A 57,671-nucleotide genomic window follows, 5' to 3' on the forward strand; every position below is an offset into this window, starting at 1 on the left:
TCGTCGGGTATTACAGCTCGCTAAGGCCGCATGGGTATAACGGTGGGTTACCCCCAAACGAATCGGAAAACCGATACTGGAAAAACTCTAACTCGGTGGCCAGTTTTTGTTGACCACTTCAAAGCAGAAGAACGCCGCTGGTTTTGTCCAACACGTATGGAGAAAACACAGGACACTCAAGACTTCAAAGAGTGGTTAAAAGCAGGGGGTATCAACTTTGTTTACGATCACCTGATGTCACTGGATGTCTCCCCATTACCAAACGTGGCACCTAAGACAGCTACTTTCTACGATATGGTAGAGGCAAGCCGTTCAGTGCTGGATGTTGAGTTGGAGAGCTTCCTGGATAAGCACAAGGTATTTCAAATCGCGGCAGTGTCAGACCTCTTTGGGCGTGATAGCCAAATCGCCAGCCATAAACTTACGGAACACAACTACAAACGTTCCAGACCATTCCAGAAGGTAGTCTCTAAACGATACAAGACCACAACGAATACGTGGTTTTGGCACCATAAAGATCTGCCTTTGGACAGAGTGAGAGAGATTATCGACACCGGAGACGACCCTGGAGACGATGCGGAGACGACCCTGGAGACGACCCTCCAAATCTTCTAAATCCAGTGATACCGAGGGATACACCCCTAGAGACGATGGAGACGACCCTCTATTAAACCCTTTTCTATTCTACTGTGATCATTTCTGGCCCCTGCCAGAGATGGGCATTGCACCGAAGCAAATTTTCCACGCGAAAGTGCCGCTATGCTTAACAACATTTCATCTTCAAAAGTTTTTATTCAAATCGGCGTTTCATACCGCAGCTTGACACACTAGTCATACCACCACCTAGTTTCACTTTCACTAATCACAACCCGTGACTAATGCACGGTATACAGCGGATGCATCAGATCACCGCAGACTTACAGGAGGCCATTTGGCAGCTAACAAACGATACAAACAGAACTTGGATACCTTCATTGCAGATCCCGCAAGAAATGAGCGAATCAGCACCATCAGGAGCGATTTAAACAAGGTAGACAACACGAACACACAGGAACAACAAAAAACGCCTGAGAAGGCAAGAGAGAAGCTAATACCGTGCCCACGTAGGATCGATGGAACGCCATTCATCGAGTATGCACCGGGCTACCTCATCCACCAAGATAACTTTGAGGATTACGTGAGCGGAGCGCTACAGCTCCCTACAGAAGAACGCCAGCAAGTGGATGCAGAGCAAATGAGTATTGATTGGGAGGCACTGGTAGCAGGACGAGACGGCTTGCCCTGGACGCTTGAGGGCTGGCATTTTAAGGCAGTGATTGGAACAACTCTCGATGACCCACGACTGGTGCACCACCCATAACGCAATGCGGCGTTATGCCGCTGCCAATTCCTTCTTGATACGGTAGACGGTTGCAACGCCACATCCCGCAGCATCAGCTACAGCCTGATTGGTCAGGCCACCAGCTTGCAACAGCTTCGCTACCTTCGCGTGTAGCTTCTTATCAATCTGCTTACCCACCATACGACCTTCAGCCTTTGCAGCGGCGATACCTTCAGCCTGACGCTGATTGATCAGCCCACGCTCAAACTCTGCAACAGAGGCCATCATAGTAAGCACCAGACGGCTTGCAGGTGTGTTATCGAATACCATCGCATTATCCAGGAAGGTGACACTGACGCCCTTTTCAATCATTACATCCACCAGCGACAGCACATCCTTTGTATTACGTCCGAGACGGTCAACAGACTTCACTACCACCTGATCACCACTACGCAGCTTGTCTAACATACGCTGAAGCTGAGGGCGTTCTACGTTCTTACCAGACAGCTTGTCTAACATCACTTCATCACAGCCAGCCTCAGATAGTGCCGCCATCTGACGCGCTTCATTCTGCTCCTTACTACTTACACGAGCATAACCAAACTTCATTCTATCTCCCCTTTCAATCTATCTTTTAACCTAGGTTATGATAGCTACTATCATATAAGTTTGTCAAGCGCTAAATGATAGATTATTCTGTTTACTTATTAACCAAACCACCTAGACCAATGCCACTATCTTATAGTCCACACAATGATAGATTGCATAATAATCGATGATCACTTGCTTTGATCGCAATGTGATAATGAAAATTATTCTCCTTCACGATATTTGAACGGCTTGAATCTTGTAAATTGGCGGGGGTATTTGTAGCGGCTTAACGCTTTGCGAGTGCGTTCGGAAGGGGGGCGTCAAAATATTTCGGGTAGGTGCCAGGAATAGAAAAATCCCGCCACAAGCTGAGTCAATCTTGACGAGATTTATTGCTATTGACGAATGGATAAATTCACCGTGTGTGAGTCTGTAGTAACTTTAGCCCTTTAAGTTTAGCTCCAATCTAACCCATCAATCACGTAATGAATCGCTGATAATGGGAAGGAGTGCAAATATCGTTTGGTAACTCCGATCCCTGTCATTTGATGCCCTAATGTAGCTTGTAGGTGAGCAACGTTTTTCACCCAGCCAGCCATTGAAGTTGTGGCTACAGCATGACGCATTGAATGAAGTAATCTTCTTTGTTGGTGGTCATCAAGATAGGGGATACCAAGTTGATCTCTGACATCAGAAAACGTCTTACCTATCTTCGTCATGTTGCTTCCTGAGACATCAGGGAAAAGAACATCATCAGATTGCGCTACAAAGTCCAAGAAGCCCCATTCAATCAGGTGCAAGTGTATTACAACTCTACGGGTAGCATTGTCTGTCTTGCCCTGCCCATTTTCAGCAATAAGAAGGTAGTGACGTTTGCTATCTTCGTCATACTTGATTTGCTGCTTACGTAATGTGGCTATTTCTGCCCTTCTGCACCCCGTGTAAGCTAGCAGCAGCATGATCCATTTTTCCCAGCCCTCCGGCTGAACAATTGCCCAATGAACAAACTTCCTCATCTCAGATGCAGAGTAAGCGCCATAACGTGCTTTAGAGGCTGAGGCGGAGAGACCGTCTGTAGGACTCTTTTCAAGTATTCCCTTGTCATCGGTTAGGAAGGTTTTGAACAGGCTTTTGTAGATCTTCAGATGCTTGTGCATCGCCTCATCACCTACAAGATCAGCCGCTGGAACTTCTTCAAGAGCGATCAATTGCTCCAGTGTCATTGAGCGGTATGGCTGCACTACTCGCTTGGGCAGATTTTCAACCACTTCCATTACTTGCTTGATGTCGTGTTTATTAACTGTAATCACATCCTTCTCCCTACCAAGCACCACAAACAAAACTTCCATAAAGCGCTCATTGGCCTGTGCTATTCCACGACTCCACTTTGTGCCTTTAGCTGCCTTATACATTTCCCAGGCTTCAACTAGTGACAAACCAGATTTAACCTCTTTAGGCTTTACAAATTTCTCAGATTTTGATTTACCACCAGCAAATGAAAGAACACTTTTCAAATCACCTGCTATTGAGGATTTGATTGCATCAATGCGTTTAGTGAAATCTGTCAGTGCAAGAGTTTGATCTTGGACAAATGGAACCAGGGGAATCAGCGAAGCCATTATTGCGCTGGCAACACGAAAGCTGTCAGTGTCGAGGCTACGTTTGAATGATTTACCGTCAGGAAAACGGAATTGAATGTAATACGTATTTAAACGCCGGAATGTATAACGAAGAGATTTATACCCCACAATGTCACCCTCAATTGACCTCAGTAAAAGTTCGAGAGCAATGAGAGATAAGTAACCCGTTGTTTTTAATAAAAACGGGTTACATTTACGTCTTTGACGGTGGCCCTACGCTGGCATTATCCAGATCAGGTGGTACGGGTATTTCTCAGCCTTCACAAAGAAGGGCACCCCGAGTCATAAGTACAAAATAAGTTACTCCCCGGCAGATTAGGGGAAGTGGCTTGCGGATACAAGCTCGCCGCGTGGGGTATTGCGTTTTGCATAACTGGTCTTAAAATGAACATCGCACAATACCCATAGTCAATGGAGGGACTTATGGCAAAAGGCGTTGTACTTTGCAAAGGAGATAAAACAACCTGCGGAGGAAAGATAATCGCGGGGACTGCCCTGGGTATTGCGTTCGGTAAGCCACAGGCCAGAGAAGGTGATCCTGGTGTAGTACCTGGTTCAGGAGGGGGCTACTTAGGCGGAGAATACTTATCACGTAAAGGAGAGGTCCTGGGTGAGTCAATATATGAGGTCATAGGTAAATAATGAAACTTATACCTGCTGTATGCACCTTTTTGTGTATCCTGTTTGGATTAATGTCGATTGGTTATTCTGTGTTAAAAAACAAACAGCATAATAAACTATGTGAAGCTTTTAAGAAAAAGTTTGGCTATTTACCCGCAGGTATAATCCTCGCTCAGGCGGGAGGGGTATTTTTATCAATGCAAAAAGATTTTTATTTTATATTCCCTCTCATTGTTAAAAAAGGAAGTTTCGCAGTCAGAAACATGAACCCTGATCATTATGATTTCATTAAATATCAGCCCAAAGAAATGACTTCATGGTTAAAAGTTAAATTCACACTATTCCTGCTAGCTGCCATATTCTTTTTCGCAACCATCGTAACCTCCTATTTATTTGAATGAACACAACAAGGATTCATGCGTAATTTTTTGATTAGATCTCATTGCAGTGATTTATTGTCAGCTTACAGAAGCTATCCCATAACAAGCTGAGGGTAAGGAAAAAATATGCAGGCAGCATTGAACAGCCCCTTCGCGTTACTTTTGACCTGGGATCTGATTTAGATGCACAATATTTTTCACCTGTCCTGAACTTGTCGAAGAGAGAGACTAAGCCTGCCGTTCCCTTCTCATGGATTATGCTGGTTAAAGACAGTCTCGACAGCGGCCTCTGATAAGCGCGTTAAGAATTTTCCACTGCAGCGCCTCGCCGCCACCAGGCGTCGCGGATGCACAGAGCAGATGCTATTTCCCGACCCTGTATCGGAAACGAAAGTTAAATGGCTGGAAACGAGCGGTACACTATGACACTCATTATTTATTCTGAAAAAATCGACAGGGGCAAAAAACGCTTTACCATAAGCCAGTATCGTACGCCCATCAATTATAAACGTTCACTGCTCCACCGATAATAAAAGAACTGCTCTACACCGCCTTTCAGCTATTCAATTGCTCATTAATGTAAAGCAATTGTATGCAATTAGCTTTCAACGCCAGCTTAGCAGGGATATTAACATGCGTGAAAAAACTTTCCGTATTGCGCTGCTGTTTAATGCCAATAAAGCGTATGACCGGCAGATTATCGAGGGCATTGGTGAATATCTTCACTCATCACATACGCTGTGGGATGTTTTTATTGAGGATGACTTCCGCAGTAACATTGTTAAAATCGGCAACTGGGATGTGGATGGTATTATCTCTGACTGTGATGATGTTGCCGTCGAGCAAGAGCTGACAAAGCTGAGCCTTCCGGTGGTTGGCATCGGCGGCTCCTATTTCTCAAAAAATGATTTCCCCCCGCTGCACTATGTCGCCACCGATAATGAGGGGCTGGTCAGGGTGGCACTGGATCACCTGATGAATAAAGGCATCCATCACTTTGCCCTCTACAGCTTTCCAGCCTGCCGCAACAAGCGCTGGGCAAAAGAGCGTGAACAGGCATTTACGCGCTGTTTACAGCAAAAAAACCGTCAGGGACTTATTTATCGCGGCCACGACATTAATATCGATAACTGGCAGCAAGCGCAGCATCACCTGATTAACTGGGTTGCCTCCCTGCCCGAGGGCACCGGCATTGTCGCCGTCACCGATTCCCGGGCGCGGCATCTGTTACAGGTATGCGAAAATCTGCATATTCCGGTGCCGGAAAAAATCGCCATTATCGGCATTGATAATGAAGAGCTGACTCAGTATTTATCGCGTATCTCGCTCTCCACCGTTGTGCACGGCTCTAAAAAAATGGGATACCGCGCCGCTGAGCTTTTGCATCGCTTACTGAAGCAGAGAGTAATACCGCTACAGCGCATTGTTGTTCCGCCTCATAAGCTGATCGAACGTCGCTCCAGCGACTATCGCTCGATTATGGATCCCTATGTTATCCAGGCTATGCACTATATCCGTAACAACGCCTGCAGAGGCATCAAGGTTGAGCAGGTCATCAGTTTTGTCGGGCTTTCCAGAACCAACCTTGAGATGCGCTTTAAGGAGCATGTCGGGTTAACGATCCACGCCATCATCCATAACGAAAAAATCAATAATGCCCGCAACTTACTGATCAACACCTCACTGTCGCTGAAAGATATTTCACGTATCGCGGGCTACCCCTCGCTGCAGTACTTCTATCTGGTGTTTAAAAAAACCTACAAGGTTACGCCGAAAGAGTACCGCACTAACTATCATATGCATCACGCTGATGAATAATCGCTTGTTTGTTTTGCGTTTAGACGCTGCTTTTAACCGCGCTAAAAAAGCAAAACCCCAGGGATACGAAGTAATATTAGCGATTGTCAGCCCAGGTGAAGCACAGGATTAAAAGGTATATTTAATACCCACACGCGAACGGTACTCTTTTTTGCCGTTATTAGCCCGCCCTAAATCAGAGACATCCACATAAGGCGTCCAGTGCTGGTCATATTTATAGTTGACGTACAGGGTATGCTGCCACATGGTTTTCTTGTTATTGCCAAAGTGGAAGTCATTCTGCTTTTTCAGGAAGACCGGGTTGTAGTTAGCAAAGACCCGGTCATTTATCTGCCAGTTAAGCCATAAATTATATTCGTGTGCGTTGTTTCTCTGCTGCTCATTGTTAAGCGCGACCGATTTAAAGTTATTATGGTAATAACGATACCCGACCATAACGCCAAAAGCGCGCAAAAACTGATAGTTGGCCTTCAGGTAGGGATCGATATGGCTGCCGCTTTTCCCCCAGTTAAATATCACATCGGGTATCACCGCAAATTTATCGGTGATCGGGATAAACCAGGAGGCCTCTACTTCTGAATAGTTATTTTTGAACTCATTCATACGCGAGCCATGGTTAACCGTGTTGTGATAGGCCAGCCAGATCCTGTCATTAATAACGGTTGAAATTTGCAGCTTGGTCTGAAATAACTCACTACCGGTAAGATAAGTTTCCCGGAAGTCGAGTTCAGGAGACGAAAACGTCAGTGCAGACGCAGAGGTTGTGGTAATTAAAGCTGAGACAAGAGTCATCAGTGAAGCTGTTTTTATACGCATCATCATTTCCTTTTATTGTGAGCATCTCCCTGGGTAGAGTGATAATAACGTGAACAGTCGCGCAGGTGATTCATGTTTTTTAACTTCACAATTATCAAATATATCAACTGTGATTGTGCGCATAATTAAAACTGCGCAAATAAATTAACAAGGTGTGCAATATAATAATAAACCGCTCAGCGAGCGGTTTATATGTAGCCTGGCCGACTTTATTTTCCTGCCTTCATTCAGTTAATTGCTGACTTAACGTCTTATTCTTTGTTCACCTCGGCATAACTCTGCATGCGCCAGTTTTCATCGAGAATGCGTACCTCTCCCACCAGAACGATTTGCTGCTGCAGCAAAATATTCTGTGAGGAATTACCAATCATTAACTGAAACGCGCCCGGCTCCACCCGTCGTTTGCCCTGATTGTCAGTGAAATTAAACATATCGACCGGCAGCGTAAAACGCACCTCTGCCGCTTCTCCGGCCCGTAGCCGCAGTTGTTGAAACGCTTTTAGCTCTTTCACCGGCCGTACCAGCGAGGCCTGGAGATCCTGTAAATAGACCTGAACCACTTCCGTCGCATCACGGTTGCCACGGTTGGTGACCCTGAGGGAGAAGGTCACCTCATCGTGCATGGCGAAGGTGGTTTTCGGCAGCATGAGCGCAGAAAAAGCAAAAGTGGAGTAAGTCAGCCCATAGCCAAAGGCGTAGCGTGGAGGAAAATGGAAGGCTACCGGCGTTCCGCTGCTCTTTACTTTATGGTTGTAGAAACAGGGCATGGCGCCGACATTTTGCGGAACCGAGAGCACCAGCTTCCCGCCGGGACTCTGGTTGCCCGTTAAAATATCAGCAATGGCGTAGCCTCCCTCCTGCCCCGGCTGCCACGCCAGCAGATATCCGGCCAGCCTCTTCTCCAGCCCCTGTAAGCTATAGGGACGACCGCTGGTCATCACCACAATGGTTGGCACCCCGGTCTCAACGATCGCCGTCAGTAGCTGTTGCTGTACCCCTGGCAGGTTCAGACTGTCGGTATCGGATCCCTCACCCACCGTGCCGCTTTGAAACAGCCCCGACAGGTCGCCGACAAAGCAGAGCGCATACTGCGCCGCACGCGCTGCCTCCACCGCGCTGGCAATCAGGGATTCATCCTGCGACACCGGCGATGAGGTTGACGCTTTGCCTACGTCGCCGGGGAAGACCGGCGTCCCGGCGGCGCGCTGCGTCAAAATATGGCACCCCTTTTGATAGAGGATCCGGCAGTCGGGCAGCGCCTCGCGCAGCGCCGCCAGCGGTGTCACCACCTGAGCGGTCTTCACCTGCGCATCGCTTAAAATCAGATGGACCGGGAAGCTATAGCCGGAGAGCAGCGCCAGCGGATCGTCCGCCGTTGGGCCGATTACCGCAATCGACCTGAGATGCTGCCGCTGCAGCGGAAGCGTGCCGTCATTCTCCAGTAGGGTGATGGATTCAACCGCTACCTGACGGGCGAGACGCCGCGCCTGCGGCGATTGAAAGTCAGGCTGCGGGCTGGCAATCAGCGGGCGATCGAACAGGCCGGTTCGGAACTTCTCAGTGAGGATCCTGCCGACAATGCTATCAACGGTCGCCTCGTCGATCAGGCCGCGCGCCAGTGCCTCCTTCAGCGACGCCGCGCAGTCATCTTTGGGCAACTCAATATCCAGCCCGGCGTTAAAGGCGCTGGCCGCTGATTCGGCCCGGTCAGCCGTCACCCCGTGGTGCTGATGCAGCAGGCTGATGCCGCCATAATCCGCCACTATCAGGCCGTCAAATCCCCAGCGCTGACGTAGTACCTCGTTGAGCAGGAAGGCATCATTATGACAGGGCTGATTATCAATATCGTGATAGGCGGGCATCACCGACCCGGCATCTGCCAGCTTTACCGCCATCTCAAAGGGCAGCAGAAAAATATCGTTCAGCTCTTTAAAGCCGAGATGGACCGGCGCGTGATTGCGCGCGCCCTCGCTAAAGGAGTGCGCCACATAGTGCTTAAGGGTGGCCAGCAGATCGCGTTTTTCCCCCTGCAGTCCCTGCACATAGGCGACCGCCATCATGCCGACCAGATAGGGATCTTCCCCGAAGGTCTCTTCGGTGCGCCCCCAGCGAATATCGCGCGATACATCCAGTACCGGCGCCAGTCCCTGGCGGCAGCCGATGCTGCGCGCCTCCCTGCCGATACAGGCGGCCATCGACTTGATCAAGTCGGGATTCCAGGTGGCGGCCATATTCAGCGAGGCGGGGAACAGCGTCGCGCCCAGGCACATCAGCCCTGTCAGGCACTCCTCGTGGAACATCGCCGGAATACCAAAGCGCCCAGCGGTGATAATGCGCCGCTGCAGCGCATTGAAACAGGCGATCCCCGCGGCGGCATCGATAATGCCGCTGCCGAAAGGCCGCGTAATTTGCCCTACCCCCAGCGCGATCTTCTCCTCAAAGGAGGCCTTCGCCATGCGGTGGCTAAAGGCATCGCTCGCATCCTGACGCTCACTCACCTCGCCATTTTCGGCAACAACCAGCCACCAGCTGTGCATCTGCGCCAGCTTCTCTTCCAGCGTCATCTGGCTGAGCAGGCTCTGCACACGTGCCGCCACCGGCAGTGATGGGTTCTGATAATTAGCATCCATTAATCACCTCTGTCTGACAGAAAATAAGCTCTCCGCTTATTCAGTTTTCGCTTGCTGACAACAAGGCGGATCGGCGGGTTTATCATCCTGCCAGACCTTCTCATAGCTGACCCCTGTCAGGCTCTCAATGATGGTTCGCGTTTCCGGGGTGACGCTGGATTTATCACCCTTGCTCTCTTTCAGCCGGGCAATCTCATTCAGCAAAACCTGATGCGTATGCCTGTCCAGCCTGAAGCGCGAGGCCACAATCAGGGCGAGCAGCAGGAGCCCGATTGAGCCGAAGCAGACAATCGCGGTAATGGCATCAACCGCCGATTCAGGCTGGATTTTGGCGCCGGTAACAAATCCGTTCATTTCAAGCAGGATGCCCACCACCAGCGCCGTTCCCCCCAGGGTGCTTTTTCTGACAAAGGTCATCATCCCGGCGAAAGTCCCTTCACGCCGCTGTCTGGTCATGATTTCATCAACGTCGGGAATAAAGGGATAGATATTCCATGACAGGTAGACATAGCCGCCTTTAAAGAGCTGATAGATAAAGGCGACAGCATATAAGGCCGGCACCATCCAGACGGGCTGGTAGAAATAGAAGGCGGTAAAGGCCAGCATACAGAGCATAACGATCAGATAGCAGAGCTGCAGCAGCCTGGCAGGTTTAAAGCGGATAAAGCCCCAGGCAAAGGTTGCGGTTCCCCAGCCAAAACAGAAAATTCCCACCGACATCAGATTAGCGGCCAGGGTGGCGCTCTGATGAAGCGCAAAGATGATGTAGAAGGCAAAGACGGAGCTCAGTAAATCCATCGCCGTGAACGACAGGATATACATCAGCAGATGCTGTCTGAAGGCTTTTACTTTCAGGCTGGTAAACATCCCCCTGACAATGTCAGTGAGGATGGTTCGGCAGGATTTGCGCGGCGTTGCGGTCGGGAGTGGCGGCTCCGCCTCGCGTTCCCAGGTGGTGAACCAGGTAATCATCACCATGATCATCGACAGCAGGGTGAATAACGCCCCGTTAATAAAAAAGACCCAGGTTGAGTCATGTCCCAGCCAGTTAAATAACTGTCCGGGAATAAAGGTCGCTAGCGATGTGCCCACGCCCGAGGCGATAATTCTGGCCGCCGACAGTCGGGTTCGTTCCTTATAATCGCTGGTCATTTCAGAGGCAATGGCTTCATAGGGAATAATAATCATAGCCGCCACCACTTCCATCATCAGGTAAGTCGCCAGATAATAGAAGTAGTTCATATTATTCACCCACATCAGGGCATAAACCAGCAGCAGCGGACAGCTCATCAGCAGAAACGATCGCCGACGACCAAATCGCCTGCCGATGCGCGTATTACCGATATTATCAGTGATATATCCCACCAGCGGGCTGATAAAGGTATCCAGTATCCTTGCAATAAAAAGTATCGACCCTGCTTCAATTGGGCTTAATCCACAGTAGGTCACGTAGAAATACATTAACCATGCACCAATGACTGCAAAGGCACCGCCACCAAATATATCCGTGACGCCATATCCTATGTAATTCTTTACTGTTAAAGTACGAGGCTCTTTCATTGTAGGCTCCATGCGGTAAGCGCGGGAACAGTCTCCCGTTACTGTCAGTTTTTTTATTTATAGATTTCCCTGCCTTGATTATCTTCAATGCCTGACTTGCGGTAAAAATAGGTATTAATCCGGTCGCGCCACTCAACGGCATTATTTCGCTGTCTCGCCAGACGTTCGGCAACGTTGTTATATATTTCAGCGGGGAGCAGACTGGCCAGCGTTTCCCAGCGCCGAATATAATCCTCTACCGCTTCGACGCCGGCAAAATGGGTATCATAAATATGCTGAATAACGGTTTTGCCGCTCTTTAGCGGCTGGTCATAGCGCAGGAAGTGGAAGAAAAGAATTAATTCATCAGGGCAGCGCTGGGGATCGTCGTAACAGCGGCCGTTTGCGCTGGCATACTGCGCGACAAAGCCGGTGCCGGTTGCTGAGGTGCGATCGACTCCCAGCCCGTTGCGATCGGCATAGTGGTAGGTTCCCCAGAGATCGTACTCATAGCCATCGACATTCGGGCCGTAGTGGTGATGGGGATTGACCATCCAGCCCACGCCCAGCGGCGCACTGTAGTTCTCATAGGTCTCGCCGCTGGTGAGCAGCAGATAGCTGACGGTGTCGGTCACCTGCGGGTGCATACCAAAGCTAAGCTGGCTCCACTCGCGCGCCAGTTCTTCCGCCTCTCTTGTCGGGTTCCAGAGCAGCGCGCCGTAGCCGTAAAGATTGGCCTGGGCCAGCACATGGCCCGTCCAGCACCTGTCGTCGCCAACGTTAACCACGGCGGTGACGCCGGCAAAAGGCGTGTCGTGCATACGGCCACACACCAGATCCTCAATGGTTGAGGGGCCAGCGGTGAGATGGGTATCAAACGCCAGGATGGTTTTCCACTGCGGCACCAGCCAGAAGAGATCGATCTGCTGGCCGGTATACTCCTGGGTAATTTGCAGCTCCAGCACCTGACTGGTGCGCGGCATGGCCCCCAGCAGCGGAGAAACCGGCTCCCGCACCTGAAAATCCATCGGGCCATTTTTGATTTGCAGAATAACGTTATCGCGGAACTGGCCGTCAAGCGGCGCAAAATGGTCCCAGGCTGCACGGGCGCGGTCGGTTTTGCGGTCGCGCCAGTTTTGCCGACAGTTGTAGACAAAGCAGCGCCAGAAAACCACGCCGCCGTGGGGAGCCAGCGCCTCACCTAACATATTGGCCCCCTCGGCGTGGCTACGGCCGTAGCTAAAGGGGCCGGGACGGTGCTCCGAGTCCGCCTTAACCACCACGCCCCCTAAGTCTGGAATATCCTGATAGAGCGCATCGAAGCAGTCGCGCCACCACCTTTTCACCTGCCGATCCAGCGGATCGGCTGTTTTTAGCCCGCCCAGCTCTATGGGACTGGCATAGTTCACCGACAGATAGACGCGGATACCCCATGCGCGAAACAGATTACAGAGATGAATTAAATCTTGCCTGAATGCCTGGGTAATTAATCGCGTCTCAATCTGATGAACGTTAACATTATTTATCGTCAGTGCATTGATGCCGATACTCGCCAGCAGGCGGGCATAGCGAATAATTTTTTCATCATGCTGAATAAATTTATTGTCGGCAAAAAAGAACGAATGGCCAGCGTAGCCGCGTTCAATGGTGCCATCCATATTATCCCAGTGATTAATCATCCTGATATTTATGGCGGGCGATTCACTGATGCGTAGCCCCGGAGAAAAATCCCGCAGGCGTAGCCGCTTAAGCAGATAAAACCAGCCATACAGCAGCCCACTGTCATCGCCGGCGGCAATAATAATTTGCTGTTCGTTATAGTGCAGCTCAAAGCTGCCAGGGATGGTTTCTTTATCGTGCAGACGGAATATCAGCGCCAGCCCGTCAGGATGAAAAGCGCTAAAGCCGCACATTACTTCGTTTTTAAAATTTAACAGCAGCGCGGATTCAACGCAGGGAAAAGTAATGCTGTTAACCGCTAATCCCCTCTCTGAAAATAATTCGCCAGCCTGCGCCTCATTTACTAACCAGCATAAAGAATCCTGTGCTTTTTCCATTGTCATTTGATTATTCCTCTGGCTTTTCCTTGCTGTGTTATGCGGCATTCACAGACGGCGCAGCAATTACTTTTTTTTAAAGGGGGTTTCTGTTTCTTAACAACTGTGAATCAGATCACTGGCGAGAATGAACAATTATTCCGTCAGGAGCGAAATAAATGATAAATAAGGCAGCGCGCGCCGACACAGGCCGCTGCGCCTCTGCTTACTCTCTGCCTGCGCAAAAGAGACAGTCGCTAACAGGCTGTAAAAGAAATGCAGCTGACCGGCTGTTTCGTATGATCCCGATCAACGCCTGTGCGGGTAAAAACGGGCCTAATGCTGTGGGTCATCCGGGTACCTCTTAATAGGTAGGCGTTATTTGCTGCCACAACCTCTCACTGTTACCGAAAAAAAAGATGAACACGCAACCAGCTTTACTCTGCTCGCACCACCCGACAGATAACCGGTCTCTAAACAGGTTAACGCCTTCACGACGCTCATCGTCCTCCCTGGCAGGATACATAAGGCGACTGCTGGCGCTTATTCCCCACGGCCACCGCTGGCAGGAGATCGCTATTGAACGTCAGTGGGCGGTTGCACCCAACGGCAGATATTATTTCTCGACCTACGTTTCAGCACGCTGCAAGGGGTGCGGTGAGGCGATTCATCGCGTCTACTACCGCGATATCAGCGATCAACAGGCGCGTCGCTGGCTGGGATAACAGCGCTGACCCGGCTGGCTGAGGTTTGAACAGGGTTAACATATAGTTATCATTTTGTTAGCATGATAATTATCCTCTCTCGATCAGACACGCGCTATGCCACCGCTGCTGGAAAGCTTAAGCCATCAAATTTATCTGTCAGGTCCACTCTTTATTCTGATCCTGCTGGGGTATTGCCTGACGCGGCTGGGAAAATGGCCCGCCAGCATCAGCGAAGGCATGAACCGCTTTGTCTTCAACGTCGCCCTGCCCTGTATGCTGTTTCGCGTTATGAGCGACTTCTATAAAAGCCCGCCGGTAGATGTGCGGCTGCTGCTGGCTTTTTTTGGCAGCTGTCTGCTGATCTTTATTCTCGGCCGCCTGCTGGCGGCGCGCCTGTTTAAGCTCGACGGCGTGGCGGGAACGGTTTTTGCGCTCGGCGGCATCTTCTCTAACAACGTGATGCTGGGTATTCCGGTGGCGACGGTGCTGCTTGGCCCGCAGGCGCTGCCGTCAGTGGCGCTGGTGCTGGTGTTCAACAGCCTGATCCTCTGGACGCTGCTGACGCTCTCGGTAGAGTGGGCAAAGCAGGGTAGCTTCTCGCTGAAAGGCATCGGTCATACCTTGCTCAGCGTGGCGAAGAATCCGCTGATTATCGGCATTCTCAGCGGCACCGCCTGGAGTTTTCTGCAGCAGCCGCTGCCGTCGATCGCGGCGGAGCCGCTGCGTATGCTGGCCTCAATAGCCGCGCCGCTCTCGCTGGTTACGCTCGGCATGAGCCTGGCGCACTATCGCGTGCGCGACGGGCTGCGCGAAAGCTACACCATCTGTTTGCTTAAGCTGGTTTTGCAGCCGATGACGGTCTGGGCAATCGCCTGGCTGGTTAAGCTGCCGCCGCTGGAGAGCCGCGTGGTGGTGCTGCTGGGATCGATGGCGGTCGGCATTAACGTCTACCTGATGTCGCAAAAGTTCAACGTGCTGACCGGCCCGGCGGCGGCCAGTATGCTCTTCTCTACGCTGTTTGCGGCGGTAACCACGCCGCTGTGGATGATGCTGATGTCGCTGGCGGGCTATTAAAAAAAAAGGCCCCGAGACAGCAGTCCCGGGGCCGTTGCGTGGCTATCGCAAAAAAATTATTCAGCCGGTTTGGTGCGGATCAGATAATCAAACGCGCTCAGAGAGGCTTTCGCGCCTTCGCCGCTGGCGATAATGATCTGCTTGTACGGCACCGTGGTGCAGTCGCCCGCCGCGAAGACCCCTTTCAGGCTGGTTTCGCATTTAGCATCAATCAGGATCTCGCCCATTTTATTGCGCTCAACCGCGCCTTCCAGCCAGGTGGTGTTTGGCAGCAGACCGATCTGCACGAAGATACCGCTCAGCGCGATATCGTGCGCCGTCTGGTTATTGCGATCGATATAGGCCAGGCCGGTCACCTTGCTGCCGTCGCCTTTCACTTCCGTGGTCTGCGCATTGAGGATCACATCGACGTTTTTCAGGCTGCGCAGCTTGTTCTGCAGCACCTGATCGGCGCGCATTTCGCCCGCGAACTCCAGCAGGGTCACATGCTCAACGATGCCTGCCAGGTCGATAGCCGCTTCAACGCCGGAGTTGCCGCCGCCGATTACCGCGACGCGCTTGCCTTTAAACAGCGGGCCGTCGCAGTGCGGGCAGTAGGTCACGCCTTTGGTGCGATACTGCTCTTCGCCCGGCACGCCCATGTTGCGCCAGCGTGCGCCGGTAGCGATGATAATGCTGCGTGATTTCAGCACCGCGCCTGAAGCGGTTTCAATAGCGTGCAGGCCGCCCTCTTTCGCCGCCGGGATCAGCTTGATGGCGCTCTGGGTGTCGATTACATCAACGTCATAGTCGTCAACGTGGGCGCGCAGTGAGCCAGCCAGCTTCGCGCCTTCGGTTTTCTGCACGGAGATGTAGTTTTCAATATCGACGGTGTCGAGCACCTGGCCGCCGAAACGCTCGCCCATCAGGCCAGTACGGATGCCTTTACGCGCCGAGTAGATCGCCGCCGCCGCGCCTGCCGGGCCGCTGCCGACGATCAGCACTTCATAGGCGTCGCGCTTGTTCAGCTCTTCTGCCGCGCGCTTGTCGGCGTTAGTGTCGACCTTGCCGACGATCTCAGCGAGGCTCATGCGGCCCTGACCGAACTCTTTGCCGTTCAGGTAAACCGCCGGCACGCCCATCACGTTGCGCTCGGTAATTTCATTCTGGAACATGCCGCCGTCAATCGCCGTATGCGAGACGCGCGGATTGATAATCGCCATCAGGTTCAGCGCCTGCACAACGTCAGGGCAGTTGTGGCATGACAGCGAATAGTAAGTTTCGAAATGCAGGTCGCTATCCAGCGACGCAACCTGATCCAGCAGGCTCTGCGTCTCTTTCGACGGATGACCGCCGGTCTGCAGCAGCGCCAGCACCAGAGAGGTAAATTCGTGACCCATCGGCGAACCGGCAAAGCGCGGGCCGCTGTGCGAGCCAGGGTTAGCGATCAGAAAAGAGGGTTTCCGTACCGGACGATCGTTCTCTTCGCGGAAGCTGACTTTTTCAGACAGGCTTGCGATATCCACCAGCAAATCACGAATTTCCGCTGATTTGGCGCCATCGTCCAGGGTGGCGATCAACTCAACAGGCTTGGTTAATTTCTCAAGGTAGGCCTTGAGCTGGGTTTTTAAGTTAGTGTCGAGCATAGTGAGTTCCTGTCAGAAGAAATCGGGTGCCGCAGCACCCGATTAGAGAAAGATCGAAAAGCGGCAGGGAAATTAGATTTTGCCAACCAGGTCCAGAGACGGAGCCAGGGTTGCGTCGCCTTCTTTCCATTTAGCCGGGCAAACTTCGCCTGGGTGAGAAGCAACGTACTGTGCCGCTTTCACTTTACGCAGCAGGTCAGACGCGTCGCGGCCGATACCTTCAGCGGTGATTTCGATCGCCTGGATGATGCCTTCCGGGTCAACGATGAAAGTACCGCGGTCAGCCAGGCCTTCAGCTTCGCGCATGATTTCGAAGTTGCGGGTCAGCGCGCCAGTCGGGTCGCCAATCATGGCGTACTGGATTTTCGCGATGGTTTCAGAAGAACCGTGCCAGGCTTTGTGGGTAAAGTGGGTGTCGGTAGAAACAGAGTAGATATCTACGCCCAGTTTCTGGAATTCTTCATAGTGGTCAGCCACATCACCCAGTTCGGTCGGGCATACGAAGGTGAAGTCAGCCGGATAAAAGAAGAACACACTCCATTTACCTTCAACGTCTTTCTCAGTTACGTCAATGAATTCGCCGTTTTTAAACGCAGTGTTTTTAAACGGTTTGATTTTGGTATTAATGATAGACATCTGAAGTCCTCCGCTAAAAGATGTGATGTACGTTACAAAATTTTCGGGCCAACTTCTAATATGCAGTCGTTATCAATCAGATAAACGAAAGCTATCAAACGCGGCAAGCCGCACCGCTATTGACGCCGCCCCGGCATTCTACACGCAAAGCACCTTGATTTAACGCGGTTTATCTTTTCGTCGTAGACCTGCTAGTTTTGTAGAGACGCTTAATCATAACGAGCCAGCGCCTCTCTCCCGTTTGCGGATATGGCCGGCATGCTGATTGCCGTTAAGGGAGTTTACCGTGCAGATACGTTCTTATACCGAAGCCGATCGTCCATTCCTGCGCACGCTGTTCCTGGCCGCGCGCCGCCATAACTGGCGCTGGCTCGACGACAGCCACTGGCAGCTGGAAGATTTCGACAGCGTGATTCTGGGCGAGACCGTCTGGGTGGCCGAGCTGGATGGCCATCGCGTCGGCTTTGCCGGCGTGCTGGAAAATGACAATTTCCTTCACAGCCTCTATGTCGATCCCGCCTGGCAGGGCCGCGGCGTTGGCAGCGCGCTGCTGGAGAGAGTCCAGGCGCGCTTTACCAGCACCGGCGCGCTAAAGTGCCTGCTGATGAACAAGGCGGCGCAGGCGTTCTATTTAAAGCACGGCTGGAAGATCATCGCGCAGGGCGAGAGCGAGCAGGGAAAATATGTGCTGATGCACTTTCCGCTGGCGTCCTGAGGTGACGCCAGCGGCACAGGATTTTACAGCGCGCGGAAGGCGATATCGCCGGGGATCACTTCCCCCTGCCAGTAGAGGCGCGACGCGACGCGGCCCGCCAGCTGGCGATAGAGCGCGGTAAACTCGCTCTCCGGTCGGCGGATCACCGTCGGCTCGCCGTCGTCCAGATCTTCACGCAGGTTAATATGCAGCGGCAGCTGCGCCAGCAGCTGCGTCTGATAGTCCGCCACCAGCTTTTCCGCGCCGCCGGTGCCGAAGATCGGCTCATGGAAACCGCAGTGGCTGCAGATATGCAGGCTCATATTTTCCACCACGCCCAGCACCGGCACGTTGACCTTCTCAAACATCACCATGCCTTTGCGCGCGTCGATCAGCGCAATATCCTGCGGGGTGGTCACGACAATCGCGCCGGTCACCGGCACGCTCTGCGCCAGCGTCAGCTGGATGTCGCCGGTGCCCGGCGGCATATCAAGCACCAGATAGTCGAGATCGGGCCAGAGGGTTTCGTTGAGCAGCTGCATCAGCGCCTTGCTCGCCATCGGGCCGCGCCACACCATCGCATTATCGTCGGTAACCAGATAGCCGATAGAGTTGGTGGCGAGGCCGTGCGCCATAATCGGCGCCATATGGGTGCCGTCCGGCGAGGTGGGACGCTCATGCTCGGTGCCCAGCATGTTGGGCACCGAGGGGCCGTAGATATCCGCGTCGAGGATGCCGACGCGCGCCCCTTCCGCCGCCAGCGCCAGCGCCATATTGACGGCGGTGCTCGACTTGCCGACGCCGCCCTTGCCGGAGCTGACGGCAATAATGTTTTTCACGCCGTTAACGCCGGGCTGGCCTTTGACGCGCTTCAGGGTGGCGATATCGTGACGCAGCCGCCAGTCGATCGCCTCGCTGCCGGTCAGGCGCAGCAGCTCAGCGCTGGCCTGCGCCTTTAGCTCTTCAAACGCGCTCGCCCAGGCGAACGGCATGCAGAGTTCGATATGCAGCTTGCCGTCCAGCAGCGCCACATGATGCAGCGCTTTCAGCGCGGTAAGATTGCGTTCGAGGGTCGGATGCTGAAAGCCGCTGAGTACGCCCATTACCACGGCGCGCAAGGCTTCAGGTGAATGTGATGTCCGGGATTGTGCTGTCATCCCCACTCCTTGTTATTTTTTCTGTCGCTGGGTTCAGCGGTATCACAACAATGATATCAGATGTCGGCGCGGTAGACGCCAGACCCGCCCTTGTGTTTACGCCCGCCAGGGCATGAGTTACCATCTAAGCCCGTTTTTTCAATCAACAGAAAGCTACGCAAACTATGACTCAAGTCGCTAAAAAAATAATGGTAACGTGCGCCCTGCCGTACGCGAACGGATCAATCCATCTCGGCCACATGCTCGAGCATATCCAGGCAGACATTTGGGTGCGTTACCAGCGAATGCGTGGCAATCAGGTCTATTTCATCTGCGCCGACGACGCGCACGGTACGCCGATCATGCTGAAAGCGCAGCAGTTAGGCATTTCGCCGGAGCAGATGATTGCCGAAATGAGTCAGGAACATCAGGTCGACTTCGCCGGGTTCAACATCAGCTACGACAACTATCACTCGACGCACAGCGATGAGAACCGCGTGCTCTCTGAGCTGATCTACACCCGCCTGAAAGAGAACGGTTTTATTAAGAACCGCACTATTTCGCAGCTTTACGATCCGGAAAAAGGGATGTTCCTGCCGGACCGTTTCGTTAAGGGTACCTGCCCGAAATGCAAATCGCCGGACCAGTATGGCGACAACTGCGAAGTGTGCGGCGCCACCTACAGCCCGACCGAGCTGATCGAGCCGAAGTCGGTGGTATCGGGTGCCACGCCGGAAATGCGCGACTCCGAGCACTTCTTCTTCGATCTGCCGTCGTTCAGCGCCATGCTGCAGGCGTGGACCCGTTCCGGCGCGCTGCAGGAGCAGGTGGCCAATAAAATGCAGGAGTGGTTCGAGTCTGGCCTGCAGCAGTGGGATATCTCCCGCGACGCGCCCTACTTCGGCTTTGAGATCCCCAACGCGCCGGGCAAATATTTTTACGTCTGGCTGGATGCGCCAATCGGCTATATGGGCGCGTTCAAGAACCTGTGCGACAAGCGCGGCGATATCGATTTCGACGAGTTCTGGAAGAAAGACTCCACCACCGAGCTGTATCACTTTATCGGCAAGGATATCGTCTATTTCCACAGCCTGTTCTGGCCGGCGATGCTGGAAGGCAGCCAGTTCCGCAAGCCCAACAATCTGTTCGTACACGGCTATGTGACGGTAAACGGCGCCAAGATGTCTAAGTCGCGCGGCACCTTTATTAAGGCGAGCACCTGGCTGCAGCATCTGGACGCCGACAGCCTGCGCTACTACTACGCCGCCAAGCTCTCTTCGCGCATCGACGATATCGACCTGAATCTGGAAGATTTCGTGCAGCGCGTCAACGCCGATATCGTCAACAAGGTGGTGAACCTGGCGTCGCGCAACGCTGGCTTCCTGACCAAGCGCTTTAACGGCCAGCTTTCAGCCGAGCTGGCGGATCCGGCGCTCTACCAGACCTTTGTTGAGGCCTCTGACAAGATTGGCGAAGCCTGGGCGAGCCGCGAGTACAGCCGCGCCATTCGCGAAATTATGGCGCTGGCCGATCTGGCTAACCGCTATGTGGATGAGCAGGCGCCGTGGGTAGTGGCGAAAGAAGAAGGCCGCGACGCCGATCTGCAGGCGATCTGCTCGATGGGCATTAACCTGTTCCGCGTGCTGATGACCTGGCTGAAGCCGGTGCTGCCGAGCCTGAGCGAGCGCGCCGAAGCCTTCCTTAATAGCGAGCTGAGCTGGGATGCGATTGCGCAGCCGCTGCTTAACCACCAGGTTGCGCCGTTTAAAGCGCTGTATGGACGTATTGAAATGACCAAAGTTAATGCGCTGATTGAAGCGTCAAAAGAGGACGCGGCTGCCGCCAGTAAACCGGCCACCGGCCCGCTGGCGGATGCGCCGATTGGCGATACCATTACCATCGACGACTTTGCGAAGGTCGATATGCGCGTAGCGCTGATCGAAAACGCCGAGCTGGTAGAGGGTTCCGATAAGCTGCTGCGCCTGCAGCTCGATCTGGGCGGCGAGAAGCGCCAGATTTTCTCTGGTATTCGCGCGGCCTATCCGGATCCGTCGGTGCTGATCGGCAAGATGACCATTATTGTTGCTAACCTTGCGCCGCGTAAGATGCGCTTCGGCGTCTCGGAAGGCATGGTGCTCTCTGCTGGCCCTGGCGGGAAGGATCTGTTTGTGCTCTCCGTTGACAGCGGCGCGCAGCCGGGCATGCCGGTTAAGTAAAGGGCGCAGGCGGGGATTGAGGCGGCCTGGGGTCGCCCTGCTGGCCGCACACTTGGGGTCGCCCTGCTGGCCGCACAATAGTTCAGGAGTGGGTGACCTGGACCGAAGAGCAAAGCGTCACGCGACAGGATGTCGCGTGCCGAGCGCGCAGGGATGCCTTGAGCGACTTTGCGATCGGTCCAGGTCACCCGCGACCGGCACCCTAGTTAAAGCCCAGGGCGACAGCAATGTCGCCCTTTTTTATGCTTTGTCGCGTATGATGTTGTGCAGTAAAAACAGGAGCCTGCTATGTCCACTCTGCTCTCTCTGTGCTGGCGCTACGTGCGCGCCTTCGTCATCATCTATCTCTGCCTCTATGCGGGCAACGCCATCGCCCTGCTGCTGCCGATCACCATTCCCGGCAGTATCCTCGGCATGCTGACGCTGTTCGCGCTGCTGGCGACGCAAATCCTGCCGGTGGACTGGGTAAAGCCAGGCTGCCATCTGCTGATCCGCTATATGGCGCTGCTGTTTGTGCCCATCAGCGTCGGCATCATCAACTACACCGACGTACTGAGCGCGCAGTTCGGTCCCATCGTGGTCTCTGTCGTCATCAGCACCTTCCTGGTGCTGACGATTGTTGGCTGGAGCGCCCATAAAATTCATACGCGCAGCGTGCAGGAGAAGCCGAGTGAGTGACATCTGGTGGTCGCTGCCGCTGAGCGTCGGCGCCTTTATGCTGGCGCGCCGCCTGGCGGCGAAGCTGAAAATCTCGATAATCAATCCGCTGCTGGTGTCGATGGCGATCATTATCCCGCTGCTGCTGGTGCTGCAGATCCCCTACGCGCGCTATTTCGCCGGCAGCCAGATCCTTAACCAGCTGCTGCAGCCGGCGGTGGTGGCGCTGGCGCTGCCGCTCTATGAGCAGATGCATCAAATTCGCGCGCGCTGGAAATCGCTGATCGGCGTCTGCTTTATCGGCAGCCTCACGGCGATGGTCTCCGGCACCGCTATCGCGCTGTGGATGGGCGCGACGCCAGAAATCGCCGCCACTATTCTGCCCAAATCGGTCACCACGCCCATCGCCATGGCGGTCTCCGCCTCGCTGCACGGCATTCCCGCCATCAGCGCTATCTGCGTGCTGATTGCCGGCGTGCTCGGCGCGGTCTTCGGCCATATGGTGCTGAACCTGCTGGGGGTAAAAACCCGCGCGGCGCGCGGGCTGGCGATCGGCAATGCGTCACACGCGCTCGGCACCGCGCGCGCGGCGGAGGTAGATTATCAGGAGGGGGCGTTCAGCTCGCTGGCGCTGGTGCTGTGCGGCATTATCACCTCGCTGCTGGCGCCCTTTATTTTTCCGCTGCTGCTGCACGCTCTTGGGTAAAACTTTGCGATAGATCTCGCAAAGTTGAAACGATGCAAATCTGTTGCATTGTCAGAGCGATACAGATCACATATAACCCCTCTGGCGGCAATGGGCCGCCTGATATTGACGAGGCTATCATGCATCCACGTTTCACCTCCGCCTTCGACGCGCTGCCCGCTGCTCTGCAAAGCGCCCTGCGTCCGGTTCTTGACGATGCGCAGTTTAAGGCGGCGCTGACGCCGGAGCAGGTCGCGTCGCTGATGCAGCAGACCCGGCTGGATGCCGACGCGCTGGCGCTGGCGCTGCTGCCGCTGGCGGCGGCCTGCGCGGTCGCGCCGGTCTCGCGCTTCAACGTCGGCGCCGTGGCGCGCGGCGTCAGCGGTTACTGGTACTTCGGTGCCAATATGGAGTTCGCAGGCGTGGCGCTGCAGCAGACGATCCACGCCGAACAGAGCGCCATCGCGCACGCCTGGCTGCGCGGCGAGCAGCGCCTGGAGGCCGTCACCGTCAACTACACGCCGTGCGGCCACTGCCGCCAGTTTATGAACGAACTCAACAGCGGCACCGAACTGCGCATCAGCCTGCCGGGGCGCGGCGTCAGCACCCTGGCTGACTACCTGCCCGACGCCTTCGGCCCGCGCGATCTGAACATTACTACCCTGCTGCTGGATAGCGTGGATCACGGCTATCAGGCGGACGGCGACGCGCTCGCTCAGGCGGCGGTCGCGGCGGCCAACCAGAGCCATGCGCCCTACAGCGGCTCGCACAGCGGCATTGCGCTGCGCACCGCGAGCGGCGTGACGGTCACCGGACGCTACGCCGAGAACGCCGCCTTTAACCCGAGCCTGCCGCCGCTTCAGGCAGCGCTGATCCTGCTGAATATGCAGGGGGAAGCCTGCGAAAGCATCGAGGCAGCCGCGCTGGCCGAAGTGGAAAACGCTACGCTGGCTCAGTTCGCCGCCACTCAGGCGACCCTGGCCGCGCTGGGGTGCGAGCAGCTGGTCCGCGTGACGCTGCGCAAAGGCTGAGGCACAGAACACGCTTTCCAACACTTACGATATCTTTTATTTACAAAAGCTGTACATCGGCGAGAAATTTCATAGGATCGTGCGCCAGCAACACAAAAAAAGAACGACTGGCGTCTGAGCTTTGCCAGACAACACCGCAACCGGAGCATCAATTCATGGAACATGAGTACGAAAGTAAGCGTCCGCTGTATATCCCCTACGCTGGCCCGATCCTGCTGGAATTTCCCCTGCTGAACAAAGGCAGTGCCTTCTCACTGGAAGAGCGCAACGAATTTAACCTCAACGGCCTGCTACCGGAAGCGGTTGAGAGCATTGAAGAGCAGGCAGAGCGCGCCTGGCGTCAGTTCCAGGACTTTAAAAACAATAACGATAAGCACGTCTACCTGCGCAATATTCAGGACACCAACGAAACCCTTTTCTATCGCCTGCTCGACAACCATCTCGAAGAGATGATGCCGATTATCTATACCCCGACCGTCGGCGCAGCCTGCGAACACTTTTCCGAGATCTACCGTCGCGCGCGCGGCGTCTTTATCTCTTATCCGAACCGCGCCCATATCGAAGATATGCTGCAAAACGCCACCAAGCAGAACGTGAAGGTGATTGTGGTCACCGACGGCGAGCGCATTCTCGGCCTTGGCGATTTGGGCATCGGCGGCATGGGTATTCCTATCGGCAAGCTGTCGCTCTATACCGCCTGCGGCGGCATCTCCCCGGCCTATACGCTGCCGGTGGTGCTGGACGCCGGCACCAACAATCAGCAGCTGCTTAACGATCCGCTCTATATGGGCTGGCGCCACCCGCGCATCACCGGCGAAGAGTACGACGCCTTCGTTAATGACTTTATCCAGGCGGTAAAACGCCGCTGGCCGAACGTGCTGCTGCAGTTTGAAGACTTCGCGCAGAAAAACGCCATGCCGCTGCTGCAGCGCTATCGCGACGAAATCTGCTGCTTTAACGACGATATTCAGGGCACCGCCGCCGTGACCGTCGGCACGCTGATTGCCGCCAGCCGCGCCGCAGGCAGCCGCCTGTGCGAGCAGAAGGTGGTGTTCCTCGGCGCAGGCTCCGCCGGATGCGGCATCGCCGAGCAGATTATCTCGCAGATGAAATCGGAAGGCCTGAGCGACGAAGAGGCGCGCGCCCGCGTGCTGATGGTTGACCGCTTCGGCCTGCTGACCGATAAACTGCCGAACCTGCTCGACTTCCAGAGCAAGCTGGTGCAGAAGAGCGAGAACCTGAAAGAGTGGGATACCGCCAGCGATGCTATCTCGCTGCTGGACGTAGTGCGCAACGCCCGTCCCGATATTCTTATCGGCGTTTCCGGCCAGCCGGGCCTGTTTACCGAAGAGATTATCCGCGAGATGCACAAGCACTGCGCGCGCCCTATCGTTATGCCGCTCTCAAACCCGACGTCGCGCGTGGAAGCAACCCCGGCGGATATTATCGCCTGGACCGACGGCGCGGCGCTGGTCGCGACCGGCAGCCCCTTCTCGCCGGTAAGCTGGAAAGGCAAAGTCTACCCGATCGCCCAGTGCAACAACTCCTATATCTTCCCTGGCATCGGGCTGGGGGTGATCGCCTCCGGCGCGACGCGCGTCACCGACTCAATGCTGATGACGGCAAGCCGCGCGCTGGCCGACTGCTCGCCGCTGGTAAACGAAGGCGAGGGCCCGGTGCTGCCGGAGATCAAAGATATTCAGGGCGTGTCGAAAATCATCGCCATGGAAGTGGGTAAAGCCGCCCAGCTGGCGGGCGTTGCGGTGGTGACGTCGGAAGATGTGCTGTCACAGGCGGTGGCCAATAATTTCTGGCTGCCGCAGTACCGCCACTATCGCCGCACCTCAATCTGACAACCGGTCGCCGGGCCGCTTCAGGCCCGGCAGCCGTGCAAAAATCCATCAGCCAACCGGCGGTGCCTTGCTTCGCAACCGCTCCTCAAGTAGCCTTGATGCACCTCTTTTTCCTGACCCCGAGCGCTCACGCGTATGTTGAAACGCGTTTTTATTGGTCTCTTATTCATCATCTTACTGGTGGTGGCGACCGCGCTCGGCCTGGATCGCTGGATCAGCTGGAAAACCGCCCCCTATATTTATGAAGATGTCGCCTCGCTGCCGCATCGTCAGGTTGGCGTGGTCCTGGGTACCGCGAAGTATTACCGCACCGGCGTCTACAATCAGTACTACCTCTATCGCATTCAGGGCGCGCTGAACGCCTATAACAGCGGCAAGGTTAACTATCTGCTGCTGAGCGGCGACAACGCCATGAGCAGCTATAACGAGCCCATGACCATGCGCCGCGATCTGATCAAAGCCGGCGTCGATCCGCAGGATATCGTGCTGGACTACGCCGGTTTCCGCACCCTCGACTCTATCGTGCGCACGCGCAAAGTGTTTGACACCAACGATTTTATTATTATTACCCAGCGCTTCCACTGCGAGCGCGCGCTGTTTATCGCCCTGCATATGGGGATTCAGGCGCAGTGCTACGCGGTGCCGTCACCGAAAAATATGCTCAGCGTCCGCTTCCGAGAGGTGGGCGCCCGCCTCGGTGCGCTGGCCGATCTCTACGTGATGAAGCGCGAACCGCGCTTTCTGGGTCCGCTGGTGCCGATCCCGGCGGTACATGAGGTGCCGGAAGATGCGCAGAGCTATCCGGCAGTGACGCCGGAGCAGCTGCTGGAAAGCGAGCAGAAAGCGCGCAAATAGAAAGAGCTCCGTGCCGTTTCATTCAGGCGGCTCAAAAGCCTGCCTGGTGGGCGACAGGGGCTGTGGAGCAAAGCGTCCCGCGCCGCTTCTTACACACACAAGGGGCACCCGCAAACAAAAAGAGCGACCCAAAGGTCGCTCTTCTTCAGTAACGTCTCATCCTTACTTCTTACGAGAATATTTCAGCGAGTCCAGCGCCACGGCGAAGATAATGATGCCGCCCTTGATAATGTACTGCCAGTAAGGGTTCACGCCGATATAGGTCAGACCGTAGTTGATCACGGTAAAGATGATCACACCGGTCACCACGCCCGCTACCGTACCCACGCCGCCCGCAAAGGAGACGCCGCCCACCACGCACGCCGCGATGGCGTCCAGCTCATACATAAAGCCGAGGTTGTTGGTGGCGCTGCCGATACGGCCCGCTTCCAGCATACCGCCGAAGGCGTAAAACACGCCAGAAAGCGCATAGATCAGAATCAGGTTTAAGTTGACGTTAACGCCAGATACCTTCGCCGCTTCCGGGTTACCGCCGATAGCAAAGATATTTTTGCCGAAGCGGGTTTTGTTCCACAGAATCCAGACGAAAACGATGGCAACAATCGCGTAGAAGGTAATGTAGGAGAGCTTGAAGTCGCCAAAGCGCAGGAAGCCCTGAGCAAACTTCGAGAAACCGCTGTCAAACCCGGCAATCGGCGACGCGCCGACAAAGTCGTAATAGAGCGAGTTGATGCCGTAGACGATAATCATGGTGCCGAGCGTGGTAATAAACGGCGTCACCTTGAGATAGGCGATAATCAGGCCGTTCAGCAGGCCGATCAGACCGCCAATCACGCACACCACCAGAATCACCACCGGAATCGGCACGGTATCCAGCGTCGGAAACACCTTATTGGCGTTATCCATCGCCTGCAGCAGCGTCGCCGCCACCACCGCCGCCAGACCCACCTGACGACCGGCCGAAAGGTCGGTACCCTGCGTAACGATCAGCCCCGCCACGCCCAGCGCGATAATAATACGCACCGAGGACTGGGTAAGAATATTACTCAGGTTCATCAGGCTTAAAAAGGTTGGATCCTGGAAAATAATAATAGCCAGCAAAACCAGCAGAACGACATAAATGCCGCCCTCTTTCAGCCAGGTTAGCGCATTCTTTTTAGTAGTCGCTTTCATGTTAACAGCCCTTGCTTCATTAAAGGTGTAATGACGCTAAACGCAATATTTCGTTCTGCGTGGTTGTCTTGGTATCTACAATGCCCGCTACCTGGCCGTTGCTCATTACCAGAATACGATCGGTAATGCCCAGCAGCTCCGGCATCTCAGAGGAGATAATAATGATGCCCTTCTCTTTCTTCGCCAGCTCGGCAATCAGCTGGTAGATTTCGAATTTCGCGCCGACGTCAATACCGCGCGTCGGTTCATCAAGCATCAGTATTTCAGGCTGGGTCAGCAGCCAGCGGCCGATAATTACCTTTTGCTGGTTACCGCCCGAAAGCGATCCAATTTGCGTATGGTGACCCGGCGTTTTTACCCGCATGGCGTCAATAACCCACTGGGTATCGCTTTTCATCCGCTTATTGTCGAGCAGCCCGAGCGTGTTTTTATATTTCTTGATATTGGAGATTAACGAGTTAAACCCGATATCGAGAAAGGCATAAATACCGGTCGAGCGGCGCTCTTCCGTGACCAGCGCGAAACCGTGGTTAATGGCTTCGTTGGCGCTGTGGTTATTAATCGCCTTGCCGTGCAGCTTAATGGTGCCGCTCACCTTCTCGCGAATGCCAAACAGCGTTTCGACGATATCGGTACGCTTGGCGCCCACCAGCCCGGCGATGCCGAGGATCTCCCCTTTGCGCAAATCGAACGAGACGTCGCGAATTGACGGCTGACGCAGCGACGTTAAATGACGTACCTCAAGAATGGTTTCGCCCGGCACGTTGGTTTTGTTGGGAAAGCGCTGGTTCAGGGAACGGCCGACCATCATGGCGATGATCTTATCCATATCCAGCCCTTCCAGCGGCTGGGTGGCGATCCACTGGCCGTCGCGCAGAATAGTGATCTCGTCGCACAGCTGGAAAATTTCTTCCATCTTGTGCGAGATATAAACAATGCCGCAGCCGCGATCTTTCAGCTTGCGAATAATGGTGAACAGATGGTTCACCTCTTTTTCCGTCAGCGAAGAGGTCGGCTCATCCATGATGACGATTTTGGCATCATAGGAGAACGCCTTGGCGATTTCGATCATCTGCATCTGCGAAACAGAGAGCGTCGCCACTTTGTCGCGCGGATCGATATCGATATCCAGCTCGTCGAAAATCGCTTTGGTGTCGCGATACATTTTTTCCTGATCGACGAACGGCCCTTTTTGCGGATAGCGACCCAGCCACATATTGTCCATAACGGTGCGCTGTAAAACCAGGTTCAGCTCCTGGTGCACCATCGAAACGCCGTTTTCCAGCGCCTCTTTGGAACTTTTAAAATCAACTTCCTCACCCTGAAACAGGATGCTCCCCGTATCTTTTTTATAAATACCAAACAGGCATTTTAATAATGTCGATTTACCGGCGCCGTTTTCACCCATCAATGCATGAACGGAGTGAGGCCGCACTTTTAAATTTACATTATCTAAGGCTTTAACCCCTGGAAATGATTTCGAGACGTTCGTCATTTCCAGCAGATATTCACGCTGCGCGGTCGGATTATCACTGGCCATAATTTACCTGGCTAAAAAAAGCGTTGGTCACGTGAAAACAGGGCGCGGCTCAGCCGCGCCCGGACAGGATTACTTCTGGAACTGAGAGAGGTTCTCTTTATCGACCGGCACGTAGGGCACGCGGACGATTTTATCGGTGATCTTATAGCTGGTGCCTTCGGTCGCGGCTTTGCCATCCGCCAGGTTTTTCGCCATATCCAGCGTCGCTTTCGCCTGGTTTTCCGCATCGTTCAGCACGGTGCCCGCCAGCGCGCCCGATTTCACCAGCGCCAGGGCTTCCGGCAGCGCATCGACGCCGAATACCGGAATCGAGGTCTTGTTATGCGCTTTCAGCGCTTCGACCGCGCCCATCGCCATGGCGTCGTTGTTGGCGATCACCACTTCGATTTTGTTGGCGTTCGGGCCGGAGAGCCACGCATCCATCTTGTCTTTCGCCTGAGCGGTATCCCACATCGCGGTATCCATCGCCAGCTGCTGGGTCTTGATGCCGTCCTGATTCAGGGTATCGATAACGTATTTGGTACGCGCTTCGGCATCCGGGTGGCCCGGCTCGCCTTTCAGCAGCACGAACTGAATCTGACCATCTTTGTTCAGGTCCCAGTTCGGCGAGGCTTTCCAGTGCTTCTCAATCAGTTTGCCCTGGATAATGCCGGACTCTTTAGAGTCGGTGCCGACATAGTAGGCCTTGTCGTAGCTGGCCAGCACTTTCGCGTTCGGCTCTTTGTTAAAGAACACCACCGGCACATCGTTGCCGCGCGCTTTATCAATCACCACGGCCGCCGCAGCCGGATCCACCAGGTTAATCGCCAGCGCCTTCACGCCTTTCGCCATCAGCACGTCGATCTGATCGTTCTGTTTGGACTGATCGTTCTGCGAGTCATTCATCAGCAGCTGCACGCCGCCGAGGGTTTTGGCCTCTTTCTCGATGTCTTTGCGAACCATCGACATAAAGTTGTCGTCATATTTGTAGATGGTCACGCCGATACGCGTGTCCGCTGCGTGTGCCGTTGCGCCGAACATCATGCTGGCAACCAAAGCTGTGAGCGTGAAAACCTTCTTATTCATGGTATCTCCGGTTTTTTGCAGGGTAGTACTGGCTCAGGCGCGTCAGGCGCGCAGGAGCTTTCGATAAAATAAGATTCGACGAGTCGCAAAGAGGCGAGTGAAATCGCGCTGCCCCGCTGAAACGCCGTCCAGAAATCTGACTTCCTTGTGCGACAACGCATCCTGAAGATGTGATGAACTTTTTCAACGGGTTGCTGAAACCACGCCAGCTGCGGTTATAACGGCGTTACATAATGTTTCAGTCCGGTAAGACGCTGCCATCATAGTGAGCGGCATGTTAATTAACTGTGAATACAATCACAGATTGAAAACGGTTACATGGCGCTATCGCCTGAATTAGTGACCGACTCCACATTTTGCCGCTGCGCCACGGAATGACGACGCACCAGGGTCGGCATAAAGACATGCTGCGCGCTGACGTCCAGCTGGCCCGCCGCGCCGCTCAGCGCCAGCTCAGTGGCAAGTTTCGCCATAGAAACAATGGGATAGCGTACCGTTGTCAGTTGGGGATCGGTGTATCGTGACATCGGGATATCATCGAAGCCGATAATTGAGAAATGCTGCGGCACCTGAATGCCGTTATCTTTCAGGGCGGTAAGCGCACCGGCCGCCATGCCGTCGTTATAGGCGAAAATGGCGCTGAGATGCACATTGCGGCCCAGCAGCTCCACCATCGCCGCCTCGCCGCCCTGCATATCGGGTTCGGCGCAGGCGATCCAGCCCTCCTGCGGCCGAATCCCCTGCTCCGCCAGCGCCTGCTCCCAGCCTTCGCGCCGCTGCCGCACGTCCTCGATGTCGTGGCTGGAGCAGAGATAGCCGATGCGGCTGTGCCCCTGCTGCAGCAGCATACGGGTCGCCATCAGCGCCCCCGCCACATTATCCAGGCTGACGCAGCGATGGGCGAAGCCAGGCACAATGCGGTTAACCATCACCATGCCCGGCACCTGCTGCATAAAAGAGGCAAGCTCGGCGTCTGAAAGCGTTTTCGCGTGTACCACCAGCGCATTGCAGCGCTGACGGATCAGCACCTCAATGGCATGGCGCTCTTTATCTTCCTGATGCCAGGAATTGCTGATCAGCACATGTTTATGCAGGCGCTGCGCCACGGTATCCACCGCTTTCACCAGCGCGCCGAAGAAGGGATCGGAGACGTCCATCACCACCACGCCGATGGTGTCGCTGACCTGCGTCGCCAGCGCCTGCGCGTTGGCGTTAGGCCGATAGCCCAGTGAATCTACCGCCTGCAGCACCGCGTCACGGGTGTCCGCGGTAACGGCGCTGCTGTTATTCAGCACGCGCGAGACGGTCGCCACCGACACGCCAGCCAGACGGGCAACATCACGAATCGTTATCATGCAGCTGTTCCACAGAGGAAAAAAAGGCATCACGCCAGGAAGTAAACCCGGCGCTATTCTGGCAGGCAGGGCGCGGCGACAGCGTGAATCACGTCACACTGATGAAAACGGTTACATACAATTATGCAACCTTTGTGATGAATATCATTATCTGACTCAGAGGCGATGCGGCGTTTTCCCCGCCGCCAGCTGCGTCAGGCGGCGCCACAGCCATTCAAGCGGCCCCTGCGGGAAAAAGCGCAGCCAGATTACCGAGAAGAGAATATTGACCAGCCAGACAGCGGGCACAAAGGCCAGCAGCTGCAAACGGTCGAAGCGCATAAAGAGATCGAAGCGGTAGAACAGCGTGGTACAGATCAGCGTCTGCAGCAGATAGTTGCTCAGCGCCATGCGGCCGACGCACTCTATCGCCGACGTGACGCGCCAGCGCGCCAGCTGCGGCCAGTAGCCGAGGATCAGCGCAGCGTAGCCAAGGCTGATAAACGGGCTGGCGAGATCGCGCGGCACCTGTAAGTAGAAGCCGCTCCAGCGAAACGACCAGTGCAGCATCCACTGCGCCACCACCCCAGACAGGGCGATGGCGTAGCCTGATGCCAGCAGCAGCGCGGCGCAGCGGCGGTAGTGGCGCAGGCTGAACTCGCCGGTCAGCCAGCCGCAGCGCAGCAGCGCGGCACCCATCATCATCAGCCCGGCCAGCTGCCAGCCATACTGCGCCGCCAGCGCCATCAGGCTGGAGGAGAGATGATCGAGACGGTTCTGCACCGCTTCCCAGCCGCCGGCCAGCTTCCAGAAATGTTCATACTCCAGGTCAGCCGCGCCGGGCAGCCAGGAGCGGCTCGGCTCGGGATCGGAGATCGATCCGAAGATCAGCAGCACGCCGCAGCCAACCAGGTAGAGCAGCGCGCCGGTGTGAAACAGGCTGCGCGTTGCGGGCACGTCGCGCAGCGTACGCCAGACGATAAGGCCAATAATGGCGTAATCGAGCAGGATATCCCCTTCCCACATCGCCAGAGCGTGAAACAGGCCAATAAGCGCCAGCAGCGTCAGGCGCGCCGACAGCCAGCGGCCGCCGCGCGGCAGCTGAAGCTGCAGGCCCGCGCCGAACAGCAGCGCGAACAGCGTCAGGAACTTCATCTGCGCCAGCAGGTCGAGCACCGCCCAGGTCCAGACCTCGTCGGTAGCGGGATCGCCGTGCCAGGCGGGATTGAGATAGGCGGCGGAAGGTAAGGCGAAGCCGACGATATTGAGCAACAAAATGCCGAGGATGGCGCAGCCGCGAATAAAATCCAGCATAGGATAACGTTGCATATCGGTCCCTGTTGGCGTGGAACAGCGCCGCCTGAGAACAGGCGGCGCACAGGCATGCAAACGAGTGAGATAACCCGAAGAGCAAAGCACGCCGCGTCAGGGACAAAACGTCAGGAACGTTTTTGAACCATGCCGCAGCGCGCTGGCCCGGTTACGGGCGCACCTCACCGCTGAGGTTGCCTGCGACGCGGGCCGGACAGGCAGGGATGCCCGCTTTTGCGTCTTTGCGATCGGATCATCTCACCCGCGTCGCTGCATAACCAATGGTGTTAAATATGACGCACCGCGCGCAGAAACTCCTGGCGAGTATTCTGGCTCGACTTAAACAGGCCGCCCAGCGAGGTGGTGGTGGTCGCGCTGGTGGCGTCTTTCACTCCGCGCGCTTTCACGCAGTAGTGCACCGCATCAATAGAGACCGCGACGTTGTTAGTGCCAAGCAGCGTCTGCAGCGCCACCAGCACCTGCTGCGTCAGACGTTCCTGCACCTGCGGGCGCTGGGCGAAGAACTGCACGATGCGGTTAATCTTCGACAGGCCAATCACCTTCTCTTTCGGAATATAGGCCACGGTCGCTTTGCCGTCGATAATCACAAAGTGGTGCTCGCAGGTGCTGGTCAGGGTGATATCGCGCACCGTCACCATCTCATCCACTTTCATCTTATTTTCGATGACTGTGATTTTCGGGAAGTTAGCGTAATCCAGGCCGGAAAAGACCTCATCCACATACATTTTGGCGATGCGATGCGGCGTCTCCATCAGGCTGTCATCCTCAAGATCCAGATTCAGCAGCTGCATGACCTCGGTCATATGGCCGGCGATCAGGCGCTTACGGGTTTCGTCATCCATTTCACGCGTCGGCGCGCGTAACGGTGTTTCCAGACCTCGCGCCAGCAGCGCTTCGTGAACCAGGATAGCTTCCTGACTAAGGGTGCTCATCGTACTCATCTCCGCAGGTGTAACGCCCGCCGGAGAGACCGGCGGGTTCAATTCTGAGCGCGTATTGTGAAGCTTTCCGCAGGGGTAATCCAGTAATCAATCCAATCGGTGATGAAAGCTTTTCATTGCGCGCGTCGCCAGACCAGCAGCCCGCCCGCCGCCAGGCCCAGCCCGGCGATCCACAGCGCGGGCGCCAGCTGATGCAGCAGCGCGGTCGAGAGCGACGACAGTACCGGCCCTACCAGCTGCCCGACGGCGTAGCCGGTGGTCAGCAGCCCCGCCATATAGCGCGTATGCTGCGGCGCCAGCTCGCGCGCGTAGGCCAGCGCCAGCTGTATCACGCAGAGAAAGCCGCCGCCCACCAGCAGCGCGCCGATCAGCAGGCCGCTAAAACCCGGCAGCGCCGCGGCCGCCGCCACGCCCAGCGCCTGCGCCCAGAGCACAAAGGCCAGCCGCCGGTTGTTGCTGGCGAGGTGGCGCGTCAGGATCCCCAGCGCGATGCCAACTATCGCCGCGCCGCCGAAGATCGGCCAGACCAGCTGGGCAAAGGCGCCGTCGGGAAAGCGCGCCGCCGCCATCTGCGACAGAAAGGTGGCGGGCAGGATATAGCCGAAGCCCGCCAGGCTATAGCTCAGCACCAGCCGTCGCAGGTCTGGGGTCAGCACCAGCGGATCCGGCGCCCGATCGGGACGGTGCAGATCGCCGACGCGGCGCGGCAAATTGCGCGCGATAGCGGCGATAATCAGCAGCGCCAGCAGGCCGTAGGCGGCCCAGGCCAGCGAGGCGGAAGCCTGCGAGGCGTGCAGCTGCACCGCCAGCAGGCCGCTGATAAAGATGCCCGCCCCCGGCCCGGCGAATACCGCCGCCGACAGGCCGGGACGGCCGTAGTGATGCAGCTGCTCGCTGCTCCAGGCGGCCACCAGCACCAGCGCCACGCCGCTCGCCCAGCCGATCAAAAAGCGCACCGCGCCGTGCAGCCAGGGGCCGGTGACGCAGGCGGAGAGCAGCGTCAGTATCACCGCGCCCCAGACGCCCAGCTGCAAACGCAGCTCGACGCGACGCCGCGCGCGCATCGCATCAAAAGAGCCGCAGAGATAGCCAAGATAGTTGAGCGCCGCCACCAGGCTGGCGCTGGTCAGCGTCAGCTGGCCGTCGTGTATCATTAGCGGCACCTGCGGCGTAAAGGCGAAACGTCCGATGCCCATCACCACCACCAGCGCCAGAAAGGCGCTGAGCGCCACGCGAAAAGCCATTTCCCTACTCCTGCCCTCTTATTATCACTTGCTTATAACATGCCAGCTTATTAAACTCACGAAAACTGAATAATTCGCATCAAGTTGTTTACGAGAAGAGAATATATGGATCTTGTCCAGCTACGCATGTTCTGTTCCGTGGCCGAAACCGGTTCGCTGGCGCGCGCTGCGGAACAACTTCATCGCGTCCCCTCCAACCTCACCACGCGGCTGCGGCAGCTGGAAGAGGAGATGGGCGTCGATCTGTTTATACGCGAGAAACAGCGCATTCGGCTGTCGCCGATGGGCCACAACTTTCTTAATTACGCGCAGCGCATTCTGGCGCTGAGCGACGAGGCGCTGAGCATGGCGCGCGCGGGTGAACCGGCCGGCAACTTCGCGCTCGGCTCGATGGAGAGCACCGCCGCGACGCGTCTGCCTGCCCTGCTGGCGGCCTATCATCAGCGCTTTCCGAAAGTGTCGCTGTCGCTGATCACCAGTACCTCCGGCGAGATTATCGACAAGGTGCGTGAAGGCACGCTGGCCGCCGCGCTGGTCGACGGCCCGGCGCCCTATGACGATCTCAACGGCTGCATCGCCTTCCGCGAAACCCTGACGCTGATCACCAGCCTCGATCATCTGCCGGTCAGGAACGCGCGCGACGTGCAAAACGACACCCTGTTCGCCTTTCGCAACAGCTGCTCCTATCGCGTGAAGCTTGAAGCCTGGTACCGCGACAGCGGCATCGCGCCCGGCAGCGTGATGGAGATCCAGTCCTACCACGCGATGATGGCCTGCGTGGCGGGCGGCGCGGGCGTGGCGATGATCCCTGAATCGGTGCTAAAGCAGATGCCTGAGCGCGCCCGCGTGCAGGCGCATCAGCTGCCGGCCGCCTGGCGCGACACCGCCACCTGGCTGATGTGGCGCCGCGACGCCTTTACCCCCAACGTCGAAGCGCTTAAGTACTTGATTATTGATATGTTTGACGACCGGCCGCAGGATGACCAGCTGCTGCATCCGCTGCAGGTCGCAGAGTAATTGCTGATTACGCGCTATTTTTATTGATATCACGACCTACGGACGCGACCAGACCGGCGCGTCCCCATCTGACCGCAAGAGGGATTGCATGAACATGATTAAAACCCGCGCCGCCGTTGCCTGGGCCGCTGGCGAACCGCTGAAAATCGAAGAAGTGGATCTGATGCCGCCGCAGAAAGGTGAAGTGCTGGTGCGTATCGTCGCCACCGGCGTGTGCCATACCGATGCCTATACCCTGTCGGGCAAAGATCCGGAAGGCGTATTCCCGGCGATCCTCGGCCATGAAGGCGGCGGCGTAGTGGAAGCGGTTGGCGAAGGCGTAACCAGCGTCGAAGTCGGCGATCACGTGATCCCGCTCTACACGCCCGAGTGCGGCAAGTGCAAATTCTGCCTGTCGGGCAAAACCAACCTCTGCCAGGCGATCCGCACCACCCAGGGCAAAGGCCTGATGCCGGACGGCACCACGCGTTTCTTTAAGGACGGCAAGCCGATTTTCCACTACATGGGCACCTCAACCTTCTCCGAGTACACCGTGGTGCCGGAAATCTCGCTGGCGAAAATCAGCAAAGAGGCGCCGCTGGAGGAAGTATGTCTGCTGGGCTGCGGCGTTACCACCGGCATGGGCGCGGTAATGAACACCGCCAAAGTTAAAGAAGGCGATACCGTGGCGATTTTCGGCCTCGGCGGCATCGGCCTGTCGGCGATTATCGGCGCGAAAATGGCAAAAGCGGGACGCATTATCGGTATCGATATCAACACCAGTAAATTTGACCTGGCGCGCAAGCTGGGTGCGACCGACCTGGTGAACCCGAGAGATTATGAGAAACCGATCCAGGAAGTGATCGTTGAGATGACCGACGGCGGCGTGGATTACTCCTTTGAATGCATCGGCAACGTCAACGTCATGCGTTCCGCGCTGGAGTGCTGCCATAAAGGCTGGGGCGAATCGGTGATTATCGGCGTGGCCGGCGCGGGCGAAGAGATCTCAACCCGTCCGTTCCAGCTGGTGACCGGTCGCGTCTGGCGCGGTTCCGCCTTCGGCGGCGTGAAGGGCCGCTCACAGCTGCCGGGTATCGTGCAGGATTATCTGGACGGCAAATTCGCCCTGAACGACTTTATTACCCATACCATGCCGCTGGAGGAGATCAACGAGGCCTTCGATCTGATGCATGAAGGGAAGTCGATCCGTTCGGTGGTGCACTTCAACAAGTAATCGGGAGGCGATATGGCATCCACGCTGGAACTGCTGGAAGAACACAGGATGTTCGGCGGCTGGCAGCAACGCTGGCGACATCAGTCAGCCGCGCTCAACTGCCCGATGACCTTCAGCATTTTTTTGCCCAATCCAAAAGGCGACACGCCGCCGCCCGCGGTGTGGTTTCTGGCAGGCCTGACCTGCACGGATGAGAACTTCAGCACCAAAGCTGGCGCGCAGCGCGTCGCGGCGGAGCTGGGTCTGGTGTTGATTATGCCGGACACCAGCCCGCGCGGCGAGGCGGTCGCCAACGACGACGCCTACGATCTCGGCCAGGGCGCAGGGTTTTACCTTAACGCGACCCAGGCGCCCTGGTCGGCGCACTACCGCATGTTCGACTACCTGAGCCAGGAGCTGCCGGCGCTGATCGCCGATAACTTCAATATCAGCGAGCGGCAGTCGGTTATGGGGCATTCGATGGGCGGCCACGGCGCGCTGATGCTGGCGCTGCGTCTCGGCAACCGCTTTGCGTCGGCGTCGGCCTTTGCGCCCATCGTCAATCCCAGCGAGGTGCCCTGGGGGCAGAAAGCGTTCAGCGCCTATCTGGGCGACGATCGTGCCGCGTGGCGCGAGTATGACAGCTGTGCGCTGATGCGCGAGGTGCAGTCGCGCCTGCCGATCCTGATCGATCAGGGCGACAGCGATCAGTTCCTGGCAGATCAGCTTCAGCCAGAGCGGCTGGATGTGGTGGCAAAAGAGGTGGGATTCCCGCTGACGCTGCGCGTGCAGCCGGGCTATGACCACAGCTACTACTTTATTGCGACTTTCGTCGAGGATCATCTGCGCTTCCATGCGCAGCACTTACTGGTGTAGGTCGTTCAGGGCCGCATCGCGGCCCTGAACCTTTGGCAAGTTGTGCAGCGACAGGTAATGCGCAGACGCGGTTGGCATGACCCGATCGCAAAGACGCAAAAAACGGCATCCCTGCCAGCTCGGCCCGCAGCATTACGCACCTCATCCCTGAGGTGCGCCCGTTGCCGGGCTAACGCGTTGCGTTATTCAAAAACGTTCCCGACGTTTTTGTCTCTGTCGCGGGACGCTTTGCTCTTCGGGCTATGCCAACCACGTTCTCAACGCCGCTGCGCGCGGTTTAAACCAGCTCCGAACCGACCAGCCCGTCAATCATCACCTGCGGCATTCCCTGCGAGCAGTGTTCGATACGCCCTTTCACGCCATATACCTGCGCCAGCGTTTCCGGCGTAATCACCTGCTCCGGCACGCCATCCGCTATCAGCGCACCCTCTTTCAGCATCAGCGCATGGTGCGCATGGCGTAAGGCGATATTGATATCGTGTACCACCACCACGGTAACGATATTGCGCTGGGCGGTTTCGCGGCGCACCAGATCCATTACGTGAAACTGGTAGTTCAGGTCCAGCGCGCTCAGCGGCTCATCCAGCAGCAGCAGCTCCGGGCGGCGGATCAGCGACTGCGCCAGGCCGACCAGCTGTTTCTGTCCGCCTGACAGCTGATCGAGATAGCGCATCGCCAGATGCGAAATGCCGAGCTGCTCCAGCAGATACATCACTTCCGCTTCGCTGGCGGCATTATGCAGGCCGCCGGACGCGCGCTGCGCCACGATAATCGACTCCAGCACGTGCAGATGCACCCCCGCCGGCAGCGTCTGCGGCAGATAGACCACGCGCTGGGCGCGGCGCGCGAACGGCTGCTGCATCAGCTCTTCGTCGTTAAGCCACAGTTCACCCTGCCCTTTGTTCAGCCCGGCCAGCGCGCGCAGCAGCGTCGACTTGCCGCAGCCGTTCGGCCCCAGCAGCACGGTGATCTTGCCGCGCGGCAGAAGCGCCACGCTGAGATCCTCAATCACCTTGCGTTTGGGGTAGCCCGCCGTGAAATGTTTTAACCTCAGCCCCTGACTCATACATTCCCCCGGTGACGCAGAATAATGCTCAGGAAGAAGGGCACGCCCACCAGCGAGGTGACGATACCCACCGGAATAATCACGCCGGGAATGAGGTTCTTTGAGGCGACCGACGCCATTGAGAGCACCAGCGCGCCGGTCAGGGCGCTGGCGGGCAGATAGTAGCGGTGATCTTCGCCGAAGATCATGCGGGCGATATGCGGTGCCACCAGTCCGATAAAGCCGATTGGTCCGACAAAGGCGACCGCCAGCGCGGAAAGAATACTGATGCGCAGCAGCGTTGCCAGGCGCAGGCGACGCACGTCGATGCCGAAGCTCACGGCACGATCTTCGCCGAGACGCAGCGCGGTCAGCTTCCAGCTGCTGAGCAGCGAAAACGGCAGCAGTAGCGCAAAGGCGGCGCTCAGCACGCCAAGCTTTTCCCAGGAGGCGCGCGCCAGGCTACCCATGGTCCAGAATACCAGCCCCTGCAGGGTATCTTCGCTGGCGATAAACTGCATCATTGATACCAGCGCGTTAAAGGTGAAGACCAGCGCGATGCCGAACAGCACCACGCCCGAGGTAGAGACCCGCGTCCAGCGCGTCACGCCGTCGAGCATCAGCGCGGCGAACAGCGCGAACACAAAGGCGTTGGCGGAAATCAGCCACTGATCCGGCACGCCGGGAATGCCGATGCCGAGAATAATCGCCAGCGCCGCGCCGAAAGCCGCCGCTGAAGAGACGCCTAGGGTAAAGGGGCTGGCCAGCGGGTTATTGAGGATGGTTTGCATCTCGGCGCCCGCCAGTCCGAGGCAAAAACCGACCACCACCGCCATCAGCGCGTAGGGTAAACGGATATCCCAGACGATGACGCGCGTGCCGGCGTCAACCGTGGCGGGATGAAGCAGCGATTGCCAGAGGGTCGGCAGCGAAAGGCCGGCCGGGCCAAGGGTAAAGTCCAGTACCAGCGAGGCGATAATTGCCAGCACCAGCACGGCGATCATCAGCATGCGGCGGCGCAATACCTGATGATAGCGGCCCATAGCGCCCTGCGCGGGCAGAGTTGAGTCCGTCATAAAAAGCCTGTGTTAAAGGTTCGGTCGAAAACGCTGCCACAATAGAGCAGATGATAATAATTATCAATTCTTCAACCTAAACAAAACGGCTCCTTAACGAAAAAAGCGCGGCCTGGCCGCGCTTACTGTTATCCCGAAGGTGAGCTTCACTCTTTATGCGTCGGGAATTCCATATCGCTGTACTTCACGAAGCGGGTGCCGCGCGTCAGCTTGTAGCCCATCCAGATCAGCAAAAACAGCGGCAGACCGATATAGGTGGCGGCAACGCCGTACCAGTCGATGCTGTCGTTGAGGAACGCCTGATAGTTCTGGCCCAGCGTGATGATCAGACAGAGCACGAAGGCGAAAATCGGGCCGACCGGGAAAAAGCCCGAGCGGTACGGCAGGTCGTCCAGGCTGTGGCCCTGCCTGATATAGCCGCGACGGAAGCGATAGTGGCTGATGGCGATGCCCAGCCAGGCGATAAAGCCGGTCATGCCCGAGGTATTCAGCAGCCAGAGATAGACTTCCTGATTGCCGAACTTCGAGGTGAGAAAGCAGAGCCCCGCCACCACGGTCGTCGCCAGCAGCGCGTTGCGCGGCACGCCGCCTTTTGACAGCCTGGCGAAAATGCGCGGCGCTTTGCCTTCACTCGCCAGGTTATAGAGCATGCGCGTCGAGGCGTACATACCGGAGTTGCCCGCCGACAGCACCGACGTCAGGATCACCGCGTTCATCACCGCCGCCGCTGAAAGCAGGCCAGCATGCTGGAACACCAGGGTAAAGGGGCTGACGCTGATGTCGGTGACGTCGTTGTGCAGCAGCTGCGGATCGGTATAGGGCAGGATCAGGCTGATAATCAGAATCGCGAAGATATAGAACAGCAGGATACGCCAGAACACCTGGCGCACCGCGCGCGGAATGTTTTTCGCCGGATCTTCCGACTCGCCCGCCGCGATGCCGATCAGCTCGGTGCCCTGGAAAGAGAAGCCGACGATCATCGCCACGCCTATCATCGCCGCGAATCCGCCGGCGAACGGCGCGTCGCCGACCTGCCAGTTATGCCAGCCGGCGTGCTCGCCGCCGCGCAGGATACCGAGGATCATCAGGACGCCAACCACGATAAAGATAATCACGGTCGCCACCTTGATCAGCGAGAACCAGTACTCCGCTTCACCAAAGCCTTTTACTGAAATAAAGTTAAGCAGGAACATCAGGCAGAGGAACAGCGCGCTCCAGATCCAGCCTGGCGTATCGGGAAACCAGTAGTTCATCACCAGCTGCGAGGCAACGAGATCCACGGCGATGGTCACCGCCCAGTTGTACCAGTAGTTCCAGCCGAGGGCGAAACCAAAGCCCTCTTCCACATATTTTGCGCCGTAGGTGGCGAAGGAGCCGGAAACCGGCATAAAGGCGGCCAGCTCGCCGAGGCTGGTCATCAGGAAGTAGACCATCAGGCCAATCAGCGCGTAGGAGAGCAGCGCACCGCCCGGCCCCGCCTGGGAAATGGTGGCGCCGGAGGCAACGAACAGGCCGGTGCCGATCGATCCGCCGATGGCGATCATCGTCAGGTGACGCGCCTTTAACTCGCGTCGTAACGCAGGTTGTTGTGTTGTATTTGTGTCTTTATGCATGTGTAAACACTAGGCTCGCTAAAAATGAGGCGCGATTGTAGCAATTCACCCTGCCCTGTATAGCACTGGTGCCCTGTTATTAGTTACCTTCATAATCGCCGCTGAATTATAAGCAAAAACCTTTTGCAGCTACTCGCGGCAGTAGGAGAGAAAGCGGTCAAGCGCCCGGGAAAGGTGCTTCTGGCGATGATGAATACGGTACAGAGTGCGCGTCAGGCGCGGCAGCGGAATCGTCAGCTCGACCAGGGTGCCCGCCTCCAGCAGATCGGCGATGACGCGCCGCGACAGGCAGCTGATGCCCATATTGTGCCGCACCGCATGCTTGATCGCCTCGGAATTGCCCAGCTCCATGCCGAGCTGAAAAGCGGGCAGGTGCGAGAGCAGCAGATAGTCGACGATTTCGCGCGTGCCGGAGCCGCGCTCGCGCAGGATCCACGGGGCGTTGCCGAGGCTCTCCAGCGTCACCGGCTGGCGCGCAATCTCCGCATCGGGCGCGGCGAACACCACCAGCTCATCCTCCAGCCAGGCATCGCTCACCAGTTCAGTCATATGGCACGGCCCTTCAATCAGGCCGACGTCGACGCGGAAATCCGCCACCGCGTTGATAACATCCTGGCTGTTGCCGACGCTCAGCTCCAGCGGCAGGCCGGGAAAGTCGCGGCGATAGGCGGCGATCATACCCGGCAGCAGATAGTTGCCGATGGTGCTGCTGGCGTAGATACGGATGGCACCGTTGTCCTCTTTAAATAGCTGTTCGATTTCGCCCGCCTGCTCCAGCAGGCCGATGGCGCGCGGATAGAGCAGGCGGCCGTGTTCGTTCAGCACCAGCCGCTTGCCGACCCGGTCGAACAGCTGTACGCCCAGCTGGCCTTCCAGATCCGCCAGCGCAGCGCTTACCGCCGACTGCGAAAGCGCCAGCACCTGCGAGGCCTGCGTGGTCGAGCCGCTTTTCAGCACTTCGGTAAACACTTCTATCTGCCGCAGCGTGATATGCATGGGGTTTCCTTACATTGCGTAGCGCTGAATGAGGTAGTAGAGCACTCCCAGCCAGATCAGCACCATCAGCACCAGGCCAAAGCCGCTGACCACCTTTTTGCCGCGCGCGCGCTGTACTTCAGCGCGCTCCGCGCTGCTGATACGCACGTCGCGCGGCAGCAGGCGCAGCAGGATCAGCACGCCGAGCGGAATGATTATCGCATCGTCCAGCAGGCCGATGATGGGGATGAAGTCGGGGATCAGATCGATGGGGCTGAGCGCATAGGCAACCAGCCCAAATGCCAGCAGCTTGAACCACCAGGGCGTGCGCGGGTCGCGGCAGGCGAACCACAGCGTCAGCACATCTTTTTTAATCAGGGCGGCCCAGCGGCGTAAACGTCCAAATAACATCTTTCGGCCTTATCGTTTTATCTGGTTAATTATAAATATATTATCAATTTCACTTTTAAGCCAGCGCGGCGCATGCTTTGCCTGAACCTAAGGAGCAGATGATGGCAGAGCTAAGTTTTCCCCGACTTCCCGATTTTATTCAACACCGTTTTCCGGGTTTGCTGCTGACCGCCGCCATTGCCGGCGGCGCGGCCTGGCTGGCGCAGCGCCCGCAGGTTGCTGAACTGGGCCTCGGCGCGCTGACGCTGGCGATTATGCTCGGCATTCTGGTCGGCAACACCCTTTACCCTTCCGTGGCCGCTCCGTGCGACGCGGGCGTGCTGCTGGCGAAGCAGAAACTGCTGCGCCTCGGCATTATTCTGTTCGGCTTTCGCATTACGCTGCAGCAGATCGCTGAGGTTGGCCTGAGCGGCGTGCTGATCGATCTGCTGACGCTGAGCTCCACCTTCTTTATTACCTGCCTGCTGGGCATCAGGCTGCTGAAGCTCGACCGCGAAACGGTCTGGCTAATCGGCGCGGGCAGCAGCATCTGCGGCGCGGCGGCGGTGCTCGCCACCGAGCCGGTGGTAAAGGCCTCACCGTCGAAGGTCGCGGTGGCGGTGGCGACCGTGGTGCTGTTCGGCACCCTGGCGATCCTGATCTATCCCCCGCTCTGGCTGCTGGCACAGCGCTATTTCCCGGCGCTGAGCATGGCGCAGTACGGCATCTTTACCGGCTCCACCATCCATGAGGTGGCGCAGGTGGTGGCGGCCGGTCATGCGGTAGGCCCAGAGGCGGAGAACAGCGCGGTGATCGCGAAAATGCTGCGCGTCATGATGCTGGCGCCCTTTCTGCTCTGCCTGAGCGGCTGGCTGCGCCGCGCGCCGCAGCAGCCGGCGCGCCGGGGCATCGCCTTCCCCTGGTTCGCGCTCGGCTTTATCGGCGTGGCGCTGTTTAACTCGCTGCATCTGCTGCCGGCCGCCTGGGTCGCCTCGATTAATCAGGTCGCTAACCTGCTGCTGGCGATGGCGATGGCGGCGCTCGGCCTTACCACGCGCTTCGGCGCGCTGCGTCAGGCAGGCGCAAAACCGCTGCTGCTGGGGCTGATGGTGTTTATCTGGCTGATCGTCGTCGGCGGCGCCATCAATCTGCTGACGCAGCATTTCATGGGTCTGGCGCATCAGGTATGATGCGGGCTTCTTTTTAGTCGGCCTTTTCAGGAGAAGCGGCATGAAATATATCGGCGCCCACGTCAGCGCGGCTGGCGGCGTAGAGCAGGCAGTGATTCGTGCCCATGAACTGGAAGCGACCGCGTTTGCCCTGTTTACCAAAAATCAGCGGCAGTGGAAGGCGGCGCCGCTTTCAGGCGCCACCATCGACGCGTTCAAATCCGCCTGCGAGAAATACCACTTTGGCCCGCATCAGATCCTGCCGCACGACAGCTTTCTGATTAACCTTGGTCATCCAGTCATGGATGCGCTGGAAAAGTCGCGCACCGCCTTTATCGACGAGATGCAGCGCGCCGAGCAGCTGGGCCTGACGCTGCTCAACTTCCATCCGGGCAGCCATCTGAGTCAGATCGAGGAAGAGGCGTGCCTGAAGCGCATCGCCGAGTCGGTCAATATCGCGCTGGATAAAACGTCACAGGTGGTGGCGGTGATTGAGAACACCGCCGGTCAGGGCAGTAACCTTGGCTTCCGCTTTGAACATCTGGCGACGATTATCGAGCACGTTGAGGATAAATCCCGCGTCGGCGTCTGTATTGATACCTGCCATGCCTTTGCCGGCGGCTACGATCTGCGTACCGAAGCGGCGTGCGAAGAGACCTTCGCCGAGTTCGAGCGCATCGTCGGCTTCCAGTATCTGCGCGGCATGCACCTTAACGACGCCAAGAGCGCCTTCGGCAGCCGGGTCGATCGTCACCACAGCCTGGGCGAAGGCAATATCGGCAAAACGGCCTTTAGCTGGCTGATGAAGGATGCGCGCTTTGATGGTATCCCGCTGATTCTGGAGACCATTAATCCGGATATCTGGAAAGATGAGATCGCCTGGCTGAAAGCAGAGCAGAAAAACTAAAAGAGGGAGCCACATGGCTCCCTTATCGTTGTTAATGCTGTGCTCATCGCAGGTGACAGGGCCCGATCGCAAAGACGCAAAAAACGGCATCCCTGCCAGCTCGGCCCGCGACATCCTTGTCGCGGGACGCTTTGCTCTTCGGTCCCTGTCACCTGCTTTATAAACTACTCAGCCGCTGTAGGGAGTCCGCAGACGCCCCGCACCAAGGATCAGGCTTTCGCCAGCTCCTCTTCCGGGCGTTTCAGGATGGCGTAACCCAGGCCCGCCACCGCCGTGCCGACGATAATCGATACCAGGTAGCCCAGCACCGGCGTAATCGCGCCAGGAATAAGCAGTACGAACAGGCCGCCGTGCGGCGCCATCAGCTTCGCGCCGATATACATAGAGATAGCGCCGGTCAGTGCGCCACCGACGATACAGCACGGCAGCACGCGCATCGGGTCGCGCGCCGCAAACGGAATCGCGCCCTCGGAGATAAAGCAGAGACCCAGCACCAGCGCCGCTTTGCCTCCCTCCTGCTGACCTTTATTGAACTTACGGCGCGCCACCAGCGTCGCAACGCCCATCGCCAGCGGTGGCACCATGCCCGCCGCCATAATCGCCGCCATCGGCGCGTAGGTCTGCGAACTCAGCAGGCCGACGCCGAAGGCGTATGCCACTTTATTCACCGGGCCGCCCATATCGGTACACATCATGCCGCCCAGGATTGCGCCCAGCAGCACCGCATTTGCCGTGCCCATATTCGACAGCCAGGCGGTCAGGCCGGTCATAATAGCGGCGACTGGTTTACCCACCACGTAGATCATCAGCAGGCCGGTGATCAGGCTGGCAACCAGCGGGATAATCAAAATAGGCTTCAGCGCTTCCATACTCTGCGGCAGCTTAAGCTTGCCGCTGATCAGCTTCGCCGCATAGCCGGCGATAAAACCGGCGATAATGCCGCCGAGGAAGCCGGCGTTAATGCTGGTGGCGATCATGCCGCCAATCAGGCCCGGCGTCAGGCCCGGACGATCGGCAATTGAGAACGCAATAAAGCCCGCCAGCACCGGCACCATCAGCGCAAAGGCGCTGCCGCCACCGATCTGCATCAGCGCCGCCGCCAGGGTGCCCGGCTCTTTAAAGGCGGTAATGCCGAAGGCGAAGGAGAGCGCAATGCTCAGACCGCCCGCCACCACCATCGGCAGCATATAGGAGACGCCGGTCAACAGGTGACGGTACGCGCCCGCTTTCTCTTTTTTCTCGTCCTGCGGCTCGCCGCTCTGGCCGCCAGCAGCTTTGTAAGGCCGGGCTTCAGCCACCGCCTTATCCAGCTCCTGCGCGGTTTTCTTCAGCGCCAGACCGGTTGAGGTGCGGTACATCGGCTTACCGGCGAACTTCGCCAGGTCAACCTCAATATCCGCCGCCACGATCACCAGATCGGCAGCCGCCACCTCTTCCGGGGTAATCGCATTGCCTGCGCCAACGGAGCCGCGGGTTTCCACTTTCACCCACCAGCCGCGTTTGGTCGCCTCTGCCTGGATCGCCTCGGCAGCCATAAAGGTGTGCGCTACGCCGGTGGGACAGGCGGTAACCGCAACGATACGTTTTTGCGCGCTGGCCTGCGCGGCGGCAGGTGCAGCCTCGACCGCGACTGGCTGCCAGGGTTTCGCTTCCGCTTTCGCCTGCGCGAGGAACTGCTCAGGCGCACGTACCGCCTGCTGTACATCGCCCAGCCAGACAGATTTGCCGTTCAGGGCGGCGTCGTTCGGCAGCGCGTGGCCGAGGACGATCGCCAGCTCCGCTTCCGCCGGATTATCGGTAAGGGTAAAGCCAGCCTGCGCCGCAGCGGCAGCCAGACGCTGTTGCGCCATCCAGGCCGAGGCCTGGCCAGTTGAAGGATCTTTTATCAGCAGCGTTTTCATTATCGCTCTCCTGCTGTCAGTTAACGGGTTGTAAGTCGACGCGCGCCATCATCGCGGCCAACTGGGTACGATCGGTTACGCCAACGTTGCTCTGGCTAACGGCCATCGCCGCCACCGCCGTCGCAAGACGCAGCGTGTGTTCACTGGATTCGCGCATCAGCAGGCCGTAAATCAGGCCGCCGACCATCGAGTCCCCCGCCCCCACGGTGCTGACCACTTCGCACACCGGCGGTCTGGCGATCCATTCGCCTGAGGCGTTGACCCAGAGCGCGCCCTCCGCGCCCAGCGAAATCACGACATGGGCGATGCCCTGCTCGCGCAGCTCATGCGCCGCGCCAATCACATCCTGCAGCGTCGGCAGCTTACGTCCGGCCCAGATCTCCAGCTCGCGACGGTTTGGCTTCACCAGCCAGGGCGCGGCCTTCAGGCCCGCCACCAGCGCTTCGCGGCTGCTGTCGAAAATAATGCAGGGGCAGTGGGTGCGCAGGTCGCTCATCCAGCGGGTAAAGGCTTCCGGCTGCACGCCCGACGGCAGGCTGCCGCTGACGCACACCATGTCGAACTGGCCGAGCCAGGTCAGGGAATCGCTGGTGAAGCGATCCCAGTCCTGCTGGCTTACGTCAAAGCCAGAGAAGTTAAGATCGGTTACGTCGTTGTTCTGCTCGGTGAGCTTGACGTTGATGCGCGTGCGGCCCGGCACCACCTGGAAACGGTTGGCGATGCCCAGCTCGCTGAACAGCTGCTGAAAGCCGTCCTGATTCTCTTTGCCAAGGAAGCCGCCCACCGTAACGTCGATGCCGAGATCTTTCAGCACCTTCGCCACGTTAATGCCTTTGCCGGCCGCATGCAGGCCGGTGGTTTTTACCAGGTTAACCTCGCCGCGCTCGATCTCTGGAACGAAGCCCACCAGGTCGTAGGCGGGGTTTAGCGTAATAGTTGCGACGCGTCTGCTCATGCTACTCCCTCGCCCAGCCCCGAATTAATCGCCTCTTCTATGGCGTTCAGCGCCTGCTGCGCATCTTCGCCGCTGGCGGTAAAGCGCAGGCGATGGCCCTTCTTCACGCCCAGCGCCACCACTTTCATCAGGCTACGGCCGTTGGCTGGCTTGCCGCTGCCGTCGAGGTTAGTGACGGTAATATCGCTGTTAAACTGTTTGATGACGCTGACCAGCGCCGTGCCGGGGCGGGCGTGCAGCCCGTGCTCGTTGCGAATGGTGAACTCTGCGCTCAGCACCTCGGCCTGCTCGTCCACTTCGCTGGTCAGCAGCGCGTAGACGCCCGCCGCGTCCGCCTTCAGCAGGCGATCCGCCTTGCCGTTCAGCAGCAGCGTGCTGAGATAGCTCAGCACCTCCATTGGTCGCTCGTCGACGGCGGATACCGTCACCAGCAGCGCCACTTTTTCGCCCTGATATTCACCCGGCGTGGCGGCGCGGCTGACCGCGACCGCGCTGCGCAGGTTGCCGCGGCTGCTGTCGCTCAGCCAGATGCCCTGTCCCAGACTCAGCGGCGTCGCGGCCACCACGTCGGCGACAAAGCTGGCGTCTACCGCGCCCGCGGCCTGCAGACGGCCGGCATTCAGCGCCTGCAGCGTCATCAGGTCGCTGGCGGCGACGTCTAAGGTAATCAGCGAGGTGTCGAAGCTGAATTCGGCCGCCTGTTTTTCGCCCATCAGCAGCGCGCGCAGATCTTCCGCCGAGGCGGTTTTCAGCTGTTCAGCGACGCTGTCGTCGCTCAGCACGTGCGTCAGCTGACGCAGCAGCGCCAGGTGCTCGTCAGATTTCGCTGCGATACCGATCGCGACAAACGCGGTCTGATCTTCGCCCCAGGCGACGCCCTGCGGAAACTGAAACACCTGCACGCCGGTTTTCTGCACCAGGTCGCGCGTATCGGTGGTGCCGTGCGGGATGGCGATGCCGTTGCCCAGAAAAGTTGAGGTCTGCTGCTCACGCGCCAGCATGCCGTCGACGTAGCCTTCCGCCACGTTGCCCGCTGCGGTCAGTGCCGCCGCGACCTGACGGATCGCCTCTTCTTTATTTTGTGCACTGGCTCCGGTGTGGATGGCCTGCAATTCGAGCTGGAACATATTTCTCCTCGCTTACTGAAATTGAATCGTTTCAGCCTGATGGCCGTTTAAAGCGCGGCGACGCTGCGCAGAGCGCGGGCCTGCCCCGCTGAAACGTTTCAAGGAGTCTGGTACAGCGCACCAGGCCATGCAAGAAAATGCGTAAAATGCGTAGCAGATTTTTGACGTTACGCACACTTCATAACTCGTAGAGTAAGAATATCCTCAGGGCGCTGAACGCCGTGCTGTAACAGCATGTCAGAAGGCCCTGCCTGCGTCAGCAGCGTCAGCGCGATGAGGGTGCGGTGTCCGCTTCCAGCTGTAGCAGATAGACCATAGCGTCATGGCGCGTGGTGCCGCACATCTCGCGCGACGGCTGTAAACCGGCACAGACGGCGGGCCGCAGCGGCGAGCCGAACAGTTTGCAGCGCAGATCGGCGTCAAGCTGAACGCAAGGGGTATTGGCGGGTTTGCCCTGAGGCATGCCGGGGATCGGCGAGGAGATCGACGGCGCGGTACAGCAGGCGCCGCACTGACTACGGCATTGCATGATGCGCTCCAGCGAGAGTTGAGCCGAGACAATAGCAGCCCCCGCACCCGAACGCCATCTCTGCGTCATCGCGCGCATTTTTTCCGGCGCCATATTGCCTGTTTACCCCGGCGCGAGTAACGTGGCGCGCATCAGAGTTCTTCTTTAAGCGAGAGTTGCAATGCCAAGAGCAAATGAGATCAAAAAAGGGATGGCGGTGAGCTGGAACGGCAAACTGCTGCTGGTTAAGGATATCGATATTCAGAGCCCGAGCGCGCGCGGCGCCGTGACGCTGTATAAAATGCGCTTTACCGATATCCGTACCGGGCTGAAGGTGGAAGAGCGTTTTAAAGGTGATGATATTCTGGACGTCATCCAGCTCAGCCGTCGCAGCGTCACCTTCTCTTATATTGACGGCGACGAATATGTCTTTATGGATGACGAGGACTACACGCCCTACTCGTTCAAGAAAGATCAGATTGAAGAAGAGCTGCTGTTTATTCCCGAAGGCGGCATTCCCGGCATTCAGGTGCTGACGATGGATGGCCAGGTGCTGGCGCTTGAACTGCCGCAGACGGTGGATATGGAGATCGTTGATACCGCTCCAGGCATCAAAGGCGCCTCCGCCAGCGCGCGCACCAAACCCGCCGGCATGAGCACCGGACTGAGCATTCAGGTGCCGGAATACCTGAGCAACGGCGATCGCATCCGTATTCATATCGCTGAACGCCGCTATATGAGCCGCGCTGACTAACCGGCACTGCTTATGTTATAAAGTAACATTATGGCCGCTTTCGCGGCCATTCTCGTTTAAGGAGGCAGCAGCATGACGCGCGTAAATCTTATCACCGGCTTTCTCGGCAGCGGCAAAACCACCCTGCTGCGCCATCTGCTGGCGGGCAAGCCGGCGCAGGAGAACTGGGCGATTCTGGTTAATGAGTTCGGTGAAATCGGTATCGACGGCGCGCTGCTGCGCGACAGCGGTGCGGCGTTAAAGGAGATCCCCGGCGGCTGCATGTGCTGCGTCAACGGCCTGCCGATGCAGGTGGGGCTGAATATGCTGCTGAAGCAGAGCCGGCCGCATCGTCTGCTGATCGAACCCACCGGGCTGGGCCATCCGCGCCAGCTGCTGGAGATGCTGAGCGCACCGGTTTATCAGCCGCATTTGCAGCTTAACGCCACCCTGACGCTGCTCGACGCGCGCCAGCTCGCCGATGCGCGCGTGACGACCAACGAAAACTTTCGCGATCAGCTGGCAGCGGCCGACGTGATTATCGGCAACAAGAGCGACCGCTGGGACGAAAGCGATCGCCAGCGCCTGCAGCAGTGGCAGGAGGCGATGCTTAATGGCCGTCCCTTTATCGAAACCCGCTTCGGCGCGGTAGAGGCGGCGCTGCTCGATCTGCCGCGCACAAACCGTCAAACGCTGCCGCAGCCTGCGCATCATCATGCTCACCGTCAACGCGATAGCGGCCTCGCCGCGCTGCGCCTCGATGGCGGGACGCGCTGGCGTCGGGCGCTCAATGAAGGCCAGGGCTACGTCGCCTGCGGCTGGATCTTTGACGGCGCGACGCTTTTCGACGCCGCCGCGCTGCTGGCGTGGGCGCGTCTTGCGACGGTTGAGCGTATTAAAGGGGTAGTGCGCACGCCGGACGGCACGCTGCGCCTGAACGGTCAGGGCGGCGATGTGCAGGTCGAAACGCTGAGCGCCGACGCGCCCGACAGTCGCATTGAGCTCATCCATTCGCAGCCCGTGGACTGGAATCGTTTGCAGTCCCAGCTGTTGAGGCTTCGTTTAAACTGACCAGGTTAGTTTCTGCCGTTAATTTTTTTTTGAGTGAATACGATGCGCGCAACTCGTTTTGTCACAATTCTGCTGCTCAACGCGCTTGGCGTTGTTCTGTTTCTCTCCTGGTATCTGCCGCCCGATCACGGTTTCTGGGCAGCCATCGATAAAGGGATCTTTTTCAGCTTCAATAACCTGATGGTCGATCACCCCGGCTTCGCTCTGCTGGTGGCGATTACCAACTTCCGCGGCTTCGATCTGGTGTCGCTGCTGGCGATGGGCGCGCTCTATCTCTTCTACTGGCGGCGCGAAACGCCGCCGGGCCGTCGTCGCATGCTGGCCATTGGCATCGCTATGCTGCTCAGCGCGGTGATCGTTAACCAGCTCGGCCACCTGCTGCCGGTGCAGCATAAAAGTCCCACGCTGTTTTTCGACAACGTGCATCGCGTCAGCGAGCTGACCGGTATCCCGGCCAAGGACGCCTCCACCAACAGCTTCCCTGGCGATCATGGCATGATGCTGATGATTTTCGCCTGTTTTATGTGGCGCTATTTCGGCTTCCGCGCCTTTCTCACCGGCGTGGCTATCGTGATCGTGTTCGCCCTGCCGCGCGTCATGGCGGGCGCGCACTGGTTTACCGATATCGCCGTCGGCTCCCTTTCGGTGCTGCTGGTCGCACTGAGCTGGGTGCTGCTGACGCCGCTGAGCGACGCGATTGTCAGCTTCTTTTACCGCAAGCTGCCCGGCAAATATAAGCCTGAATAGCGGCAGGTAATTAAAGCGCAAATGTATTGATAAGCGCGGAGTGAAGAATGGCTATATTCTTATCTCTCCGCGCTTAATAAAATCCCGCCAGTATTATTAGCAAGCTAACCATGTTGCGATATATAGAAAATATTATGATGTTTTCTGCTGACAACAGCCCCTTTCCCCACCCTGTCCAGCGCTAAAGCTCCTAAAAAGCCGCCTACTCCAGGAATTGACCCCATTTGATGTCCTTATTTTAAGGATAATTTTCCAAAATTGCGGATAAAGTAACCACTCTGTTACAGACTGATTTCACATCAAAAAAAGCTATTAGAATTTACGTAAAACCACTCGCCACGGCGTCTGGAATCGGTTAACCTCCAATGCGTTGAGGGTATAGCAGCAGAAAATTCGGCTCCTTTTTATACAAAAACGTGTTCATTAACACATTTTAGTAATTAAGGAATTGTCTTAGCGAGCAGCGCTTATTAATCTCAATCCGTTTTGTCATCTGGCTGGCGACATTCTGTCGTAAGGACATCGAAGGAATATACGAACAATGGTCAAGTCTCAACCAATACTGAGATATATCTGGCGGATTGTGCCTGCAGTGGCGCTGGCAACACTCCTCTCGGCATGCAGCAGTACCGGTCAACACGCAAAAAACGAGAATCATGAAGTTAACAACCAGAATGGTTTTTTACTTCAGGCGTCTCAGGATGAATTCGAAGAGATGGTGCGGAGCGTGGATGTTAAGTCCCGCATCATGGAGCAATACGCCGACTGGAAAGGCGTACGTTACCGCCTCGGCGGCGACACCAAACGCGGCATCGACTGTTCAGCTTTTGTTCAGCGCACTTTTCGCGATCAGTTCGGTTTAGAACTGCCGCGTTCAACCTCTGAACAGCAGGATACCGGCAGCGAAATTTCACGCGGCAAGCTGCGTCCCGGCGATCTGGTGCTGTTCCGCGCCGGTTCTACCGGTCGTCACGTGGGGATTTATCTCGGCAACGATAACTTCGTTCACGCCTCTACCAGCAGTGGCGTGATGATCTCCAGTCTGAACGACAGCTACTGGAAAAAACGCTACCGCGAAGGCCGTCGGGTATTAAGCCGTAATCCCAGCTGATTCCTGACCTTCGATCGTTTCTCAGCCAGAGAAAACAGAACGCTGCTTCGGCAGCGTTTTTTTTCGCCCTTGTTCAGGATAACTGCATAGTAATCCCGGAAAAGTGACTGTTTATCAGAAGAATAACGAGACATTTCCTGCCATCTCGTTATATTCTCATGACCTTCGCCAGAGAGCAGTCGTGCACAGTCAATAATAAAAGATAAGACAAGGGGAAAGCACTTCATGCCATTGTCCAGGGCGCTGATGCGCCAGGCCACCTACCCTCGCCGCATCGCCTGGAGCAGCGCGATTTTCGGTAGCCTGTTCTTTATTCTGTTTACCCTGATTTTGCTGACCTTTATCTGGCATAAGCGGCAGCACCAGCATCAGCAGCTGCTGCATGACAGCCGCAACGCCCTCCAGCAGTCGCTGGATACGCTGGTCACCCATACCCTGAATCCCCTTCTCTCTTTTAGCCGTTTCGACTGTCACGCCATCAGCCAGGAGCTGACCTCGCGCGCCGCCTTTGCCGGCGATCTGCGCGCCATTCTGCTGGTGCGCGAGGGCTACGCCTTTTGCTCCTCGGCGACCGGGGCGTTCCGCCTGCCGCTCAGCGCCATTTCCGACCAGACCGATCTCAGCCGCGATCGCGATCTTCGCCTGCTGAGCGGCACCCCGCTGCAGCCCGGCAAGCCAGTTTTCGCGCTCTGGCTGCGTAATCCGCAAAGCGTGCAGTCCGGCGTGCTCGCCACCATCAACCTTAACCTGACGCCTTATCAGCTGCTGGCCTCTTACCATCCGGAAATCTCCGGCATGGCGCTGGTGGCGCAAAACAGCGCGCTCGCCAGCTGGCGGCCGACCACCATCGCGAAAAGTGACCTGCCGCCGCAGCCGCTGATGCAGCTGGCGCTCGACGGCTATCCGCTAGAGTTTGTTCTCTACGGCGACACGGTGTCGATGCGCGACGTGCATATGATCGTGCTGAGCGGCATTCTGCTGTCGCTGCTGGTCGGCGGCGGCTGCTGGCTGCTGCTGTCAATGAACCAGCGCCCCGGCAAAGAGATCCTGCTGGGCATTAAGCGCGGCGAGTTCCACGTTGAATATCAGCCGCTGATCAGCACCCTTAGCGGACGCGCCTACGGGCTGGAAGCGCTGCTGCGCTGGAACCATCCCAGCGAAGGCATGATCCCGCCAGATATGTTTATCAGCTACGCGGAGTCGCTGAACCTGATCATTCCGCTGACGCGGCATCTGTTCGAGCTGGTGGCGCGCGACGCGCACCGGCTCAATCCCTACGTGCCCGCCGGTACCCATATGAGCCTGAACCTTTCGCCGCTGCATCTGGCGTCGGAGAGTTTTCAGCAGGACGTAAAGCGCTGGATCGCCGCCATGCCGGATAACCACTTTAACTATGTATTTGAAGTGACCGAACGCACCATGGTGCGCGATAAAAATGCCGGCGAGGTTTTCGCCTGGCTGCACCAGAACGATATCCAGATTGCGATAGACGATTTTGGCACCGGCCACAGCGCACTGATCTACCTGGAAAAATACCCTTTCGACTACATCAAGATCGATCGCGGTTTTGTGCAGAGCATCGGCACGCAAACCCTGAACTCGCCGGTGCTGGACGCGGTGCTTCATCTGGCGAAGAAGCTGAATTTGAAAACCGTCGCCGAAGGCGTGGAGACCGGCGAGCAGGCGGCATGGCTGGTCAGGCACGGCGTCAGCCATATGCAGGGCTATCTTTTTAGCCGCCCGCTAAAGCCGGACCGGCTGATTGACTATTACCGCAGCCGCAGCCTGGCAACGCTGGCGGGATAGCCGGGCGCCCCGCCCCGGAAGCTGCTACGCTTCCTGCGAATGACCACGGGAGAACGAGAATTTGATGCTGTTTCGCCTGATATCGCTGCTGCTGTTTATGGCCCTTTGCGCGCCGCTGCGCGCGGAAGTGGTGCAGGAAAGCCGCGCCTTCGCCACGCTGGGCGAGCCGAAATATGCGCCCGGCTTCAGCCACTTCGACTATGCGGATCCCGCCGCGCCAAAAGGCGGCCAGCTTACTCAGGCGGTAACAGGCACGTACGATAACTTTAACCGCTACGCCTCGCGCGGCAATCCCGGCGCGGGCACCGAGACGCTCTACGATCGCTTATTTACCTCCTCCGACGACGAGCCGGGCAGCTACTATCCCCTTATCGCCGAGTCGGCGCGCTATGCCGACAACTTCCGCTGGATGGAGATTCGCCTCAATCCGCGCGCGCGGTTCCACGACGGCACGCCCATCACCGCGCCCGACGTCGCCTTTACCTTCGATAAGTTTATGCGCGAAGGCGTGCCGCAGTTTCGCGTCGTTTATCGCGGCGCGACGGTAAAGGCGCTGGACAACCAGCGGGTGCGCATCGATCTGCCGAAGCCTGACCGGGATTTGATGCTGGGGCTGCTGACGCTGCCGGTGCTGTCGCAGCACTTCTGGCAGGATAAAAAATTCAACGAGCCGCTGAGCGCGCCGCCGCTCTCCAGCGGCCCTTACCGCATCAGCCGCTATAAGCTGGGTCAGTACATCGAGTACAGCCGGGTAAAAAACTACTGGGCGGCGGATCTGCCGGTGAACCGCGGCCGCTTTAACTTCGACACCCTGCGCTACGACTACTACCTTGACGATAACGTGGCCTTTGAAGCCTTTAAGGCGGGCGCCTTCGACCTGCGCGAAGAGGGCTCCGCCAAAAAGTGGGCGACCCAGTATCGCGGCCGTAACTTCGACAATCAGCAGATCATCAAAGAGACCACGCCCAACCAGGCGTCGACCAATACCACCTGGCTGGCCATTAACAATGAAAAGGCGCCGTTCCGCGACCGTCGGGTGCGCCAGGCGCTGACGCTGGCGCTCGACTTTGAGTGGATGAATAAGGCGCTGTTTTACGGCGCCTATAAGCGAGTCACCAGCTATTTTCAGAATACCGAATATGCCGCGCAGGGGCTGCCGGACGCGGCGCAGAGGGCGCTGCTGGCTCCCTTTAAGGATAAGCTGCCGCCCGAAATCTTTACCACGCCCTACGCGCCGCCGCACACCTACGGCAGCGGCTACGATCGGGCGAATCTGCTGAAGGCGCTGGATCTGCTGCGGCAGGCGGGCTGGCAGGTAAAAAATCAGCAGCTGGTTAACGATCAGACCGGCCAGCCGCTGCGCATCGAACTGCTGCTGCGCAGCGGCGCCAGCAACGACTGGGCGCTGCCGCTGCAGCATAATCTGTCGCGGCTCGGCATCAGCCTGACGCTGCGCGTGGTGGACGCGTCCCAGTATCTGCGCCGGCTGCGCGAAGGCGATTACGATATGATCGCCAGAATCTATCAGGCCATGCCGACGCCCGGCTCCGATCTGCAGTTCAGCTGGCAGTCCGACTATATCGACTCATCCTGGAACAGCGCGCGGCTGAAAGATCCGCTGGTCGATCACTTCGTTAAAGCGATTGTGGCGCATCAGGGCGACAAGGCGGCGCTGCTGCCGCTGGGCCAGGCGCTGGATCGCATCCTGCTGTGGAATGCGTATATGATCCCGATGTGGTACAACGCGGAAGATCGTATCGCCTGGTGGAATAAATTCTCCCATCCCGCCATTAAGCCCCTCTACGCCAGCGGGCTGGAAAACTGGTGGTATGACGTGAACAAAGCCGCGCGTTTGCCGGCCGAACGACGCTGAGGAGCCTGAGTTGGCCGCCTATTTCTTGCGCAGACTGCTGTTAATTATCCCCACGCTGTGGGCGATTATTACGCTGAACTTCTTTATCGTGCAGATCGCTCCCGGCGGCCCGGTCGATCAGGCGCTGGCTAACATTCAGTTCGGCCAGACCACCGGTCTGCCAGGCGGCGGCGAGAGCGGCGCACGCGGCGCGCTCAACCGCGCCGGCCCGGGCGACAGCGAGTATCGGGGGGCGCGCGGCCTCGATCCAGAAGTGATTGCCGAAATCAAAAAGCGCTACGGCTTTGACAAGCCGATATGGCAGCGCTACGTGGAGATGCTGTGGAACTATGTGCGCTTCAACTTCGGCGACAGCCTGTTCCGCAGCGCATCGGTACTGCAGCTGATAA

General features: G+C 57.2%; 51 protein-coding genes and 1 riboswitch (1 of these 52 running past the window's edge). Of the genes, 26 read left to right on the forward strand and 25 right to left on the reverse strand.

The window, feature by feature from the left end; genetic code table 11:
• The first annotated feature begins 42 nt into the window (after positions 1-42).
• Positions 43-615 (forward strand): hypothetical protein, encoded by a 573-nt coding sequence (locus tag MHZ97_RS08985; RefSeq protein ID WP_239314433.1) that lies wholly within the window; start codon positions 43-45, stop codon positions 613-615.
• A 316-nt stretch (positions 616-931) separates the two neighbouring features.
• Complete coding sequence (locus MHZ97_RS08990) at positions 932-1,360, forward strand: hypothetical protein (protein ID WP_239314431.1); 429 nt, start codon at positions 932-934, stop codon at positions 1,358-1,360.
• Positions 1,361-1,372: 12 nt separating this feature from the next.
• On the opposite strand, the gene MHZ97_RS08995 is transcribed toward MHZ97_RS08990, so the two are convergent.
• Positions 1,373-1,930 carry a recombinase family protein gene (locus MHZ97_RS08995; RefSeq protein WP_239314430.1) on the reverse strand — a complete coding sequence of 186 codons (558 nt, stop codon included), beginning with the start codon at positions 1,928-1,930 and terminating at the stop codon, positions 1,373-1,375.
• 437 nt (positions 1,931-2,367) lie between these two features.
• Positions 2,368-3,660 carry a tyrosine-type recombinase/integrase gene (locus MHZ97_RS09000; protein ID WP_239314429.1) on the reverse strand — a complete coding sequence of 431 codons (1,293 nt, stop codon included), beginning with the start codon at positions 3,658-3,660 and terminating at the stop codon, positions 2,368-2,370.
• An 82-nt stretch (positions 3,661-3,742) separates the two neighbouring features.
• Positions 3,743-3,842, reverse strand: a riboswitch (TPP riboswitch).
• A 133-nt stretch (positions 3,843-3,975) separates the two neighbouring features.
• On the opposite strand from MHZ97_RS09000, the gene MHZ97_RS09005 reads away from it, so the two are divergent.
• From MHZ97_RS09005 to MHZ97_RS09015, 3 genes are all read left to right on the forward strand, one after another.
• On the forward strand, positions 3,976-4,194 hold the full coding sequence (locus tag MHZ97_RS09005) for a hypothetical protein (RefSeq protein ID WP_146053791.1): 219 nt from the start codon (positions 3,976-3,978) through the stop codon (positions 4,192-4,194).
• Entirely contained in the window at positions 4,194-4,574 is a 381-nt protein-coding gene (locus MHZ97_RS09010; RefSeq protein WP_239314428.1) for a hypothetical protein, read from the forward strand. Before MHZ97_RS09005 ends, MHZ97_RS09010 begins: the two co-directional genes overlap by 1 nt.
• Before the next feature lie 612 nt (positions 4,575-5,186).
• Complete coding sequence (locus tag MHZ97_RS09015; RefSeq protein ID WP_239314427.1) at positions 5,187-6,371, forward strand: DNA-binding transcriptional regulator; 1,185 nt, start codon at positions 5,187-5,189, stop codon at positions 6,369-6,371.
• A 108-nt stretch (positions 6,372-6,479) separates the two neighbouring features.
• Here MHZ97_RS09015 and MHZ97_RS09020 read toward each other — a convergent pair whose 3' ends face one another.
• The 4 genes from MHZ97_RS09020 to MHZ97_RS09035 form a co-directional block, all read right to left on the reverse strand.
• Positions 6,480-7,187 (reverse strand): oligogalacturonate-specific porin KdgM family protein, encoded by a 708-nt coding sequence (locus MHZ97_RS09020; protein WP_239314426.1) that lies wholly within the window; start codon positions 7,185-7,187, stop codon positions 6,480-6,482.
• A 251-nt stretch (positions 7,188-7,438) separates the two neighbouring features.
• Positions 7,439-9,817 carry a glycoside hydrolase family 3 N-terminal domain-containing protein gene (locus MHZ97_RS09025; RefSeq protein WP_103794087.1) on the reverse strand — a complete coding sequence of 793 codons (2,379 nt, stop codon included), beginning with the start codon at positions 9,815-9,817 and terminating at the stop codon, positions 7,439-7,441.
• Positions 9,818-9,853: 36 nt separating this feature from the next.
• Positions 9,854-11,389: an MFS transporter gene (locus MHZ97_RS09030; protein WP_308544541.1), complete on the reverse strand. Its 1,536-nt coding sequence runs from the start codon at positions 11,387-11,389 to the stop codon at positions 9,854-9,856.
• A 41-nt stretch (positions 11,390-11,430) separates the two neighbouring features.
• The gene (locus MHZ97_RS09035; RefSeq protein WP_239314424.1) at positions 11,431-13,269 is read right to left on the reverse strand and encodes an alpha-glucuronidase; all 1,839 of its coding nucleotides are present in this window, start codon (positions 13,267-13,269) and stop codon (positions 11,431-11,433) included.
• A gap of 647 nt (positions 13,270-13,916) precedes the next feature.
• Here MHZ97_RS09035 and MHZ97_RS22350 point away from each other — a divergent pair.
• Both MHZ97_RS22350 and MHZ97_RS09040 read left to right on the forward strand, forming a co-directional pair.
• Positions 13,917-14,117: a hypothetical protein gene (locus MHZ97_RS22350; protein WP_103794436.1), complete on the forward strand. Its 201-nt coding sequence runs from the start codon at positions 13,917-13,919 to the stop codon at positions 14,115-14,117.
• 96 nt (positions 14,118-14,213) lie between these two features.
• Entirely contained in the window at positions 14,214-15,173 is a 960-nt protein-coding gene (locus tag MHZ97_RS09040) for an AEC family transporter (protein ID WP_239314423.1), read from the forward strand.
• Positions 15,174-15,229: 56 nt separating this feature from the next.
• Here MHZ97_RS09040 and ahpF read toward each other — a convergent pair whose 3' ends face one another.
• Together ahpF and ahpC are read right to left on the reverse strand one after the other, a co-directional pair.
• Positions 15,230-16,798 (reverse strand): alkyl hydroperoxide reductase subunit F, encoded by a 1,569-nt coding sequence (gene ahpF, locus MHZ97_RS09045; protein WP_103794091.1) that lies wholly within the window; start codon positions 16,796-16,798, stop codon positions 15,230-15,232.
• Between the two features lie 72 nt (positions 16,799-16,870).
• Positions 16,871-17,434, reverse strand: coding sequence for an alkyl hydroperoxide reductase subunit C (ahpC, locus tag MHZ97_RS09050; protein ID WP_103794092.1), 564 nt, complete (start codon positions 17,432-17,434; stop codon positions 16,871-16,873).
• Positions 17,435-17,720: 286 nt separating this feature from the next.
• Here ahpC and MHZ97_RS09055 point away from each other — a divergent pair, with 286 nt between their 5' ends.
• Entirely contained in the window at positions 17,721-18,149 is a 429-nt protein-coding gene (locus MHZ97_RS09055) for a GNAT family N-acetyltransferase (protein WP_103794093.1), read from the forward strand.
• A gap of 23 nt (positions 18,150-18,172) precedes the next feature.
• Here the strand turns inward: MHZ97_RS09055 and apbC are convergent, their stop codons facing one another.
• The gene (apbC, locus tag MHZ97_RS09060) at positions 18,173-19,285 is read right to left on the reverse strand and encodes an iron-sulfur cluster carrier protein ApbC (RefSeq protein WP_239314422.1); all 1,113 of its coding nucleotides are present in this window, start codon (positions 19,283-19,285) and stop codon (positions 18,173-18,175) included.
• A gap of 164 nt (positions 19,286-19,449) precedes the next feature.
• Here apbC and metG point away from each other — a divergent pair, with 164 nt between their 5' ends.
• From metG to sanA, 6 genes are all read left to right on the forward strand, one after another.
• Complete coding sequence (metG, locus tag MHZ97_RS09065; RefSeq protein WP_239314421.1) at positions 19,450-21,480, forward strand: methionine--tRNA ligase; 2,031 nt, start codon at positions 19,450-19,452, stop codon at positions 21,478-21,480.
• A 288-nt stretch (positions 21,481-21,768) separates the two neighbouring features.
• A complete protein-coding gene (locus tag MHZ97_RS09070; protein ID WP_103794096.1) occupies positions 21,769-22,158 on the forward strand; it encodes a CidA/LrgA family protein in 390 nt (129 codons plus the stop codon).
• Positions 22,151-22,843, forward strand: a complete 693-nt coding sequence (locus tag MHZ97_RS09075; RefSeq protein WP_103794097.1) for a CidB/LrgB family autolysis modulator — start codon at positions 22,151-22,153, stop codon at positions 22,841-22,843. Before MHZ97_RS09070 ends, MHZ97_RS09075 begins: the two co-directional genes overlap by 8 nt.
• 119 nt (positions 22,844-22,962) lie before the next feature.
• On the forward strand, positions 22,963-23,853 hold the full coding sequence (cdd, locus tag MHZ97_RS09080) for a cytidine deaminase (protein WP_239314420.1): 891 nt from the start codon (positions 22,963-22,965) through the stop codon (positions 23,851-23,853).
• 155 nt (positions 23,854-24,008) lie between these two features.
• Positions 24,009-25,706, forward strand: a complete 1,698-nt coding sequence (locus MHZ97_RS09085; protein WP_103794099.1) for an NAD-dependent malic enzyme — start codon at positions 24,009-24,011, stop codon at positions 25,704-25,706.
• Positions 25,707-25,841: 135 nt separating this feature from the next.
• Complete coding sequence (gene sanA, locus MHZ97_RS09090; protein WP_033750294.1) at positions 25,842-26,561, forward strand: outer membrane permeability protein SanA; 720 nt, start codon at positions 25,842-25,844, stop codon at positions 26,559-26,561.
• Between the two features lie 162 nt (positions 26,562-26,723).
• Here the strand turns inward: sanA and mglC are convergent, their stop codons facing one another.
• The 7 genes from mglC to MHZ97_RS09125 all read right to left on the reverse strand — a co-directional run bounded on the left by mglC (position 26,724) and on the right by MHZ97_RS09125 (position 35,190).
• On the reverse strand, positions 26,724-27,734 hold the full coding sequence (mglC, locus tag MHZ97_RS09095; RefSeq protein ID WP_103794101.1) for a galactose/methyl galactoside ABC transporter permease MglC: 1,011 nt from the start codon (positions 27,732-27,734) through the stop codon (positions 26,724-26,726).
• A 19-nt stretch (positions 27,735-27,753) separates the two neighbouring features.
• Positions 27,754-29,274 (reverse strand): galactose/methyl galactoside ABC transporter ATP-binding protein MglA, encoded by a 1,521-nt coding sequence (gene mglA, locus MHZ97_RS09100; protein WP_103794102.1) that lies wholly within the window; start codon positions 29,272-29,274, stop codon positions 27,754-27,756.
• Between the two features lie 69 nt (positions 29,275-29,343).
• Entirely contained in the window at positions 29,344-30,339 is a 996-nt protein-coding gene (gene mglB / locus MHZ97_RS09105; RefSeq protein WP_033791578.1) for a galactose/glucose ABC transporter substrate-binding protein MglB, read from the reverse strand.
• Between the two features lie 314 nt (positions 30,340-30,653).
• On the reverse strand, positions 30,654-31,694 hold the full coding sequence (galS, locus tag MHZ97_RS09110; RefSeq protein WP_239314419.1) for an HTH-type transcriptional regulator GalS: 1,041 nt from the start codon (positions 31,692-31,694) through the stop codon (positions 30,654-30,656).
• A gap of 156 nt (positions 31,695-31,850) precedes the next feature.
• Positions 31,851-33,002: a DUF418 domain-containing protein YeiB gene (gene yeiB / locus MHZ97_RS09115; protein ID WP_103794104.1), complete on the reverse strand. Its 1,152-nt coding sequence runs from the start codon at positions 33,000-33,002 to the stop codon at positions 31,851-31,853.
• 269 nt (positions 33,003-33,271) lie between these two features.
• The gene (gene folE / locus MHZ97_RS09120) at positions 33,272-33,937 is read right to left on the reverse strand and encodes a GTP cyclohydrolase I FolE (RefSeq protein ID WP_033750312.1); all 666 of its coding nucleotides are present in this window, start codon (positions 33,935-33,937) and stop codon (positions 33,272-33,274) included.
• 122 nt (positions 33,938-34,059) lie between these two features.
• Positions 34,060-35,190: a YbfB/YjiJ family MFS transporter gene (locus tag MHZ97_RS09125; RefSeq protein WP_239314418.1), complete on the reverse strand. Its 1,131-nt coding sequence runs from the start codon at positions 35,188-35,190 to the stop codon at positions 34,060-34,062.
• A gap of 105 nt (positions 35,191-35,295) precedes the next feature.
• On the opposite strand from MHZ97_RS09125, the gene MHZ97_RS09130 reads away from it, so the two are divergent.
• The 3 genes from MHZ97_RS09130 (at position 35,296) to fghA (ending at position 38,275) form a co-directional block, all read left to right on the forward strand.
• Positions 35,296-36,207 carry a LysR family transcriptional regulator gene (locus MHZ97_RS09130; protein WP_103794106.1) on the forward strand — a complete coding sequence of 304 codons (912 nt, stop codon included), beginning with the start codon at positions 35,296-35,298 and terminating at the stop codon, positions 36,205-36,207.
• Between the two features lie 88 nt (positions 36,208-36,295).
• A complete protein-coding gene (locus MHZ97_RS09135) occupies positions 36,296-37,420 on the forward strand; it encodes an S-(hydroxymethyl)glutathione dehydrogenase/class III alcohol dehydrogenase (protein WP_239314417.1) in 1,125 nt (374 codons plus the stop codon).
• A 12-nt stretch (positions 37,421-37,432) separates the two neighbouring features.
• Positions 37,433-38,275, forward strand: a complete 843-nt coding sequence (gene fghA / locus MHZ97_RS09140; protein ID WP_103794108.1) for an S-formylglutathione hydrolase — start codon at positions 37,433-37,435, stop codon at positions 38,273-38,275.
• 277 nt (positions 38,276-38,552) lie between these two features.
• Here fghA and MHZ97_RS09145 read toward each other — a convergent pair whose 3' ends face one another.
• The 5 genes from MHZ97_RS09145 to MHZ97_RS09165 all read right to left on the reverse strand — a co-directional run bounded on the left by MHZ97_RS09145 (position 38,553) and on the right by MHZ97_RS09165 (position 43,395).
• Positions 38,553-39,341 (reverse strand): ABC transporter ATP-binding protein, encoded by a 789-nt coding sequence (locus tag MHZ97_RS09145; protein WP_239314416.1) that lies wholly within the window; start codon positions 39,339-39,341, stop codon positions 38,553-38,555.
• Positions 39,338-40,396, reverse strand: coding sequence for an iron ABC transporter permease (locus MHZ97_RS09150; RefSeq protein ID WP_033750328.1), 1,059 nt, complete (start codon positions 40,394-40,396; stop codon positions 39,338-39,340). The genes MHZ97_RS09145 and MHZ97_RS09150 overlap by 4 nt, the downstream gene beginning before the upstream one ends.
• Before the next feature lie 146 nt (positions 40,397-40,542).
• Positions 40,543-42,009: an amino acid permease gene (locus MHZ97_RS09155; protein ID WP_103794111.1), complete on the reverse strand. Its 1,467-nt coding sequence runs from the start codon at positions 42,007-42,009 to the stop codon at positions 40,543-40,545.
• A 129-nt stretch (positions 42,010-42,138) separates the two neighbouring features.
• Positions 42,139-43,005 (reverse strand): DNA-binding transcriptional regulator YeiE, encoded by an 867-nt coding sequence (gene yieE / locus MHZ97_RS09160; RefSeq protein WP_103794112.1) that lies wholly within the window; start codon positions 43,003-43,005, stop codon positions 42,139-42,141.
• Positions 43,006-43,014: 9 nt separating this feature from the next.
• The gene (locus MHZ97_RS09165; RefSeq protein ID WP_103794113.1) at positions 43,015-43,395 is read right to left on the reverse strand and encodes a YkvA family protein; all 381 of its coding nucleotides are present in this window, start codon (positions 43,393-43,395) and stop codon (positions 43,015-43,017) included.
• A 101-nt stretch (positions 43,396-43,496) separates the two neighbouring features.
• On the opposite strand from MHZ97_RS09165, the gene MHZ97_RS09170 reads away from it, so the two are divergent.
• Complete coding sequence (locus MHZ97_RS09170; RefSeq protein ID WP_239314415.1) at positions 43,497-44,564, forward strand: YeiH family protein; 1,068 nt, start codon at positions 43,497-43,499, stop codon at positions 44,562-44,564.
• A gap of 40 nt (positions 44,565-44,604) precedes the next feature.
• Positions 44,605-45,450 (forward strand): deoxyribonuclease IV, encoded by an 846-nt coding sequence (gene nfo, locus MHZ97_RS09175; protein WP_239314414.1) that lies wholly within the window; start codon positions 44,605-44,607, stop codon positions 45,448-45,450.
• Positions 45,451-45,659: 209 nt separating this feature from the next.
• On the opposite strand, the gene fruA is transcribed toward nfo, so the two are convergent.
• From fruA to MHZ97_RS09195, 4 genes are all read right to left on the reverse strand, one after another.
• Positions 45,660-47,351, reverse strand: a complete 1,692-nt coding sequence (gene fruA, locus MHZ97_RS09180; RefSeq protein WP_239314413.1) for a PTS fructose transporter subunit IIBC — start codon at positions 47,349-47,351, stop codon at positions 45,660-45,662.
• A 16-nt stretch (positions 47,352-47,367) separates the two neighbouring features.
• On the reverse strand, positions 47,368-48,306 hold the full coding sequence (gene fruK / locus MHZ97_RS09185) for a 1-phosphofructokinase (protein WP_239314412.1): 939 nt from the start codon (positions 48,304-48,306) through the stop codon (positions 47,368-47,370).
• Positions 48,303-49,433 (reverse strand): fused PTS fructose transporter subunit IIA/HPr protein, encoded by a 1,131-nt coding sequence (gene fruB, locus MHZ97_RS09190; protein WP_239314411.1) that lies wholly within the window; start codon positions 49,431-49,433, stop codon positions 48,303-48,305. Before fruB ends, fruK begins: the two co-directional genes overlap by 4 nt.
• Before the next feature lie 265 nt (positions 49,434-49,698).
• Positions 49,699-49,962, reverse strand: coding sequence for a YkgJ family cysteine cluster protein (locus tag MHZ97_RS09195; protein ID WP_103794437.1), 264 nt, complete (start codon positions 49,960-49,962; stop codon positions 49,699-49,701).
• A gap of 160 nt (positions 49,963-50,122) precedes the next feature.
• Here MHZ97_RS09195 and yeiP point away from each other — a divergent pair, with 160 nt between their 5' ends.
• The 7 genes from yeiP to MHZ97_RS09230 all read left to right on the forward strand — a co-directional run.
• The gene (yeiP, locus tag MHZ97_RS09200) at positions 50,123-50,695 is read left to right on the forward strand and encodes an elongation factor P-like protein YeiP (RefSeq protein WP_103794119.1); all 573 of its coding nucleotides are present in this window, start codon (positions 50,123-50,125) and stop codon (positions 50,693-50,695) included.
• Positions 50,696-50,767: 72 nt separating this feature from the next.
• Positions 50,768-51,745: a GTP-binding protein gene (locus tag MHZ97_RS09205; RefSeq protein ID WP_103794120.1), complete on the forward strand. Its 978-nt coding sequence runs from the start codon at positions 50,768-50,770 to the stop codon at positions 51,743-51,745.
• Positions 51,746-51,787: 42 nt separating this feature from the next.
• A complete protein-coding gene (locus tag MHZ97_RS09210; RefSeq protein WP_239314410.1) occupies positions 51,788-52,492 on the forward strand; it encodes a phosphatase PAP2 family protein in 705 nt (234 codons plus the stop codon).
• Between the two features lie 541 nt (positions 52,493-53,033).
• Complete coding sequence (gene mepS, locus MHZ97_RS09215; protein WP_065426286.1) at positions 53,034-53,603, forward strand: bifunctional murein DD-endopeptidase/murein LD-carboxypeptidase; 570 nt, start codon at positions 53,034-53,036, stop codon at positions 53,601-53,603.
• Between the two features lie 225 nt (positions 53,604-53,828).
• Entirely contained in the window at positions 53,829-55,409 is a 1,581-nt protein-coding gene (locus tag MHZ97_RS09220) for a cyclic di-GMP phosphodiesterase (protein WP_239314409.1), read from the forward strand.
• Between the two features lie 64 nt (positions 55,410-55,473).
• A complete protein-coding gene (locus MHZ97_RS09225) occupies positions 55,474-57,282 on the forward strand; it encodes an extracellular solute-binding protein (RefSeq protein ID WP_239314408.1) in 1,809 nt (602 codons plus the stop codon).
• 10 nt (positions 57,283-57,292) lie between these two features.
• A protein-coding gene (locus MHZ97_RS09230; RefSeq protein WP_239314407.1) for a microcin C ABC transporter permease YejB crosses the window boundary here: on the forward strand, positions 57,293-57,671 show its 5' portion. The gene runs 707 nt beyond the window's last position; only the first 379 of its 1,086 coding nucleotides appear in the window; its start codon is at positions 57,293-57,295; the stop codon falls past the right edge of the window.

The sequence above is a fragment of the Pantoea sp. ACRSC genome, from assembly GCF_022346785.1.
GTDB classification, from domain to species: domain Bacteria; phylum Pseudomonadota; class Gammaproteobacteria; order Enterobacterales; family Enterobacteriaceae; genus Pantoea; species Pantoea alvi.

Excerpts from the sequence above, each read along its gene's own strand:
- MHZ97_RS08995 (WP_239314430.1), bottom strand. The coding sequence starts at position 1,930 with ATGAAGTTTGGTTATGCTCGTGTAAGTAGTAAGGAGCAGAATGAAGCG.
- MHZ97_RS09005 (WP_146053791.1), top strand. The coding sequence starts at position 3,976 with ATGGCAAAAGGCGTTGTACTTTGCAAAGGAGATAAAACAACCTGCGGA.
- MHZ97_RS09010 (WP_239314428.1), top strand. The coding sequence starts at position 4,194 with ATGAAACTTATACCTGCTGTATGCACCTTTTTGTGTATCCTGTTTGGA.
- MHZ97_RS09015 (WP_239314427.1), top strand. The coding sequence starts at position 5,187 with ATGCGTGAAAAAACTTTCCGTATTGCGCTGCTGTTTAATGCCAATAAA.
- MHZ97_RS09020 (WP_239314426.1), bottom strand. The coding sequence starts at position 7,187 with ATGCGTATAAAAACAGCTTCACTGATGACTCTTGTCTCAGCTTTAATT.
- MHZ97_RS09025 (WP_103794087.1), bottom strand. The coding sequence starts at position 9,817 with ATGGATGCTAATTATCAGAACCCATCACTGCCGGTGGCGGCACGTGTG.
- MHZ97_RS09030 (WP_308544541.1), bottom strand. The coding sequence starts at position 11,389 with ATGGAGCCTACAATGAAAGAGCCTCGTACTTTAACAGTAAAGAATTAC.
- MHZ97_RS09035 (WP_239314424.1), bottom strand. The coding sequence starts at position 13,269 with ATGTGCGGCTTTAGCGCTTTTCATCCTGACGGGCTGGCGCTGATATTC.
- MHZ97_RS09040 (WP_239314423.1), top strand. The coding sequence starts at position 14,214 with ATGCCACCGCTGCTGGAAAGCTTAAGCCATCAAATTTATCTGTCAGGT.
- ahpF (WP_103794091.1), bottom strand. The coding sequence starts at position 16,798 with ATGCTCGACACTAACTTAAAAACCCAGCTCAAGGCCTACCTTGAGAAA.
- ahpC (WP_103794092.1), bottom strand. The coding sequence starts at position 17,434 with ATGTCTATCATTAATACCAAAATCAAACCGTTTAAAAACACTGCGTTT.
- apbC (WP_239314422.1), bottom strand. The coding sequence starts at position 19,285 with ATGACAGCACAATCCCGGACATCACATTCACCTGAAGCCTTGCGCGCC.
- metG (WP_239314421.1), top strand. The coding sequence starts at position 19,450 with ATGACTCAAGTCGCTAAAAAAATAATGGTAACGTGCGCCCTGCCGTAC.
- MHZ97_RS09070 (WP_103794096.1), top strand. The coding sequence starts at position 21,769 with ATGTCCACTCTGCTCTCTCTGTGCTGGCGCTACGTGCGCGCCTTCGTC.
- cdd (WP_239314420.1), top strand. The coding sequence starts at position 22,963 with ATGCATCCACGTTTCACCTCCGCCTTCGACGCGCTGCCCGCTGCTCTG.
- MHZ97_RS09085 (WP_103794099.1), top strand. The coding sequence starts at position 24,009 with ATGGAACATGAGTACGAAAGTAAGCGTCCGCTGTATATCCCCTACGCT.
- sanA (WP_033750294.1), top strand. The coding sequence starts at position 25,842 with ATGTTGAAACGCGTTTTTATTGGTCTCTTATTCATCATCTTACTGGTG.
- mglC (WP_103794101.1), bottom strand. The coding sequence starts at position 27,734 with ATGAAAGCGACTACTAAAAAGAATGCGCTAACCTGGCTGAAAGAGGGC.
- mglA (WP_103794102.1), bottom strand. The coding sequence starts at position 29,274 with ATGGCCAGTGATAATCCGACCGCGCAGCGTGAATATCTGCTGGAAATG.
- mglB (WP_033791578.1), bottom strand. The coding sequence starts at position 30,339 with ATGAATAAGAAGGTTTTCACGCTCACAGCTTTGGTTGCCAGCATGATG.
- galS (WP_239314419.1), bottom strand. The coding sequence starts at position 31,694 with ATGATAACGATTCGTGATGTTGCCCGTCTGGCTGGCGTGTCGGTGGCG.
- yeiB (WP_103794104.1), bottom strand. The coding sequence starts at position 33,002 with ATGCAACGTTATCCTATGCTGGATTTTATTCGCGGCTGCGCCATCCTC.
- folE (WP_033750312.1), bottom strand. The coding sequence starts at position 33,937 with ATGAGCACCCTTAGTCAGGAAGCTATCCTGGTTCACGAAGCGCTGCTG.
- MHZ97_RS09125 (WP_239314418.1), bottom strand. The coding sequence starts at position 35,190 with ATGGCTTTTCGCGTGGCGCTCAGCGCCTTTCTGGCGCTGGTGGTGGTG.
- MHZ97_RS09130 (WP_103794106.1), top strand. The coding sequence starts at position 35,296 with ATGGATCTTGTCCAGCTACGCATGTTCTGTTCCGTGGCCGAAACCGGT.
- MHZ97_RS09135 (WP_239314417.1), top strand. The coding sequence starts at position 36,296 with ATGAACATGATTAAAACCCGCGCCGCCGTTGCCTGGGCCGCTGGCGAA.
- fghA (WP_103794108.1), top strand. The coding sequence starts at position 37,433 with ATGGCATCCACGCTGGAACTGCTGGAAGAACACAGGATGTTCGGCGGC.
- MHZ97_RS09145 (WP_239314416.1), bottom strand. The coding sequence starts at position 39,341 with ATGAGTCAGGGGCTGAGGTTAAAACATTTCACGGCGGGCTACCCCAAA.
- MHZ97_RS09150 (WP_033750328.1), bottom strand. The coding sequence starts at position 40,396 with ATGACGGACTCAACTCTGCCCGCGCAGGGCGCTATGGGCCGCTATCAT.
- MHZ97_RS09155 (WP_103794111.1), bottom strand. The coding sequence starts at position 42,009 with ATGCATAAAGACACAAATACAACACAACAACCTGCGTTACGACGCGAG.
- yieE (WP_103794112.1), bottom strand. The coding sequence starts at position 43,005 with ATGCATATCACGCTGCGGCAGATAGAAGTGTTTACCGAAGTGCTGAAA.
- MHZ97_RS09165 (WP_103794113.1), bottom strand. The coding sequence starts at position 43,395 with ATGTTATTTGGACGTTTACGCCGCTGGGCCGCCCTGATTAAAAAAGAT.
- MHZ97_RS09170 (WP_239314415.1), top strand. The coding sequence starts at position 43,497 with ATGGCAGAGCTAAGTTTTCCCCGACTTCCCGATTTTATTCAACACCGT.
- nfo (WP_239314414.1), top strand. The coding sequence starts at position 44,605 with ATGAAATATATCGGCGCCCACGTCAGCGCGGCTGGCGGCGTAGAGCAG.
- fruA (WP_239314413.1), bottom strand. The coding sequence starts at position 47,351 with ATGAAAACGCTGCTGATAAAAGATCCTTCAACTGGCCAGGCCTCGGCC.
- fruK (WP_239314412.1), bottom strand. The coding sequence starts at position 48,306 with ATGAGCAGACGCGTCGCAACTATTACGCTAAACCCCGCCTACGACCTG.
- fruB (WP_239314411.1), bottom strand. The coding sequence starts at position 49,433 with ATGTTCCAGCTCGAATTGCAGGCCATCCACACCGGAGCCAGTGCACAA.
- MHZ97_RS09195 (WP_103794437.1), bottom strand. The coding sequence starts at position 49,962 with ATGCAATGCCGTAGTCAGTGCGGCGCCTGCTGTACCGCGCCGTCGATC.
- yeiP (WP_103794119.1), top strand. The coding sequence starts at position 50,123 with ATGCCAAGAGCAAATGAGATCAAAAAAGGGATGGCGGTGAGCTGGAAC.
- MHZ97_RS09205 (WP_103794120.1), top strand. The coding sequence starts at position 50,768 with ATGACGCGCGTAAATCTTATCACCGGCTTTCTCGGCAGCGGCAAAACC.
- MHZ97_RS09210 (WP_239314410.1), top strand. The coding sequence starts at position 51,788 with ATGCGCGCAACTCGTTTTGTCACAATTCTGCTGCTCAACGCGCTTGGC.
- mepS (WP_065426286.1), top strand. The coding sequence starts at position 53,034 with ATGGTCAAGTCTCAACCAATACTGAGATATATCTGGCGGATTGTGCCT.
- MHZ97_RS09220 (WP_239314409.1), top strand. The coding sequence starts at position 53,829 with ATGCCATTGTCCAGGGCGCTGATGCGCCAGGCCACCTACCCTCGCCGC.
- MHZ97_RS09225 (WP_239314408.1), top strand. The coding sequence starts at position 55,474 with ATGCTGTTTCGCCTGATATCGCTGCTGCTGTTTATGGCCCTTTGCGCG.